The following is a 54,946-nucleotide window of genomic DNA, read 5'->3' as shown; positions in this document are numbered from 1 at the left end:
GATCGCGGCCTTCGAAGCCGAAGGGACGGCCCGGCGCCTTGCCGGTCCACAGCGAGTCGTCGACCATGAAGTTGTCGCCGTAGAGGCGGCGCAAGGACCGGACCTTGCCTTCCGACAGGTCGGCGAACAGCGCTTCATAAAAAGGGCGCGTGGCATCGCGGCCGCGGACGGGGCCGCCGGGCCAGCCGACCACGTCGTGCTCCACGTCGGAGGCGAGCGTGGCCAGCACGCCCTCCACGTTGTCCTGGGCTTCGAAGCCGAAATGCTCGTCGAGCTTGCGATCCATCTCGCTGCGGGTCATGGCCATGGCGATCTCCTCAGGTCTGGTGTGCTGCCATCATAATGAGACGGAAATCTCATTACAAGAGATTTGTCTCATGAATTTCGGTCTATGCCGAATGGACGCTGTGCTAACGCCGCCGGGTCGCCGCGAAGCCCTGCAAACCTGTCCCGCAGGAACCTGGGCAAAGAGCCGGCGGGTGGGGTCAGGGCAGGAACACCCGCGTCATGATCTGCCCGTTGGGGGCGGCCGCCGCAAGCCGCCCTCGCGCTACCTTGCACCGATGTCACGGTGCCTTCATGCGGCTCGTCGAACATGGAGGGCTTGCCCGCCCCCCACTTGACGAGAGTTCACAAGAATGGCCAAAGACTTCGACTGCATGGAGGACTCCAACCGGAGCGCCAATCCCACCATCCATGAGGTTTCCGACCCCGCCCGTCGGATATTCGTACGCGGCGGACTGGCGGCCACCGTGGCCGGGCTGTTCGGGCCGCTGGCCGCCGGCGCGCTCGCCGGCTGCGCCACCACCGGCGGCGGCAACGCGGCTTCGCTGGGCCGCGGCATCGGCTTCAAGAGCGTGCCGATGGCGGCGGTCGACCGCGTCGTGGTGCCCGAGGGCTACAGCGCCCAGGTGCTGTACCGCTGGGGCGATGCCGTGGGCGTGGCGGGCCAGATGCCGACCTTCAACGCGGACGCCTCCAACACCGCTGCCGAGCAGGGGCTGCAGGCCGGCATGCACCACGACGGCATGGCCTTCTTCCCCATCGAGGGCTCCTCGCAGCGCGGGCTGCTGGTGATGAACCACGAGTACGTCGACGACGGCCTGCTCCACACCGACGGCATGAAGACCTGGAGCGCCGAGAAGGTGCGCAAGTCCATGAACGCACATGGTGTCTCGGTGATCGAGATCCAGCGCGAGGGCAGCGGCTGGAAGCAGGTCGCGCCTTCGAAGTTCGCGCGCCGCATCACGGCGCTCACGCCGATGACGCTGACGGGCCCGGCCGCCGGCCACCCGATGCTGCGCACCGCCGGCGACCCGACCGGCACGCGCATCCTGGGCACCTACAACAACTGTGCCAACGGCCACACGCCCTGGGGCACCTACCTCACCTGCGAGGAGAACTTCGCCGACTACTTCGAGGGCGTCGACAACCCCGATGCGCACCAGCGCCGCTGGGGCATCCGCAAGGGCAACGGCGCCAAGTACCGTTGGCACGAGCACGACGAGCGCTTCAGCGTGGCGAAGCATCCCAACGAGTCCAACCGCTACGGCTGGGTGGTCGAGATCGATCCGCAGGACCCGGCGTCCACGCCCGTCAAGCGCAGCGCCCTCGGCCGCGCCGCGCACGAGGGCGCGGCCACCGCACTCACGGCCGACGGCCGGGCGGTGGTCTACATGGGCGAGGACTCGCGCTTCGAGTACATCTACAAGTTCGTCAGCCGCGACCGCGTCAAGCCCGGCGGCTTCGAGGCCAACCGCGAGCTGCTGGACCACGGCACGCTGTACGTCGCGCGCTTCGACGTCGACGGCACCGGCGAATGGATGCCGCTGGTGCAGGGCCAGGGCCCGCTGACGGCGGACAAGGGCTTCGCGAACCAGGGCGACGTGCTGATCAAGTCGCGCCAGGCCAGCGATGCGCTGGGCGCCACCAAGATGGACCGCCCGGAGTGGACCACGGTGGACCCGATCACCAAGGAGGTCTACTGCACGCTGACCAACAACAGCAACCGTGGCGGCCAAGGCCAGACCTTCATGGACGCGGCCAATCCGCGTTCCAACAACACCATGGGCCAGATCATCCGCTGGAAGGAAGCGGGCGACCTCGACGCCACCCGATTCGCCTGGAACCACCTCGTGCTGGCCGGCGACCCGAAGCAGAGCCGCTACGAGGCGCAGGGCAACATCAAGGGCGACACCTTCGGCAGCCCCGACGGCCTGATGGTCGACGCGCGCGGCGTGCTGTGGATCCAGACCGACGTCTCGACCTCGACGCTGGGCAAGGGCGAGTACGTCAACCTGCCCAACAACCAGATGCTGGCCTGCGATCCCACCAAGGGCGAGATCCGCCGCTTCCTGCTCGGCCCGGCCGGCTGCGAGGTCACCGGCCTCACGGCCACGCCGGACCTGAAGTCGCTGTTCATCAACATCCAGCACCCCGGCGAGCCGGCCAACGAGCGCAGCGACCCCGAGAAGCCGCTGGCGATCTCGAAGTGGCCGGACGGCGCCGGCCGGCCGCGCTCGGCGACGGTGGTCATCACCAAAAACGACGGCGGCGTGATCGGAACCTGAGGGCTTCCCCGGGCTCCGGAATCAGGGGCGCCCGGCCTGGCGATGTCGCCGCCGCCGCATCAGCAGCGCATAGACGCCCACGTTCAGCAGCGTGACGAAGACGCCCACACCGATCTCCAGCTCGCGCGTGAAGCCCTCGGGATAGATCAGGCCGGGCAGGTAATGCTGGACGAAGCCGCCCTCGTAGCCGGCCTGGCCGGCCTCGCGGCGCAGCGTGTTCTCCAGCGGCGTCAGCGGGCAGACCCCGCCCGCCCAGGAGATCCAGGCTGCCCAGGCGACGGCCGGCAGGTGCAGCCAGGCCACGCGCGGCCAGCGCCACACCAGCGCGCCGCCGGCGACGACGAAGACGATGAAGAGCCCGTGCAGCAGGAGCACGGCGTCGGCGAGCAGGCGCGGGGTCATGGGCGCAAGGGTCGCATGGGCACGGCTTTCCGGCAAAGGCGCCCCGCATGACCGCGGGGGCGGCGAGGGCAGGGCCAAACCTATAATCCTCGGCTCAGCAGATCAAGTAGTCAGGTGGGTTCGATGCAGGGGCTGCCCGCAGCCGGCCGCCTCTCTCAGCACTCCAATCCAAGATGAGCCAGCCCACCTTCAGCGTCGCGGACATCCGCAAGTCCTTCCTCGATTTCTTCGCCTCCAAGGGTCACACCGTGGTGCCGTCGAGCTCGTTGGTGCCGGGCAACGACCCGACCCTGATGTTCACCAACTCCGGCATGGTGCAGTTCAAGGACGTGTTCCTCGGCACCGACAAGCGCCCCTACGTGCGCGCCGCCTCCGTGCAGGCCTGCCTGCGTGCCGGCGGCAAGCACAACGACCTGGAGAACGTGGGCTACACCGCGCGCCACCACACCTTCTTCGAGATGCTGGGCAACTGGAGCTTCGGCGACTACTTCAAGCGCGAGTCGCTCAGCTGGGCCTTCGAGCTGCTGACGCAGGTCTACAAGCTGCCGGCCGAGCGCCTCTGGGCCACCGTCTACCAGGAGGACGACGAGGCCTACGACATCTGGACCAAGGTCATCGGCCTGCCGCCCGAGCGCGTGGTGCGCATCGGCGACAACAAGGGCGGGCGCTACATGTCCGACAACTTCTGGATGATGGCCGACACCGGCCCCTGCGGCCCGTGCTCCGAGATCTTCTACGACCACGGCCCCGGGATCGCCGGCGGTCCGCCCGGCTCGCCCGATGAAGACGGCGACCGGTACATCGAGATCTGGAACAACGTGTTCATGCAGTTCGACATGCAACCCGACGGCAGCGTGAAGCCGCTGCCCGCGCCCTGCGTCGACACCGGCATGGGCCTGGAGCGCCTGGCCGCCATCCTGCAGCACGTGCACAGCAACTACGAGATCGACCTGTTCGACCGGCTCATCAAGGCCGCCTCGCGCGAGACCGGCGAGCGCGACCTGCACAACAAGAGCCTGCGCGTGATTGCCGACCACATCCGCGCCACCGCCTTCCTGGTGGCCGACGGCGTGATCCCCTCCAACGAGGGCCGAGGCTACGTGCAGCGCCGCATCGTGCGCCGGGCCATCCGCCATGGCTACAAGCTGGGGCAGAAGAAGCCCTTCTTCCACAAGCTGGTGCCCGACCTGGTGGCGCTGATGGGCGAGGCCTACCCCAAGCTGGTGGCCGACCAGCAGCGCATCACCGAGACGCTGAAGGCCGAGGAGGAGCGCTTCTTCGAGACGCTCGCCAACGGCATGGAGATCCTCGACGCGGCCCTGGCCGGCGATGCCAAGGTGCTGCCGGGCGAGGTGGCCTTCAAGCTGCACGACACCTACGGCTTCCCGCTCGACCTCTCGGCCGACGTCTGCCGCGAGCGCGGCGTGGAGGTCGATGCCGCGGGCTTCGATGCCGCGATGGAAAAGCAGAAGGCCGCCGGCCGCGCCGCCGGCAAGTTCAAGATGGACCGCGCCGTCGACTACGCAGGCGCGGCCAATGCCTTTACCGGCTACGAGCATCTGGAGGAACAGGCCCGCGTGCTCGCGCTGTACTTCGAAGGCGCGCCGGTGCAGGAACTGAAGGAAGGCCAGCCCGGCATCGTGGTGCTCGACACCACGCCCTTCTACGCCGAGAGCGGCGGCCAGGTCGGCGACCAGGGCGTGCTGGTGGCCGAGGGCCTGCAGTTCGGCATCGACGACACGCAGAAGATCAAGGCCGACGTCTTTGGCCACCACGGCACGCAGACGCAGGGCACGCTCAAGGTGGGCGACACGGTCACGGCGCGCGTCGACACGGCGCTGCGCGCCGCCACCATGCGCAACCACAGCGTGACCCACCTGATGCACAAGGCCTTGCGCGAGGTGCTGGGCACGCATGTGCAGCAGAAGGGCTCGCTGGTCGACGCCGACAAGACCCGCTTCGACTTCGCGCACAACGCGGCCGTGACGCAAGCGCAGGTCCTCGAGATCGAGCGCCGCGTCAACGCCGAGATCCTGGCCAACCAGGCCACGCAGGCGCGCCTGATGGACATGGAGTCGGCCCAGCAGACCGGCGCCGTGATGCTCTTCGGCGAGAAGTACGGCGAGACCGTGCGCGTGCTCGACATCGGCACGAGCCGCGAGCTGTGCGGCGGCACCCACGTGGCGCGCACCGGCGACATCGGCCTCTTCAAGATCGTGAGCGAGGGCGGCGTGGCCGCCGGCGTGCGCCGCATCGAGGCGGTGACCGGCGCCAACGCGCTGGCCTACCTGCAGGGGCTCGAGGCCACGGTGAACAGCGTGGCCGCCACGCTCAAGACGCCCGTGCCCGAGGTGCAGCCGCGCCTGGTGCAGGTGCTGGAGCAGGTGCGCGCGCTGGAGCGCGAGGTCGGCGCGCTCAAGGGCAAGCTGGCTTCGTCCAAGGGCGACGAGCTGCTGGCCCAGGCGGTCGAGATCAAGGGCATCAAGGTGCTGGCCGCCAAGCTGGACGGCGCCGACGCCAAGACGCTGCGCGAGACCATGGACAAGCTCAAGGACAAGCTCAAGACCGCGGCCATCGTGCTGGCGGCGGTCGACGGCGGCAAGGTCCAGCTGGCCGCCGGCGTCACGGCCGACAGCATGGGCAAGCTCAAGGCCGGCGAGCTGGTCAACTTCGTGGCCCAGCAGGTGGGCGGCAAGGGCGGCGGCAAGCCCGACCTGGCGATGGCCGGCGGCACCGATGCGGCCGGGCTTGCCAAGGCGCTCGCCTCGGTCCAGGACTGGGTCGCCCAGCGGGTCTGACACCCTGCCCAGGCGGGGCCGTCCGTGCCATAGTCGCGCGGATGGAAGGGGCTTTCCGGTCATTGCCGATCTTGATCGCCGCGCTGGCTGCGGGCGCCGCCTTGGCGGCCGCGCCCGCACAGCCGAGCGACTTCGAGAGGCGCGACCGCACGCGGCCCGGCGCCGACGACCATGGCTGAGGAGGCGCTCCCCGTCGACGTGCTGGTGATGGGCGCGGGCGCCATCGGCTGCTACATCGGCGGCAGCCTGGCTTCCGAAGGTGTGCGGGTGCTCTTCGTCGGCCGTCCGCGCGTGCTCGAGGCGCTGGAACGGCACGGGCTGCGCCTCAGCGACCTGGATGACGGCGAGCGCTACGTGCCGCCCGGCACGCTTCAGGTGGCCGAGCGGATCCCGCCCGGCGTGCGGCCGGGCCTGGTGCTGCTGACCGTGAAGAGCGGCGCCACCGCGCAGGCGGCGGCCGAGCTCGGCGCGGCGCTGCCGGCGCGCACGCCGGTGATCTCGCTGCAGAACGGCGTGTCGAATGCGAGCACCGCGGCGCACGTGGCGCCGACGCTGCAGGTGCTGCCGGGCATGGTGCCGTACAACGTTGCGGAGATCGGGCCGGGCGCCTTCCATCGGGGGACCACCGGCCGCCTCGCCGTGCAGGACGACGCGGTGCTGCGGCCCTGGCTGGCCGTGTTCGAGCGCGCAGGGGTGCCGATCGACCGGCACAAGAACATGCTGCCGGTGCAGTGGGGCAAGCTGCTGCTCAACCTCAACAACCCCGTCAATGCGCTGTCCGGCCTGCCGCTGCGCCGGCAGCTGCTGGACCGCGGCTACCGCCGCTGCCTCGCGGCGCTGATGGACGAGGCGCTGGAGGCGCTGTCATGGGCCCACATCAAGCCGGCGCAGCTGGCGGCCGTGCCGCCGCGCCGCATGCCGGTGATCCTGCGGCTGCCGAACCCGGTGTTCCGCGTGATCGCGGCGCGGATGCTGCGCATCGACGACAAGGCGCGCTCCAGCATGGCGGACGACCTGGCGCTGGGCCGCCGCACCGAGATCGATGCGTTGTGCGGCGAGGTGGTGCGGCTCGCGCGCTCCAACGGCGCCCGCGCGCCGAGGAGCGCGAAGATGGTGGAACTGGTGGAAGCCTGGCCGGAGCGGCCGCATGCGCTCTCGGCACAGGAGTTGCTGGCGGCGCTGGGCGTGAAATGACGTTCACCCCTATTGCCCACGTCGGCGTGGAGTGCAAGCGGCCAAGGCCCGTTATTCCAAAAGGAGCGGCATGCATGTCCTGATCCTCGGCAGCGGCGTCATCGGCACCACGGTGGCGTACTACCTCGCCAAGGCCGGCCACGAGGTCACGGTGCTCGACCGCCAGGATGCGCCGGCGCTCGAGACCAGCTACGCCAATGCCGGCGAGGTTTCGCCCGGCTACTCGGCGCCCTGGGCCGGGCCCGGCGTGCCGATGAAGGCCGTCAAGTGGCTGCTGATGCGCCACAGCCCGCTGGTGATCCGGCCCATGTTCGATCCGGCCATGTGGCGCTGGGGCATCGCGATGCTGTGCAACTGCACGCAGGCGCGCTACGAGATCAACAAGAGCCGCATGGTGCGGCTGGCCGAGTACAGCCGCGATTGCCTGCAGCAGCTGCGCGCCGACACCGGCATCCGCTACGACGAGCGCTCGCTGGGCACGCTGCAGCTGTTCCGCACGCAGAAGCAGCTCGACGGCACCGGCAAGGACATCGAGATCCTCAAGGCCTACGGCGTGCCCTACCAGCTTCTGGACCGCGACGGCTGCGCGCAGTACGAGCCGGCGCTGGCCGCCGTGCGGCACAAGTTCGTGGGCGGCCTGCGCCTGCCGGGCGACGAGACCGGCGACTGCTTCAAGTTCACCCAGGGCCTGGCACGGCTGGCCGAGGCCGCGGGCGTGCGCTTCCGCTTCGGCGTGACCATCACCGACATCGCGCGCGATGCCGAGGGCGTGGCCGCGGTCCATACCGATGCCGGCCCCTTCCGCGCCGATCGCTACGTGCTCGCGCTGGGCAGCTATTCGCCGCGGCTTTTGAAGCCGCTGGGCATCCGGCTGCCGGTGTACCCGGTCAAGGGCTTCTCGATCACCGTGCCGATCACCGATGCCGCGATGGCGCCCGAGTCCACCGTGATGGACGAGACCTTCAAGGTCGCGGTGACGCGCCTGGGCGAGCGCATCCGCGTGGGCGGCACGGCGCAGCTGTCGGGCTACGACCTGCGCCTCAACGACCGCCGGCGCGACACGCTGGAGCACGTGGTCACCGATCTGTTCCCGGGGGGCGGCAGCGTCGAAGGGGCGGAGTTCTGGACCGGCCTGCGGCCCATGACGCCCGACGGCACGCCGCTGCTCGGCGCCACGCCCGTCCCCAAGCTGCTGCTGGCGACCGGCCACGGCACGCTGGGCTGGACCATGGCGGCAGGGACGGGGCGGGTCATGGTCGACCTCATCGCGGGCCGTTCGCCCGAGATCGACATGGAAGGCCTGGGCCTGGAGCGCTACGCCTGAGCGCCCCGCAGGCCGCCTCGGTTTGGCTGGTTTTGATCCATTTGATGGGAGTCTGTAGAATGAGATCAAACAGATCAACCAAGGCCTCGATGATGAGCAGTTCCGATCTCACCGCCAGCTTGCAGGGCGACCTGCTGTCGCTGGAGCCCTATACCGCTGCCCGCGCGGCTCGCAAGGGCGGCGCGCGCAAGTTCCTGCTGGAGATCAAGGACGAGGCGATCTCGAAGGTGCTGCTGGCCTCCCTGCCGATGCTGGAGCGCGCGCTGCTCGAGAAAACCGCCCAGGCCCGCGAGCGCCGCATCGAGGCCGTGGTCGACTTCATGGCGGGGCAGATGGTGCTGCCGAGCGCGATCGACCGCGATATGGCCCAGCGGCTTGCCAAGCGGCATGCGCGCGTGCTGAACGAGTTCGGGCATTTCACGGCCGAGCAACTGGCCGACGCCAACCGCTCGCAGGCCAGCAGCCGCACTGCCTTGGTGGACAACTGGCGCAAGCGCCGCCAGGTCTTCGCCGTGCCGCATCCGGACAAGAGCGCGCGCGAGCGCGACGTCTACCCCGCCTTCCAATTCGAGGACCACAAGCCGATCAAGGCGGTGCAGGCCGTGCTCGAAGCCTTCGGCGATCGCCGGGCGCCCTGGAAGCTCGCGTTGTGGTTCACCTCGAACAACGGCTGGTTGCCCGGCAGTGCGCGGCCCGTCGACCTGCTGGCATCGAACCCGCAGGCCGTGGTCGAGGCGGCGCAGCGCGATGCGCAAGAGGTCGCGGCTTGAGCTGCCGCGCGCCGGCACCGCCTCTCGACCCCCTTTTCGATCGCTGGCCGGCTGGCGCGCCGATCCACGTCATCCACGACACGGCCTTCGCGCCCGAGAGCTTCAACCCCGGCGTCGACAGCGCTGGCGCTTTGCGCAAGCCCACGCGATTCGCGCCCATCCGTGATGCCAGGAACCGGGTCGTGCCCTATCTCTACGCCGGTGCGACCCTGGACTGCGCGATCTTCGAGACAGTCTTCCACGACGTGCCGATCGACGCGCCCGACAAGTTCGTGGACCTCGACGCTTTCGCGCAGCGCGGCCATGGCCAGCTCGTGCCCAGCCGCGAACTCCTGCTCGTGGACCTGACGAGCGAGGGGCTGCACCGGCTCAAGATCCCGAAGGAGGAGCTCGTCGCCAGCCCGGCACGCGACTATGTGGATACCTCCCGATGGGCCGAGGCGCTGCATCGCCAATGCAAGGATGCCGATGGCCTGGTGTGGATGTCGCGCCAGCGCGATCGCGACAGGGCGATGCTGCTCTTTGGCGACCGCGTGAAGGGCGTTCTTTCCGGAACGCGCATCGGCGGGCCGCTGGTGCGCAATGACGCGTTGCGCCAGGCCATCCTCGCCGCGGCGCTGCGCGCGGGCATCGATGCGTCCTGACGTTCAGGGCTCGGTCGCGCGGGCGCCTCAGTTGCGCCAGTTGCCGCGCTCGCGCAGCACGGTCTTCCTGCCCTGCGTGACGATCAACCACCCGTCCTGCCCGACGAAGTAGCTGGTCGAGTTGCCGTCGTAGAACTGCCAGCCCAGCGGATCGCAGGGCGCGTTGCCGGGCGGGCAGGGGCGCTGTCCCGGCTTGCCGACGAGGTTGATGCGGCTGCCGTTGCGGTTGTGGGTACCGGCATAGGCGAACTGCTCGCAGTCCGTCACGCGCTCGCCGCACATCGGGGTGATCTCCACCGTGTAGCTGCGGGTTTCCAGCGTGGCAGCCTGCAGCGGATCGAGGAAGAAAAGACAGAGCAGGGCGGAGGCGGGCGCAAGTCGATTCATGGGCGGTCCGTGCAAGGCTGCGGGGCCGCCAGTGTATGTCGCTGGTGCGCCTGCAGGCACGCACCGATCAGGGCTTGGCGGCTGCCGGCTCCAGCCCGCTCTTGACGATCGCCGGCGCCGCCTGCGGCGAGGTGAAGTAGCGGATCAGCTGCTTCGCCGCCTCGGGCTGCCGTGCCGTGCTCGAGATGCCGGCCGAGAACACGGTGACGCGCTGCACTTCCGCCGGCAGCGGCCCGACGTAGTCGATGCCCTGGATCGGCAGCAGTTCGCTCACCTGCTGCAGGCCCAGCGCCGCGTCGCCGCGCGCAACCACCGCGCCGACCCGTTCGCTCAGGATGCGCCGGCTCTTGGGCTTCACCTGCTCCTCGATGCCCAGCTTCTTGAGCAGCTCGGTCTCGTAGTAGGTGCCGCTGGCGCTGGCCGAGTAGGCAATCGAGGGCGCCGCGAGCAGCGTGCGCTTGAGGGCGTCGACCGTGCCGATGTCCGGCTTGGGCGTGCCGCTGCGCACCGCGAAGCCGATGAACGAGCGCACCAGGTCGACCTGGCTGCCCGGCACCACCTTGCCCTGCGCCACCAGGGCATCGAGGGCAGGGCGCGCCAGGATCACGATGTCGACCGGTTCGCCGCGCGCCAGCCGGCTCGGGATCGAGTCGCTGGCCGCGCCCATCGACGCGCCGTAGGCCGTCTGCACCTTGTGGCCGGTGGCCTTCTCGTAGGCGGGCGTGAGCTCGTCGTAGGCGGCGGTGAAGCCGCCGGACGTCATCACGCGGATCTCGGTGCCGGCGGGTGCGACGGCTTGCGTAGCCGCGCAGCCGGCGAGGGTGAATGCGGCCAGCAGCAGGGCGGCGCGGCGCGTGAGCCTGGGAAAAGCCATGGGTGTCTCCGGGAAGTAAACCCGCCCATCCTAGAAAGCCAAGCTGTCAGTTCGCGTTCACGCGGCTCAGGGTAAACGCGCCCGAACCTAGGGTTTATGCCTAGACATCCTGGGCACTTCGGGATTATTCTTCGCCTGTCCGTTCCATTAATAAATCAATGTTTTATTAGTGGAACAAACAAAGTCTACCACCAAGACCACGGATCGAACCCACGATGATGAAGCCCACCCGTCGCCAGGCGCTCGCGCTGGCCGTTTCCCTCGCTGCTGCCAGCACTGCCGCTCCGATCTGGGCGCAAGGCTATCCAGCCAAGCCGATCACGCTCGTGGTCGCCTATCCGGCCGGCGGCGACACCGACGCGCTCGCGCGCCTGTTCGCCGAGAAGCTGTCCACGCGCATCGGCCAGCCGGTGGTGGTCGACAACCGGCCCGGCGCCAGCGGCGTGATCGGCAGCAGCTTCGTGGCCAAGGCGCCGGCCGACGGCTACACGCTGCTGCTGGCGCCCAGCACCTTCTCGATCGCGCAGCTGGTGCTGAAGACCGGCGGCAGCGCGAGCTACGACGTACTCAACGGCTTCACGCCCGTCGTCCAGATCGGCACGCTGCCGCTGTTCCTGGTGGCGAGCGCGGGCACCGGCTTCAAGACCTTCAAGGACGTGCAGGCCGCCAAGGGCCAGACGCTCTCGTACGCCAGCCCCGGCAGCGGCTCGCCGATGCACATCCTGGGCGAGATGGTCAACAAGGCGGCCGGCATGAACCTCGGCCACGTGCCCTACAAGGGCGTGGCCCCGGCAGTCAACGACGTGCTGGGCGGCCATGTGCCGCTGACCTACATCACCTACGGCCCCGTGGCGCCGCACCTCGCCGGCGGCAAGATGCTGCCGCTCGCGGTCGCGGACCGCACCCGCTCGCCGCTGGCGCCCAACGTGCCCACCTTCGCCGAGCTCGGCTTCAAGAATGTCGAAGTGACGGCCTGGCACGGCCTCTTCGGGCCCAAGGGCCTGCCGCCCGAGATCGTGAAGACGCTCAACGGCCACTTCAACGAGATCCTCAAGATGCCCGACGTGGTGTCGAAGATGGCGGTGCTCGGCGCCTTGCCGCTGGGCGGCGCGCCGGAGGTGCTGGCCAAGACCAATGCGGCCGACTTCGAGCGCTTCGGCAAGATCATCAAGGAACTGGGCATCCAGGCGGATTGACGCAAAGCATGACCGACATCAAAGCCATCCCCGATCCCGACAGCCTGCAGGCCCTGCTGGCCGAGTTGCCGGCCAACCTGCTCGCCGGCCGGCGCGTGCTGGTGACCGGCGCCGCGCGCGGCCTCGGGCTGGCGTTCGCCCAATGCATCGCCGCCGCGGGCGCGGCCGTGGTGCTGGCCGACATTCTTTCGGACCTGGCCGAGACCGAGGCGCAGGCCTTGCGCAAGGCCGGCTTCAAGGCCCACGCGCTGGCACTGGACCTGTGCGATCCGGCTTCGATCGAAGCCTGCGCCGCCGCCGCGGTGAAAGCGCTCGGCGGCCTCGATGGCCTGGTCAACAACGCCGCCATCACCAATTCCGGCGGTCGCGACGCCCACGCGCTGGACATCGAAACGTGGGACCGCGTGATGGACGTCAACGTGCGCGGCACCTGGCTCATGAGCCGCGCCTGCCAGCCGGCCCTCGCGCAGGGCGGGCGCGGCGCCATCGTCAACCTCGCATCCGACACCGCCTTGTGGGGCGCGCCCAAGCTGCTGGCCTATGCCTCGAGCAAGGGCGCCGTGATCTCGATGACCCGTTCCCTGGCGCGCGAGTGGGGCGAGTCCGGGATCACCGTCAATGCGGTCGCGCCCGGCCTCACGCTGGTGGAAGCCACCGAATACGTGCCGCTGGCGCGCCACCAGAAGTACCTCGAGGGCCGCGCCCTCCCGCGCGAGCAGCAGGCGGTGGACGTCTGCGGCGCGGTGCTGTTTTCCCTCTCCGGCCTGTCGCGCTTCGTGACCGGCCAGCTGCTCGCCGTCAACGGCGGCTTCGTGATGCATTGATCCTTCAAGGAGTTATTCGATGAGCGATTTGTCAGAGCAAAAGAAATTCGACGACAGCAAGGTCGGCGAGACCCTGCGCCGCCCCGAGGGCGCGAGCCTGGAGTCGTGGATGAACAGCCGCATCGCGCGCTATTCGACCCGCAAGTACGACTGGGACGCGCTGAAGTTCCAGGCCGACTTCGACCCCAAGTTCCGCCGCGCGCAGATGCGCTACGTGGGCACCGGCGGCACCGGCGTGGCGAGCGACGTCAACACCATCCCGGCCGAGAGCTTCACCTTCTCGACCATGGTGATCCCGGCCGGCCACGAAGGCCCGCCGCACCTGCATACCGACGTGGAAGAAGTGTTCTTCCTGCTGCGCGGCAAGCTCAAGGTGGTGCTGACCACGGCCGAGGGCGAGCGCTACGAGACCGTGCTGACCGACCGCGACCTGATCTCGGTGCCCCCGGGCGTATACCGCGAGGAGATCAACATCGGCGACGAGGATGCGCTGATGTGCGTGATGCTGGGTTCCAAGAAGCCGGTCACGCCGACGTACCCGGCTGACCATCCGCTCGCCAAGATCAAGCGCTGATCGGGACGCAGAAGCCATGAGCGAGACCACCGTGATCGAAGTCCCCAGCCTGCCGGCCGCCGAGCTGGCGCGCCTCGAGGCGCGCTTCCCGGCGCGCAGCGTGCCGGTGCAGGGCGGTGCCGTGGTCTCGGTGCGCGAATGCGGCGCGGGCCCGGCGATCGTATGCCTGCACGGCATCGGCTCGGGCTCGGCCTCGTGGCTGGACACGGCCCTGCTGCTCGAAGGCGAGGCGCACCTGATCGCATGGGATGCGCCGGGCTATGGCGCATCGACACCGCTGGCCGCGCAGGCACCCACCGCACACGACTACGCGCAGCGCCTGCAGGGCCTGCTCGATGCCCTGGACATCCAGTCCTGCGTGCTGGTCGGCCATTCGCTCGGCGCGCTGATGGCTGCGTCCGCCGCGCGTCCCGGCTCGCCGCTCGCCTCGCGCATCTCGAAGCTGCAGCTGATCAGCCCGGCCGCCGGCTACGGCGTCGCAGGCCGTGCAGAGGCGCAGGCCCGCGTGCGCGCCGAACGCCTGGGCACGCCGGCTGAGCTGGGCATCGCCGGCATGGCCGCGAAGCGTTCGGGCCGGCTGCTGTCGGAACACGCGAGCGAGACCGCACGCCAATGGGTGCGCTGGAACATGGCGCGCCTGCACGAGGCCGGATACCGCCAGGCCGTGGAGCTGCTGTGCGGCGCCGACCTGCTGGCCGACCTGCCGCCCGCCATGCCGGTGCGCGTGGCCTGCGGTGCGCTGGACGTCGTCACCACGCCCGAAGCCTGCGCCGCGGTCGCGAAGCAGTGCGGCGTGCCGCTCGAGCTGCTGTCCGATGCCGGCCACGCGAGCTACGTGGAGCAGCCCGCCGCAGTCGCCGCGCTGCTGCGCGAAGCCCTTGCAGACTGATCGATCCACAAGAACGACGAGAGAACCATGAGCAACGACCTGATGGAAGAGGGCGCCGAGCGCTACAACGTGCCGGCCCTGGAACGCGGACTGCGCATGCTGTGCGAGTTCAGCCGCGAGAGCCGCACCCTGTCCGCGCCCGAGCTGGCGCGCCGCTTCGACCTGCCGCGCTCGACCGTGTTCCGCCTGCTCAGCACGCTGGAGAACATGGGTTTCCTGGAGCGCGCCGAGGGCGGCCGCGACTACCGACTGGGCCTGGCCGTGCTGCGCCTGGGCTTCGAGTACCTGGCCTCGCTGGAGCTCACGCAGCTGGGCACGCCGCTGCTCAACCGCCTGTGCGAGGAGCTGCGCACGCCCTGCAACCTGGTGGTGCGCGACGGCCGCTCCATCGTCTACGTCGCCAAGGTTGCGCCGCCTTCGCCCTTTGCCAGCTCGGTCACGGTGGGCACGCGCCTGCCGGCCCATGCCACGGTGCTGGGCCGCATCCTGCTGGAAGACCTGACGCTGCCGCAGCTGCGCGCGCTCTACCCGGAAGACAAGCTCGAGACCTTCTCGCCGAGCACGCCCAAGACGGTCAACGAGCTCTTCGACATGGTCCAGGCCGACCGCGAGCGCGGCTACGTGCTGGGCGAGGGCTTCTTCGAATCGAATATCTCCACCATCGCCGCGCCGGTGCGCGACCACAGCGGCCACATCGTGGCGGCGCTGGGCGCAACCATCACCTCCGGCCACATCGACGAGGCCCGCATGGACGAGATGGTGCAGCGCGTGCGCGGCACGGCCGACGAGATCTCGGGCCTCCTGAACTACGCACCCGCCGGCAAGGCCAAGGTGGTCCCGCTGCGCAGCGCCTGAGGCCGACGACATGGCTGCATCCACTTCCCCTTCCTTCTTCGCCGCCGATGCACTGGCCGGCCGCGTGGCCGTGGTGACCGGCGGTTCGTCGGGCATCGGCCTCGCGACCGTCGAAGCCCTGCTCGACTGCGGCGCCGCGGTCGCGCTGTGCGGCCGCAACGCCGAGCGGCTGGATCGCGCCGTGGCCGGGCTGCGCGAGCGCCGCCCGCAGGCCACGCTCTTCGCCCAGACCTGCGACGTGCTGGACCCCGCCTCGGTGAAGGCCTTCGCCGCGGCCAGCGAGGCCGCGCTGGGCCCGGCTTCCATGCTGATCAACAACGCCGGTCAGGGCCGCGTCTCCACCTTCGCCGACACCGAAGACGCCGCCTGGACCGAGGAGCTGAACCTCAAGTTCTTCTCCGTCATCCATCCGACGCGGGCCTTCCTGCCGCAGCTCGCGGCGCAGCGTGCGGTGGTGGGCGATGCATCCATCGTCTGCGCCAACTCGCTGCTGGCGCGGCAGCCCGAGCCGCACATGGTCGCGACCTCGGCCGCGCGCGCGGGCCTCTTGAACCTGGTGCGCTCCATGGCTGTCGAGTTCGCGCCGCAGGGCGTGCGCGTCAACGGCATCCTGATCGGGCTGGTCGAGTCGGGCCAATGGCGCCGCCGCTTCGAGGCGCGCGAAGACAGGTCGCTGGATTGGTCCGCCTGGAGCGGTCAGCTCGCCAAGAACAAACACATCCCGCTGGGTCGCCTGGGGCTTCCGACCGAAGCCGCACGCGCGATTCTTTTCCTCGCTTCCCCTCTCGCTTCCTATACGACGGGCAGCCACATCGACATTTCCGGAGGCCTTTCCCGCCATGCATAACACTCCCAGCAACCCCCACGTCACGGTCGGCGCGGTCGTCGCCGCCTTCCTCGAACAGTGCGGGGTCAAGGCCGCCTTCGGCGTGATCTCGATCCACAACATGCCGATCCTCGATGCCTTCGCGCAGCGCGGGGCGGTCCGCTTCATCTCGGCGCGCGGCGAGGCCGGCGCGGGCAACATGGCCGACGCCTATGCCCGCTCCACCGCCAGCCTGGGCGTGTGCGTGACCAGCACCGGCCCGGCCGCCGGCAACATTGCCGGCAGCATGGTGGAGGCGCTCACCGCCGGCGCGCCCGTGCTGCACATCACCGGCCAGATCGAGACGCCCTACCTGGACAAGGGCATGTCGTACATCCACGAGGCGCCCGACCAGCTGACCATGCTCAAGGCCGTCTCCAAGGCCGCCTTCCGCGTGCGCAGCGTCGAGAACGTGCTCGGCACGCTCAAGCGTGCGGTGCAGGTCGCGCTCACCGCGCCGACCGGCCCGGTCAGCGTGGAGATCCCGATCGACATCCAGTCGGCGCTCACCACGATGCCCGCGGATCTTTCGCCGCTGCCCATCGAGGCGGCCGTGCCCTCGAAGGCCGGGCTCGATGCCTTGGCAGCGAAGCTCGCCTCCGCCAAGCGCCCGATGCTGTGGATCGGCGGCGGCGCGCGCCGCGCCGGCGCGGCGATCCAGCGGCTGCAGAAGCTCGGCTTCGGCGTCGTGACGACCACGCAGGGCCGCGGCACGGTGCCCGAGGACGATCCGGGCTCGCTCGGCGCCTACAACATCCAAAAGCCGGTCGAGGCCTTCTACCAGAGCTGCGACGCGATGCTGGTGGTCGGCTCGCGCCTGCGCGGCAACGAAACGCTCAAGTACGAGCTGAAGCTGCCGCGCCCGCTCTACCGCATCGATGCCGATGCCGCAGCCGAAGGCCGCTGCTACGCGACCGACGCCTTCGTTTGCGGCGATGCCGCGCTCGCGCTGGAGGGCCTGGCCGACCGGCTGGAAGCGCTGCAATACCAGGCGGACCCGACGCTGCTCGCCGACCTGCGCGCCGCGCACGACCAGGCGGTCGCCACGCTGCGCGACGGCCTCGGCCCCTACGCCGAACTGGTGCGCCAGATCCAGTCCGTGGCCGGCCGCAGCTTCAACTGGGTGCGCGACGTGACCGTCTCCAACAGCACCTGGGGCAACCGCGAACTGCGCGTGTTCGAACCGAGCGCAGGCGTCCACGCCACGGGCGGGGGCATCGGCCAGGGCATGCCCATGGCCATCGGCGCGGCCATCGGCGCGGCGGTCACCGGCTCGGGCCGCAAGACCTTCTGCCTGGCCGGCGACGGCGGCTTCATCCTCAACCTGGGCGAGCTCGCCTGCATGGTGCAGGAAGAGGCCCCGATGGTGATCGTGCTCATGAACGACAAGAGCTACGGCGTGATCAAGAACATCCAGGACGCGCAGTACGGCGGCCGCCGCTGCTACGCCGACCTGCACACGCCCGACTACGCGCTGCTGTGCAAGTCGATCGCGCTGCCGCATGCCCGCGTCTCGCGCCTGGAGGAACTGAAGGGTCAGCTCGACGAGGCGCTGGCCGCACGCGGGCCCTTCCTGCTGGAGATCGACATGCTGTCCATCGGCGGCTTCAAGAGCACCTTCGCCGGCCCGCCGACCAACACCGTCACGCAGATCCCTGCGCTGGCGAAGTGAGGCACTGACATGCTGCGCGTGGCACTCATCGGTTGCGGCGCCATCGGCAGCTCGGTCATCGAGCTGCTGAAGGGCGATGCGGGGCTCGCGGTGGTGGCGGTGGTCACTCCCGCCGAAGGCGTGGCCGCCGCGCAGGCGGCCTTGCAGAAGCTGGCGCCCGGCGTGCAGGTCTGCGCCGCCGTGCCTGCGTCCGGCGTCGACCTGGTGGTCGAGACCGCCGGCCATGCCGCCATCGAGGAGCACGTGCTGCCGGCGCTGCGGCGCGGCACGCCCTGCGTGGTCGCCTCGGTCGGCGCGCTCTCTGCGCCGGGCCTGGCCGAGAAGCTCGAGATCGCGGCCATCACCGGCGGCACCCAGGTGCAGCTGATCGCCGGCGCCATCGGCGCCATCGATGCGCTGGCCGCGGCCCGCATCGGCGGACTCGACAGCGTGCGCTACACCGGCCGCAAGCCGCCACGCGCCTGGAAGGGCACGCCGGCGGAGCAGGGCCGCGACCTCGATGCGCTCACGGCCGAATGCGTGATCTTCGAAGGCAGCGCGCGCGAGGCCGCGGCGCTCTATCCGAAGAACGCCAACGTGGCGGCCACTGTCTCGCTCGCGGGCCTCGGGCTGGATCGCACGCTGGTGCGCCTCATCGCCGATCCGACCGTGGACGAGAACGTGCACACGGTCGAGGCCGAGGGCGCCTTCGGCAGCTTCGAGCTGAGCATGCGCAACAAGCCGCTCGCGGCCAATCCCAAGACTTCCGCGCTGACGGTCTACAGCGCCGTTCGCGCCTTGCGCAACCGGGCCGCGGCCCTTGCCATTTGACCCACCATGATCTCTTCCGAACTTCTTCCCATCAACGTGGCCGGCGAATGGCGCCTGGGCGGCGGCGACGCCTACGAGAGCCTCTATCCCGCCAACGGCGAACCCATCGCACGCCTCAAGGCTGCCAGCCTCGCCGATGTCGACGAGGCCATCGTGCGCGCCGACCTGGCCTTCCGCACCAGCGGCTGGGCGCAGAAGCTGCCGCACGAACGCGCCGCGGTGCTGCACCGGGTGGCGCAGCTGATCCGCGAGGAGGCCGAGCCGCTGGCGCAGAAGCAGCGCCTGGACAACGGCAAGCCGATCAACGAGACGCGCGCGCTGGTGGCGAGCGCGGCCGCCACCTTCCAGTTCTTCGCGGCGGCGCTGGAGACGCTGGAAGAGACGATCACGCCCTCGCGCGGCCCCTTCGTCACGATGAGCGTGCACGAGCCCATGGGCGTGGTGGCCGCCATCACGCCGTGGAATTCGCCGATCGCGAGCGAGGCGCAGAAACTGGCGCCGGCGCTGGCGGCCGGCAATGCGGTGATCGTCAAGCCGGCCGAGATCACGCCGCTGATGGCGCTGGAACTGGCCCGCATCTGCGAGGCCGCCGGCGTGCCGAAGGGCATCGTGAGCGTGCTGCCGGGCAAGGGCTCGGTCATCGGCGATGCGATCACGAAGCATCCGCTGGTCAAGCGCGTGTCCTTCACCGGCGGCACGACGACGGGCAAGCACATCGCCCACATCGCGGCCGACAAGATGATGCCGGTCTCGCTGGAGCTGGGCGGCAAGTCGCCCACCATGGTGCTGGAGGATGCGGACCTGGACCACGCCGTCAACGGCGTGCTCTACGGCATCTTCAGCTCCTCGGGCGAATCGTGCATCGCGGGTTCGCGCCTCTTCGTGGCGCGCCGCATCTACGACGAGTTCGTCACGCGCGTGGCCGAGGCGGCCGCGATGCTGCGGGTCGGCGATCCGGCCTCGGAGCGGACCCAGATGGGCCCGCTGATCACGGCGAAGCATCGCGAGAGCATCGAGCGCTACGTGGCGCTGGGCGTCTCCGAGGGCGGCCACATCCGCACCGGCGGCGTGCGCCCGCACGGCGCGGCTTTCGACAGTGGCTACTTCTACACGCCCACCATTCTCGAAGGCCTCACGAACAGTGCGCGGATCAGCCAGGAAGAAGTCTTCGGCCCGGTGCTGGTCGCCATGCCCTTCGACAACGAGGATGAACTGATCGCCCAGGCCAACGACAGCGTCTACGCGCTGGCCGCGGGCGTGTGGAGCCGCGACTTCAAGCGCGCCTGGCGCCTTGGGCGCGCGGTGCAGGCCGGCACGGTCTGGGTCAACACCTACAAGCAGTTCTCGGTCTCCACCCCTTTCGGCGGCTGGCGCGACAGCGGCCTGGGCCGCGAGAAGGGGCGCGAAGGAATCTTCCAGTACATGGAGCAGAAGAGCATGTACTGGGGCACCAACGAGCAGCCGCTGCCGTGGGCCAACTGAAGGGAGTCATGCCATGAGCGTTCTTGGAATCGATCAGATTACTTATGCGGCGGACGACCTGCCGACCTGCCGCCGCTTTTTCTCGGACTGGGGCCTGGCGCTCAAGTCGGAGACTGCGGACCAGCTCGTGTTCGAGTGCCTGAACGGCTGCCGCGTCGTGGTCGCCGCATTGGGCACGCCCGGCCTGCCGGCCGCGGTGGAGGAGGGGCCGACGCTGCTCGAAGTGGTGTGGGGGGTCGAGAGCGAGGCCGATCTCGCGCGCTACGCCGCGGCCATCGCCAAGGACCCCGGCGTCGTCGATGGTGAAGTCGAGGGCGCACGCCGCATCGGCTGCACCGACCCCAACGGCCTCGCCGTCCGCCTGCAGGTCAGCCGCAAGCGCAGCATCGAGGTCGAGTGCGGCGCAATGAACACCTGGAACGCCAAGCCCCGCATCAACCAGGCCGCGCCGGTCTACGAGCGCGCCACGCCGATCGAGGTGGGCCACGTGGTCTTCTTCGTCGCCGACGTGAAGGCCACCGCCGACTTCTATGCGAAGCGCTTCGGCTTCGTGGGTTCCGACAGCTACCCCAACCGCGGCGCGTTCATGCGCTGCGCACCCGAGGGCGGCCACCACGACCTGTTCCTGCTGCAGCTGCCCTCGGGCAAGCGCGGGCTCAACCACGTGGCGTTCACCGTGCGCGACATCCACGAGGTCTTCGGTGGCGGGCTGCACTTCTCGCGCTGCGGCTGGGAAACCCAGTTGGGCCCGGGACGGCATCCGGTGTCTTCCGCCTACTTCTGGTACTTCAAGAACCCGGCCGGCGGCCTGATCGAGTACTACGCCGACGAGGACCAGCTCACGGCCGAGTGGCAGCCGCGGGAGTTCGAGCCGGGTCCCACCGTGTTTGCCGAATGGGCGGTCGATGGCGGGCTGGACGGCGACACGCGCCGGCAGAAGAACGCCGACGGTCCGCAAGGCAAGTTCCTGACCGAAAAGAAATGAAGCACACGACCATGCAACGACGCACCTCCCTGTTGTCCCTTGCCGGCGCCGCCTGGATGGCACTGGCCGCCGTCGCGCCGGCGAATGCGCAGAACGCCGTGGAGAAGCAGCTTTCCAGCGACCGCTTCACCATCGTCTCACCGTTCCCGCCCGGCGGCCCGGTCGACACCCTGGCACGCGTGCTCTCCGAAGGCCTGGCCAAGCGCTACGGCCAGGCGGCGGTGGTCGAGAACATGCCGGGCGCGGCCGGCAACATCGGCATCGACAAGGTCAAGCGCGCGAAGGGCGACGGTCACACGCTGCTGGTGGTGCCTGCCGGCAACCTGACGATCAACCCGACGCTGATGCCGAACTTCCCCTTCGACATCCAGAAGGACTTCGTGCCCGTCACCATGCTGGCCAAGGCGCCCAACGTGCTGGTGGCCGCGCCCTCGGCCGGCATCAAGACGGCCAAGGAACTGGTGGCCCAGGCCAAGGCCAAGCCGGGCACGCTGTCCTATGCCTCGCCGGGCGTGGGCAGCGGCCTGCATCTGGCCGGCGAGCTCTTCAAGCAGCAGGCCGGTGTCGATCTGCTGCATGTGCCCTACAAGGGCACGGCGCCCGCGCTCAACGACGTGCTGGGTGGCGTGGTGCCGCTGATGTTCAGCAACCTGCCCGCCACGCTGCCCTTCCTCAAGAACGGCAAGCTGGTCGCGCTGGCCGTGACCGAGGCCCAGCGCAGCCCGGCCGCACCCGAGATCCCGACGCTGGCGGAGCAGGGCATCCAGGGCGTGACCGTGACCTCATGGTATGGCCTGCTGGCGCCCGCCGGCACGCCGCCGGCCGTGGCCGAGCAACTGGCCAAGGATGCGGCGCAGTTCCTGGCCCAGCCCGAGGTGCGCGAGCGCCTGAAGGCCCAGGGCATGACCGAAGCCACCATGAAGCCGGGCGAGTTCGCCGTCTACATGCGCGACGAGACCGCCATGTGGGCCCGGATCATCAAGGCCCGCAACATCGTGGCCGAATAGAACAACGAAGGACAGAGACAAGAATGGAAACCAGCCAATCCACCATCGGCATCGTCGGCGCGGGCATCGGCGGCCTGGCCGCGGCCATCGCCCTGCGGCGCGCGGGCCACGAGGTCGTCGTGTTCGAGCAGGCGAAGCAGTTCGCCCGCGTCGGTGCCGATATCACCAAGTGGTGGGGGCCGAATCCGCAGAGCCAGATCGTCACCTTTCCGCTCAACCGCGGCAAGGACATCTTCATCTTCGCGACCACGCCGCAGGACAGCTGGCAGCTCGAATCCTGGACGGCGCCCGGCAGCGTGGACGAACTGCGCGAGCAGTACGTCGCCTACCACCCCGAGGCGCGCGCGCTGCTCGAGGCCTGCGACACCGTGCTCAAGACCGCGCTGTACGAACGCGACCCGATGCCGGCCTGGGCCGCGGGCCGCATGGCGCTGCTGGGCGACGCCGCGCATCCGATGCTGCCCTTCATGGCGCAGGGCGCGGGCATGGCCATCGAGGATGCGGTCGTGCTGGCCCGCCATCTCGAAGGCGTGGCGATGCGCGACGTCGCCGGCGCGCTGCAGCGCTACGAGCGCGCGCGCATCGAGCGCACGAGCCAGATCCAACTGGGCTCGCGCGGCAACAACTGGCTGCGCGAAGGCGGCAATGCGGACTGGGTCTACGGCTACGACGCCTGGGCCGCGCCGCTTGCCGCCGCTGCCTGACAAACCCAACCCTTCCCACGGAGGCCACGATGCAACAAGACCGTTACCTGCAACCCCACCAGGCGCGCCAGCGCCCCGCCACCACCTACGAAGACCTGCTCGGCGATGCGATCGAGCGCGCCTTCGGCGACGGCGTCCACGACCTCGCCGGCCTGGTCGAACGGCTCAACGACAGCGGCCTGGCCACGCCCGGCGGCCAGCGCTGGACCGAAGACCTGTACCGCCAAGAGATGGCCAAGCTCGGCGCCTGAGGAGAACACACCATGACCACCATCGCCATCCAACCCGTCGCGCAAGACCCGGTGGACCAGCTGCTCGAGATCGGGCTGAAGGACCTCTGGTATCCGATCTGCCCCTCCCATTTCATCGGCGAGAACCCCATTTCGCTGCGCCGCCTGGGCCGCAAGCTCGCGCTGTGGCGCGACGGCGAAGGCAAGCTGCACGCGCTGGAGGACCGCTGCCCGCACCGCGGCGCGCCGCTGTCGCAGGGCGTGATCCTGGGCGACCGCCTGTCCTGCCCCTACCACGGCGTCGAGGTGCGCCATGACGGCGTCGTGACGCGCGTGCCCGGCAGCCCCGGCTGCAAGCTCGAGGGCTCGCAGGCCACGCGCCACTTCCACGTGGAAGAGCGCGCCGGCGCGGTGTTCCTCTACAACTCGAAGGAATCGGTCGACGTGCCGCCGCCGCTGGTGCTGCCGGAGCAGCTCACGGACGACACGCAGTACGCGTCCTTCCTCTGCTACACCGAATGGAAGGGCGACTACCGCTACGTGCTGGACAACGTGATGGACCCGATGCACGGGACCTTCCTGCACAAGCAGTCGCACTCGATGGCCGAGGGCGATTCGCAGGCCAAGTTCGGCGTTCGCCCGACCGACCACGGCTTCGTGTTCGAGAAGGAAGGCCAGCGCAACGTCAACTTCGACTGGACCGAATGGGCCGACACCGGCCTCCACTGGATGCGGCTGGAGATCCCGTACCCGCGCACCGGCGGCCCCGGCGGCAACTTCATCATCGTCGGCGCCTTCGCGCCCATGACCAAGGGCATGACCGCGACCTTCTTCTGGCGCGTGCGCAAGCTGGCGCCGGGCTGGGAGCGCGACACCTGGCGCTTCCTGTACAAGAACCGGCTGGAAGCGCGCCACTGGCATGTGCTGGAGCAGGACCGCGTGATGCTGGAGGACATGGAGCCCGATGCCAACCAGCACGAGAACCTGTACCAGCATGACCTGGGCATCGTGCGCCTGCGCCGCCACATGCGCAACCTGGCGCAGGCGCAGCTGGAGCAGGCCGCGGCCTGAGCTTTTTCCTGGTTTTGTCGAGGTCCACGCCCATGTCTTCCCCCACGCTCAACGCGCTCGTGCACACCATGCGCTACGAGGCCGAGGGCATCGTCAGCGTCGAATTCCGCCCGGCTTCGCCGGAGGTGGATTTCCCCGCCTTCGAAGCCGGCTCGCACATCGATCTGCATCTGCCCAACGGGCTGGTGCGCAGCTACTCGCTGTGCAACCCGGCCAGCGACCGCCAGCGCTACGTGGTCGGCGTGGCCAACGACCGCAAGAGCCGCGGCGGCTCGCGCTACGTGCACCAGCAATTGCGCGTGGGCATGACGCTGCCGATCTCGGCGCCGCGCAACAACTTTCACCTGGAGGAGAGGGCCGAGCGCTCGGTGCTGGTGGCCGGCGGTATCGGCGTGACGCCCATCTGGTGCATGCTGCAGCGTCTGGTCTCCATCGGCAAGCCGGTGGAGATGATCTACTGCGCGCGCACCCGCAAGGAGGCGGCCTTCTGCGACGCTATCGAGGCGCTGGCGCGCGAGAACCAGGTCGCGCTGACCTGGCATTTCGATGCCGACAAGGGCGCGCCGCCCGATCTCGCGGCGATGCTGGGCGGCAAGAGCGCGGGCAGTCATTTCTATTGCTGCGGCCCCGCGCCCATGCTCGACGCCTTCGAGAAGACCTGCGAGCAGCTGGGCTACGCGAATGCGCACGTCGAGCGTTTCGCTGCCGCCCACGTGGAGGCGCCCAGCGCCACCGAGGCCTACGTGGTCGAGTGCGCGAAGAGCGGCAAGAGCGTGGAAGTGCCGCCGGGCAAGTCCATCCTCGACAGCCTGATCGACGCCGGCCTTAACCCGGACCACAGCTGCAAGGAAGGCGTGTGCGGCGCCTGCGAGACGAAGATCGTCTCGGCGGGCGAGATCGAGCACCGCGACGGCATCCTCACCAAGGCCGAACGGGCCGCCAACAAGACCATGATGATCTGCGTCTCGCAGTGCCGTCGTGGGCCGCTGGTGCTGGACATCTAGCTTCCCAACTCCCTCTCTCGAAAAATCCAATGAAAAAGTCTTTTGTGGCCGCGGCCGCATGCGTGGCTGCGGCCGGCGCCTGTGCGCAATCTTCCTCCGTGCAACTCTTCGGCGTCCTCGATGCCGCCGTCACCTATACCACCGGGTCGGGCTACGGCTCCACGCACAAATGGCAGCTGACCAACAGCGGCAACACCTTCAGCCGGCTGGGCTTTCGCGGCAGCGAGGACCTCGGCGGCGGCCTGGCCGCCAGCTTCTGGCTCGAGGCCGGGCTGCAGAACGACAACGGCACGGGCTTCAACTCGAACACCAACAACCAGGCCAGCGGCGCGGCCGGTCCCGGCGTTCTGAGCTTCAACCGGCGCTCCACGGTGAGCTTCTCCGGTGGCTTCGGCGAGCTGCGGCTGGGGCGCGACTACACGCCGACCTTCTGGAACACGGCGCTCTACGACCCCTTCGGCACCGGCGGCGGCATCGGCGCCAACCAGCTGTACTTCTCGGGCCTGGGCGGCCTCACCGCGCCGACGGGCACGCGCGCGTCGAACAGCATCGGCTACTTCCTGCCGCCGAACCTGGGCGGCTTCTACGGGCAGGTGATGGTTGCAATGGGCGAGAACGACAACCGCTCCGTGCTGCCGGGCACGCTGCTCTCGAACAAGGACGACGGCGACTATGCGGGCATTCGCGTGGGCTACCTCCGCGGCCCGTTCAACGTGACGCTCGCCACCGGCAAGACCCGCTACGCCACCGGCGATCTGCGGGTGTCGAACATCGGCGCCTCCTATGTCTTCGAATCGCTGATGAGCCTCCGGCTGATGGGCGAGGTCTACAGCGAATCGCTGGGCGCGGTCGACGGCAAGGGCGCGCTGCTGGGCTTCATCCTCCCGGTCGGCGTGGGCGAGATCAAAGCCTCGTATGCGCGCTACAAGCGCGAGCCCATCGGCAATGTGCCCGAGCCGACGACGTCGAAGCTGGCACTGGGCTATGTCTACAACCTGTCGAAGCGCACGGCGCTCTACGGCACCCTGGCCTATCTGCGCAACCGCAATGGCGCGACGCAGGCGCTCGCCGGTTCGATCACGACGCCTAACGGCTCCTCGAAGGGCACCGAGTTCGGCATGCGCCACACCTTCTAGGTGCGACCCTGCGCGTTCAGTCGAGGTAGTCGAGGAAGAGGGGAATCACGTCCTGGAGGAAGGCGACTTCCTCTTCGGCGATGCTGCGCGGCTCCACGTCGAAGTGGATGAAGCTGCCGTAGAGCGTCCCGTCATCGCGCCTCAAGACGCGGCCGTAGTAGGACTCGACGAGGCCATCGTAGGGGCTCACCAGGCCCTGGTCCCTCGATGCGTGGTGGGTCACGAACTCGCCCTCGCGGATGGCGAACTCGCAGAAGCTCTTGTCCAGCGGCACTGCCTTGAGCCAGCTGCGGTATTCGGAGCCGCGATCGAAGACGTGGACGGCTTCCATGGTTTCGCCGGTCAGCTTGTAGATGGCCGTGTAGCGGTATGGCGTCCGGTCGTTGAGCAGGGCCAGCGCGGGACGAATTCCGTGCTTGGCAAGAACACTGCGAACTGCCGCCGTCTGGGCGGGCAAGTCGATCTCGTGCATGAGGATCCGAGGGGTGGGCGAGGGCAGGTTTGACGCGGAAGGTTGACGGGAATTCTAGGAAGGGCTCGCCACCGGCAACTGACTTCGACAGCAATCTCCGCGACCGAGTGGGGCGATTGAGTGTTGCCATCCTCAGGTCACCGCATGCGCTGACGATGCAGCGGCGCTCTGCGCGACACGCCATGAGGACCAAAGGCCTACATGCGCGAAGCGGGTCGTTCGTTCATCTGGAATCGACACCGGATCGCGCCCCGCACAGCCCATCCACCAGGGCCCGCATGCGCTCCCAGTGCGAGCCTTCCCAGAACACGCCCCGGCACACGTCGCAGGTGCTGAAGCGCTGGTAGCGCTCGCGCACCGACGGCGGCAACGCGGCGGCGACCTGCGCCTTGTCGATCCCGCGCAAGGGCGCGTTGCAGTTCAGGCACAACGTGAAAGGCCGCGCGCTGCGCGCCAGGTCGAGCCGGTCGAAGATCTCGCGCAACTGCTGCGCCGAATGCAGGGCATGCACGTAGCAGCCGTGCGTGATCCCGCGGCGCTTGAGCAGCTCGCGGTCCCGCGTGAGCGCGATGCGTTCCTGCGTGCCGGCGATGCGCTCGATCTCGTCGTCCTGGAAATGGTTGTCGTACAGGGTGTCGAAGCCGGTCATGCGCAGCAGCCGGGCGAGCCCGCCCAGGTGCGCATCGGCGACGAAGCGCGTGCAGCGCAAGGCCTGGGCGCGAACGCGCAGCAGCGGCGTGACGTCGAGCGCTTCGAACTTCGGGTAGACGGCCACGCGGTCGCCTTCCCGCAGCACGGCGCCGAAGCCGGCCGATTCGCCGTTGAGCAGCACCAGCTCGACCTCGGTATGGGGCACGCCGAGGGCCTCGATCATGTGCTTGGTGGTCGCCCGGCGCGCGCAGGGGCAGGAGAACGCGCGCCTGCGCCGCTCCGGCGCCAGGAAGTCGTTCAGCTCCTCGTAGAAGCGGAAGGTCGCCGTGACCATGACGGCACCGCCGCCGCGGCTGTCCTCAATGCATCGGCGACTTGCTGAAGCTCCCGTGCGGCTGGGCGCGCATCAGCTCGTGGAACTGGTCGTGCGACATCCGCAGCAGCTGCGCGTGGTCGCCGACCTCCATGTAGACGACCTCGTTGCTTTCGAGCTCGTCGTCGACGAGGGTCGGGATGCCCCAGGCCATGCCGATCGGCGGCACCGCGCCGCGCTCGCAGTCCTGGAACAGCGCGGCGATGCGATCCTCGTCGGCCAGCCGCAGCCGGTAGCGGCCGGCCAGGCGGGAAAACTCGCCCACCATCAGGACCCGGTCGGCGGGCAGAACGGCCATCACGCAGCCGTCGTCGTCCTGGAGGATGACCGATTTAGCCAGCTGGCTCGCGGGAACATGGGCGCTGCGCGCCGTCTCCGCGCTGCTGCGGCTGTGCTCATGCGTGCAGATCTCGTACCGCGCGCCGCGCTGGTCGAGGTAGCTGGTCAGATGCGAGGGGAGGGACATGGCATCTCCTTGTGCGAAGTCGCCGGCCCGGTCCGACCGGCCCAGGCCGAGCAGGCAGTTTGCGCCGGAGGCCGGCCGATCGCAAGGGTCGCCCTGCACGGTCGACAGGCGCGCCGGATCAAGGCGTCAGCAAGCCTTGCCCGGTCGTTGCGATCAAGTCTGCCCGCAGGTCCGCAGGGGCGGGCAGCGACTCGACCACCACTTCGACATAGTCCTCCTCGGCGATGAGGCGGGCGTTGCATTCGCCGATCGTGAAGGTATCGCCGCTGGCCAGGGCCCTGGCATGGACTTTTCGGCCGTTGTGGTACAGGCCGTTCCTGCTCCAAAGGTCCTTGAGGATGAGGAAGGGCCCCGCAGCATCGATGACGGCGTGGAAACGGCTCACTCGGGCATCGTCGAGGACGACGTCATTGGATGGCGCACGCCCCACCGTCGCTCGCGGCAGCTTCAGCGCCACCACGTCGGCTCGTCCGTTGGGTCCTTCGATCAGGAGTCTGGGCATGACACATTTTTTAACCCGCCCGCAAGACGTTGTACGTAAGAAAAAAGCCCTACACGTTGCCGATATCAGGAAGGCCGCGCCGCCACTGTCTGCCGCCGGTACAGCGCCAGCGTCGCCACCAGCCCGCACAGCGCCGCCATGCTGATCCAGTAGGCCGGCGCAGCCTTGTCCGCCGTGGCCTGGATCAGCCAGGTCGATACGGCCGGCGTGAAGCCGCCGAAGAGCGCGGTGGCCAGGCTGTAGGCCAGCGAGAAACCGACCACGCGCACCTGTACCGGCATCACCTCGGTGAGCGCGACCACCATCGCGCCGTTGTACATGCCGAACAGGAAGGAGAACCAGAGCAGCACATCCAGCATGCGGCCGAAGCTGGGCGCCGCGGCCAGCCACGACATCGCCGGGTAGGCCGTGAGGATGGCCAGCACGGTCATGGCGATCAGCAGGGGCTTGCGGCCGATGCGGTCGGAGATCGCGCCGCCCACCGGCAGCCAGATGAAGTTGGAGACGGCCACCAGCAGCGTGACGACCAGGCTGTCCTTCGCGCTCAGGTGCAGCACGGTGCGGCCGAAGGTGGGCGTGTAGACGGTGATCAGGTAGAAGGTCGCGGTGGTCATCGCCACCAGCAGCATGCCCGCCAGCACGATGCGCCAGTTCTGCCGCATCGACGCCGCCACTTCGCGCGTGGTCGGATGGTGCGCGCGGGCGCGGAAGGCCTCGGTCTCCTGCAGCGAGCGGCGCAGCAGGAAGATGCAGGGAATGATCATGCAGCCGACGAAGAAGGGGATGCGCCAGCCCCAGGCGCCCAGTTCCTCAGGACTCAAAAGCTCGTTGAGCGCGAAGCCCAGCGCAGCGGCCAGCACGATCGCCACCTGCTGGCTGGCCGACTGCCAGGCCGTGTAGAAGCCCTTGCGGCCGGGCGTGGCCATCTCCGACAGGTAGACCGAGACGCCGCCCAGCTCGGCGCCGGCGGAGAAGCCCTGCAGCAGCCGGCCGAGCAGCACCAGCGCGGGCGCGAGCAGGCCGATCGAGGCATAGCCCGGCACGAAGGCGATCAGCACCGTGCCGCTGGCCATGATCGAGAGCGTGACGATCAGGCCCTTGCGGCGGCCGACCTCGTCGATGTAGGCGCCGAGCACGATGGCGCCCAGTGGCCGCATCAGGAAGCCGGCGCCGAAGACCGCGAAGGTCAGCATCAGCGAGGCGAAGTCGCTGCTCGTGGGGAAGAAGGCGTGGGCGATCGAGGTCGCGTAGAAGCCGAAGAGGAAGAAGTCGAACTGCTCGAGGAAGTTGCCGCTCGTGACGCGCAGCACGGCGCCGAGCTTGGAGCTTGGCGCAGGCGCGGGTGCGCCGTCGGCCAGGATGGCTGAACTCATGGGGGATCTCCAGTGGTGTATGAGGTTTTGCGGAGAAAGGAAACGGCCAGGGTCCGCAGACCCTATCTCAGGCGTGCTTGCGGCACCCTGACCAGCAGCTGAATTCGTGCCCGGTCAGGCGACGAATTTGCAGAGCGATGCGACCGTGCGCGTGTCCATGTTGCGGCCGCGGTTGAGGTGGTCGTCGATCTCGGCGGCGCAGCCGAGCATGCGCGGGTACAGGAAGATCGTGAACGCGGCCGTTTCGAGATCGCGCTCGCCGATCTCGCCGGACTGCAGCGGCTTCCACAGCATCTTGAGCAGCAGGGCGGCGATCACTGCATCGACGTTCACGCAGTAGACGTTGCGCGAGACGCCGGCATCGAAAAGCTGCTGCACCAGCGCACGGTAGAAATCGTGGAACACGTTGTGGTCGCCGCGCGACTCGCGCAGCTTCGCGATGAAGACCTCGCGCGGGTCGAGGTTGACCGGCTTGTCCTTGAAGACCGGGTGGTTCACCCCCGGCAGCTTGGCGATGTCCAGGCTGCCTGCGCTCTTCTTGCGGGTCTTGTACTGCGCGTACTGGTCGACCGCCTTCGCGGCGAGCGCCTTGAGATCCACGCCGTGCTCCGGGGCGCCCGGATCGTCCAGCCCGCTGTCCTTGAACTGCTCGATCAGGTAGGCGATGCCCTCATAGCCGTTGCCGCCGTGCGCATACCCGGTGTGCGTGAGGAAGCCGACCAGCGCCTTGTTGAGCTGGACCCGCTCGGGCTGCTCGGGGCCGTCTGCCGAGACCGCGCCCTTGGCGCCCTGGGCCGAGATGGCGCCGGGCCCGTTGGTCAGCAGCAGGCCGACCAGGGTCTGGAAGGCGAACAGGTCGTTCTCGCCCGGCGTGCGGCCGAGGAGGGCGGCGAAGGCGATCTCGCCGAGGCTTGCGCTCTCGAGCATCTGCTTTTGCGCAATGCCGCAGAAGCCCTCGGGCGCGTGCCGCACGGCATCGGCCGAGGCACCGATCAGCGTGCCGAAGAGCTGCAGCCACCAGGGGAAATTCTGCGCCGTGAGCAGCGAGATGCGCTTGCGCGACAGCGGCCCCCAGGCCAGGGTGGCCGAGACCGCGGCCAGCACCGCCGCCTCGGTCGGATGGCCGGGGAGGCTCTGCAGCCAGCGCAGGAACACCGAGCGGCCGCCGCGCGCCTGCACGCCGGCCAGCAGGGCCTGGGCACGGGCGTCGGGCGTGTCGGTCGTGAGCGCGGGCGCACCCTTGGTGTCGATCTGCGCGATGTCGAAGCTGTCGCTGAGCGAGGCGCCGAACTCGTTGCCGAGGCCCGCGGCATGGAAGCGCTCGAGCATGAAGCCCAGCGCCTCGCGCGCGGCCTGCTGGCGCTTCGGCCCGACGATGGCGGCCGCCGCGGCCAGCACCGAATTGGGCGCGTTGCCGGCCTCGCGGCTGGCCTGCGCCGCCGCGAGCTCGGGCCGGCCATGCAGGTTGATGTGGGCCGCGACCGCGGGTGCGATCAGCTTGCGGTCGTTCTCGCCGCCGGCATCGTGCAGCAGCGCCAATGCGACGTTCGATTCCAGCGAGAGCGTGGCCGCATCCAGCATGCTGGTGCCGTGCAGGCTGCTGACCTGCGTTTTCGCGTCCATCTGCGAGGCGCCCGAGGCGTCCTTCATCGTCTGGCGCGGCACCACGCCGCCGATCTGGGTGTTGAGCAGCGCCACCTGCTCGCCGTAAGGGGCAAGCGCCTGTACCACCGCCGGGCGCAGCTCTTCCGGCAGGTCCAGGCCTTCGTCGGAACCGAACCAGGGCTTGAGCGCCAGCGTGCCCTCGGGCGCGAAGTCGGGGAGGGTGGCGTTGGCGCGCATCACCGCCGTCAGCGCGGCCGGGATATGGGCGATGTTGGTGACCAGCGCGCCCTTGGCCGAGAACACCGGGTTGTCGGGCGTGAAGATCCCGTCGACGCCGAACTTCTCCATGAACCAGCGTTCCTTGGCCAGCGCGTCGTCGGAGCCGCCGGCCATCGCGCCGGCATGGCCGACCGCGCGCGTGAGCTTGCTCTTCCAGCGGCCCACCACGCAGGCCACCACCGGCTTGTTGAACTTCGCGTCGAGCTCGTAGTAGCCACCGGGCTCGCAGTACAGCACCGCGGCCTTGCTGCGCGCATCGTTGGCGAGCGCGAAGGCGAACTCGGGCGCGGCATAGTGGATGTAGACGTCCTTGCCCGAGGAGATCACGGTGGTGGTGCCCCAGCCCGCCATGCGCAGGTACTGCGCGATGGTGGTGGAGAAGCCGCCCGAGTTGGAGAAGATCGCGATCGAGCCCGGCCGCAGCGAGTCGCCGGGCTTGTCGCCGCCCAGGGCGCCGCCGACGCGCACCTGGTTCCACGAGTCGGCCACGCCCAGCCCGTTGGCGCCGAAGATGTCGATGCCGTTTTGCTGGCCCATGGCGCGGATCTCGCGCGCGTCGTGCACGGCGATCTTCTCGGTGATGATGAAGATCTTGCGCAGCTCCGGATTCACGCGGATCAGTTCGGCCACGCCGTCGCGCGCGGCCGAGGGCGGCAGGTACACCACGCCGCAGTTGAAGCGGTGGCCCGCGGCCAGCCCGTCGCGCACGTTGTTGAACACCGGAATGTCGCCGATGGGCGTCTCCAGCACCGCGCCGCCCTTGCCGGGCGCGGTGCCGAAGACCACGTTGCCGCCCGAGTAGGCGTGGCTCACCGGCGTGACCTCGCTCGATTCACCGCCCAGGATGTTGAGCACGCAGACGCGGTCCTCGCGCGAGGCGACCTGCGTGAGCGAGCTGATGCCGACGTAGTACTTGAAGTCGCCCACGCCTGTCTTCTGCCAGCTGGATTGCATGATTCTTTTCTCCCTTTCAAGCGGCCGCGGGGGCCTGGATGCCGAGGCGCGCGGCGACCTGCTCGCGTCCGCCGTCCTTCATCCACGCGTTGATCTTGCGGGCGAACTGGATCACCTCGCTCATGTCGGAGTCGAAGCCGAAGAGGCGATAGGGCAGGCCCAGCGCATCGCAGGTGTCGCGCAGCGCGCCCATGCCGCGCACCAGGTTCGGCCCGCCGCGGCCCACCACCACATAGAGCGGCGTGGGCCCGTGCTGGCTGAAGTGCTCGCGCAGCGCGTCGGCCATGGCGCGCAGGGTCTCGAAGATGTCGGTGTTGTTGCTCTTGCCGCCGATGATGAAGAGCACGTTGGCCTGCTTGAGCCAGTGCTTGAAGCAGATGCGCGCCACTTCCTTCATCTTCTCGTAGGGCGGATTGCCGCCGAAGTCGGAGCTGATGATGGCGTCGTCACCCAGCATCTCCGTCACCAGCGAATTGGCGCCGCCGCCGAAGGTGGGGGCGAGCACGGTGCCCTTGTCGTTGATCACGTAGACGTCGCTCTGGCCCTGGTGGGTGCGCAGGGTGTTGATCTCCTGCTCGAAGTCGGAGTAGTCGGCCGCAAACAGGTGCGGCGGCAGGCCCAGGCGCAGCCAGCGCGGGTCGTCGCGGTCGAAGCCGCACTTGAAGTCGCAGGCCACCGGCGTGAGCCGGCCCTTCTTGTCCTCGCGCATGCGGATCGGGTTGAGCTCCAGCGTGGTCATGCCGAAGTCGTGGAACAGCTCCCACAGCTTGGGCAGCTGCTGCACCAGCGGCGAGATGATTTCCTTGGGCGCGCCGATCTCGGTCAGCGCGTTGGCCACCACGAAGGCCTTGAGGCCGGTGAGCGGATCGAAGGGGACCGTGGCGACCTGCGTCTTGTCGAGCTCCTCGATGTCCATGCCGCCCATGTGCGTGAGCGTCATGGTCGGCGCACGGAAGCGCGTGGAGTCGCTGATCGAAAAGTAGACCTCGTGCTTGGCGGGCACGCCGGCCTCGAAGGTCACGCCGTTGGCCTTGGCCTTGACGTGGCCGACCTGGTGCTCGGCGAAGTAGAGGCGCTCCTTCTCGGCCAGCGCGGTCTTCAGGTCGCTGGCGCGGCCCAGCAGTCCGGCCTTGCCCTTCTTGCCGATGCCGCCCTTGAAGACCGGCTTGATGAAGATGAGCCCGTATTTGTCGATGAGCGCCTTGATGTCCTCTTCGCTGGCCGCGGGGCCCAGCACCTCGGTGGCCGGAAAGCCCACGAAGTGCAGCAGGCGTGCGCCGTGCAACATGCCCGTGATCTGCATGGTCGATGTCTCCTGGTGGTGCGCGAACTGCGCCGTGGGTCGCCCGCGTGCCGGGTGGCCTCGGAGAAATCGTAGAAATCGAAGCTGTCGATTCGCCGTCAGTGCGATCAGGGTTTGTACGGGGCGGGCGCGAGACCCTTACTGCTTGTAGCTCGGGTCGACGCGGTCGAGCTTGCGGATCAATGCCGGCCACACGAAGGCGCCGCCCAAGCCGCCGGTCTGCACCCTCAGCGCGTGGCCCACGCCTTCGACGATGCGCGGATCGACATGCGTGAGCTCGCCGCCGCCGGCCTGCGCGGCGATCTGGATCTGGCAGGCATTCTCGAAGGTGTACATCGAGAGGAAGGCGTCCGCGATGGTCTTGCCGACGGTCAAGAGGCCGTGGTTGCGCAGCATGAGGAAGTTGGCCTCGCCCATGTCGGCCTGCAGGCGCGGCTTCTCCTCGTCGCGGAAGGCCACGCCCTCGTAGTCGTGGTAGGCCAGCGAGGCCAGCACGAAGGTCGACTGCTGGCTGATCGGCAGCACGCCGTTTTTCTGGGCGCTCACGGCAATGCCGGCGCGCGTGTGGGTGTGCAGCACGCACTGGATGTCCGGCCGCGCCGCATGCACCGCGCTGTGGATCACGAAGCCGGCGGGGTTGACGGGGTAGGGCGAGGTGATCAGCTTGTTGCAGTCCTGGTCCACCTTGATCAGGCTCGAGGCGGTGATCTCGTCGAACATCAGCCCGTAGGGATTGATCAGGAAATGGTGCTCGGGCCCGGGCACCCGCGCGCTGATGTGGGTGAAGACGAGGTCGCTCCAGCCATGCAGGGCGACCAGCCGGTAGCAGGCCGCGAGGTCCACGCGCAGCTGCCATTCTTCGGCGGAGACGAGCTTCTGGATTTCAGAGGAGGTGGTGGTGTTCATGGGTTGTCTCCTTGGATACCGTCACTGTAGAGCCGAGCATGACGCTCGACTGTCAAGAATCGGACACCTGTCCCGGCATTTTGAAGCCGATCGCCACCTTGACCTTCTGGCGCGGCCGGACCACGCTCACCCTTGCTGCTCACTTGTGGGCCACTCTTCAACTCACTGGAACGTCGCCACCATGCCTGCGGATGGGGACACCCGCGCTTCGAGGGCGATCGGAACCGCTTTGCTTCATCAGCGTGGGCACCGCCACCATGTTCCGATGGGGCTGCAGCCTGCGCATCACCATGGCGATGGCGTCGCGCATGATGGGGTGATCATCAACGACATAGATGCTCATGGTGGCGCGAGCTGCTGCTGCTGTGCTGCGATGCTCGAGTCCATATCACCCTTCGCGGTGGCGGCACCGCAAAGCTGTCCGGCGATGTTCCCCAGAACTGTTTGAACGCCACCACCTCTCCGGCCTGACTGTCGATGTCATCGCGCAGCGTTTGATCCAGCGCGGGCATGATTGCGCCTGCCAGCCGCTTGTCGACCATCCATACGGCTGCGGCAAACAGGAATTCGTCCATCGACCTCCCGTGGAGGTACGCACGCACGAGGACGTGGGCTGCAACATTGGAAGTGGTCATAGGCTTTTCCCCGCTCGAAGCCGGGAGCCCAACCATTTCGCGGCAACGCCGGGAACTCTGTGCGGCGGCGAACAGAGCGTCAAAAGAACCTGGGAGAAGCTCGATTGCCGACGCGTCGGCCACCATCTACTCGAGCAGATCGGCGTAGCCCTTGCAGTCAGCGGCGTAGCAGCCGCATGCCGCCGCTTCGAGTCCCGTGCAGTCGAGCACCGTGAGATCACCCCGCGTGTATTCGATCAGGCCATGCTGCTGCAGCGCACCGGCCGCCGCAGTGATGCCGACACGCCGCACGCACAGCATGTGGGCAAGGAACTCATGGGTCATCCGGAAACTGTCGGAATGCGCTCGGTCCTGGCTCATGAGCAGCCAGCGCGCGAGCCGTGGACCGATCTCATGGAAGCGAAGGCATGCCGCCGAGGTTTGCAGAAGAGGGATCCGGTGGAGGGCATGTTGTCGGAGGGCTGACTTGGCGCGGGCGTCTGCGCACCTTATTTAACATAATGCACATTGTGTTCTGCGAATCGATGAGGCAGGCGCTGGGGCGGCTCAGCTCAGGCAAGCCCGCTCACCACTTGCCGTCGCCCGGCCGCTTGTTCGCCTGGGCCGCGGTGCTCAACAACCGCACCGCATCCGGCCGCTTGGCGCGCTGGGCAAAGTCCAACGCCGTCATGCCCAACTGGTTCTTCATCGTCGTGTCAGCGCCCTCATCGAGCAGCAGTTGCACCGCGGCCGCCGATCCGTACATCGCGGCCATCATCAGCGGCGTCGTGCCGTTGGGCGATTGCGCGTCGATGAAGGCATAGTTCTCCAGCAGCAGCTTCATGATCGCCACGTGCCCGCCGGTGGCGGCGTAGTGCAGCGGCGCCCACCCCGGCTTGTTGACGTCGGCATCCCGCGCGATCAGGCGCGTGACGAGGTCCTGCTGGCCCTTCAGCGCGGCCAGCATCAGCGGGCTCTCGTCTTTGGCGTTGCGCACCTCGACGTTGGTCTTGGGCGAATCCAGCAGCACCTGGATCACCTTGGGCGACGGCTCGCGCATGGCGATCAATAGGCCTGCCTGGCCTTGTTCGTCCACGGTGTTGGGGTCGAAGCCGCGGTTCAGGAGCGCCTGGATGCTGCTCGCGTTGTCGCTTCGAACTGCCCGGAAGAAGTCCTCGTACGAGCCGGCCTGCGATGAAAAAGTTGCTGCAAATACAGACAGATAGATGGCTTTTTTAAAGTAATTCTTCATGACTTCACTCCCTTGAACAGGGTCTCGAAGTTCCGGCTGGTCGCCTCGCCGATGGCCTCGACCGGCAGCTTGCGCAGCTCCGCGATCTGCTTGGCCACGAAAGGCACATAGGACGGATTGTTGGTCTTGCCCCGGTACGGCACCGGCGCCAGATAGGGGCTGTCGGTCTCGATCAGCATGCGGTCCAGCGGCACGAAGGTGGCCACCTCGCGCAGCTCGGCGGCCTTCTTGAAGGTCAGGATGCCCGAGAACGAGATGTAGAAACCCAGGTCCAGCGCAGCCCGTGCGACTTCGGCCGTCTCGGTGAAGCAATGGAACACGCCGCCGGCAGCCCCCGCCGAGCCGTCCTCGCCCTCCTCCTTCAGGATCGCCAGCGTGTCGGCCGAGGCGTCGCGGGTGTGAATGATCAGCGGCTTGCGCGCTTTCTGGGCAGCACGGATGTGAACCCGGAAGCGGTCGCGCTGCCACTCCATGTCGGAGATGCTGCGGCCGCCCTTGCGTTCTTCCATCTGGTAGTAGTCCAGCCCGGTTTCCCCGATTGCCACCACCTTGGGCAAGGCCGAGCGCGTCACCAGATCGTCCACCGAGGGCTCGGCGATGTCCTCATTGTCCGGATGGACGCCAACACTGGCCCAAAAGTTGTCAAAACCAGCCGCGAGTGCCTGCACCTCGGCGAATTCCTCCAGCGTGGTGCAGATGCAGAGCGCCCGATCGACCTGCGCGGCGGCCATCGCCTCGCGGATCTGCGGCATCTGGCCGGCGAATTCGGGGAAAGTCAGGTGGCAATGGGAGTCGGTGAACATCGCAAAACTTCGGGAAACGGCGGCGCGACCGCAGCGGCTGCGGTCGGCGTCGTGCAGACGGAACTCAAATGGTCTGGGTCGGGCGGTCGGAGGCCAGGGTGCCGCCGAGCGCTTCTTCAATGCGCGCCTTCAGCTGGCGCGACTTCTCGTCCGAGGGAAAACGGATGCCGACGCCCGGCGCCCGGTTGCCGGCCGCGCGTGCCGGCGTGATCCAGGCCACCTTGCCGGCCACCGGATAGCGCTGCGGGTCCTCGGGCAGCGTGAGCAGCACGTAGACGTCGTCGCCCAGGCGGTACTCGCGCGAGGTCGGGATGAAGATGCCGCCTTCGGCGAACAGCGGGATGTAGGCGGCGTAGAGCGCGCCCTTTTCCTTGATCGCCAGCTGGATGACGCTGGGGCGGGCGGGCGCGGCGGGGGTGGGAGAGGCTGTTGTGTTCATGGGCGGCGGCTGGCGGAGTTTAGGGTGCTTCGCGCTTCGCTCACAAGCGCTTCGAGCATCAGGCCTGCATTGAAGGGATGTTCTGCGGTTTTTGCCGCATTGGCGAGCGACTTGGCCCAGCGGCCCAGCGCCGCCCTCGGCGGGACCGCCGGCAGGTCGGCGGCCTCGAAGAAGCGCGGCGCGGCGCCGCTGTCCACGGCCATGAGGTCGTGGCACAGCTTCTGCAGCGCGCCGATGGCCTGGGCCGGCGCATGGTCGGCCAGCGCGCCGACCTCGCCACGCTGCATGGCCTTCGGAAACAGGCTCCAGGCCTTGGGCGACTGGCCCGAGCTTGCGAGCCGCAACGCATCGCTGGGCCGCCCGCCGGCGGCGCGCAGCAGGGCGGCCGCGTCAGCCGCCGGCACGCCCTGCCCCACCAGCCATTGGCGCGCCTCGTCGTCGCCGGGCCAGGGCATGGTGAAGCCGAGACAGCGGCTGCGGATGGTGGGCAGCAGTTGCCACGCGGCCTCGCTGGCCAGGACGAAGCGCACGTCCCCGACCGGCTCCTCCAGCGTCTTGAGCAAGGCGTTGGCGGTGATGGTGTTCATGCGCTCGGCCGGATAGACCAGCACCGCCTTGCCGCGCCCGCGCCCGCTGGTGCGCTGGGCGAATCCGACCGCATCGCGCATCGCCTCGACCCGGATTTCGCGGCTGGGCTTGCGCTTCTTGTCGTCGATGTCGGCCTGGCTCTTCTCGTCGAGCGGCCAGCCCAACTCCTGCATCGCGACCTCGGGCATCAGCACGCGGAGGTCGGCATGGGTGCGCACGGCGATGGCGTGGCAGCTCGGGCAGTGGCCGCAGGCGCCCTGCCCGCCTTTTTCGTCGGGCTGCTCGCAGAGCCAGGCGGCGGCCAGGGCCAGGCCCAGCTCGTACTGGCCCAGGCCCGACGGGCCCTGGAGCAGCCAGGCATGGCCGCGCTGCCGCAGCAGTTCGGCCAGGGGCTTGCGCAGCCAGGGCGAGAGGGTCGGCGCACTCATGGCTTGACGCCCACCAGCCCGCGCTGGACCAGCGCCGCCTCGACCTGCGCCCAGACCTGCTCGCGCGAGCGGTTCGCGTCGATGCGCACGAAGCGCGGCGCGGCCGCGGCGCGCGCGGCATAGCCTTCAGCGACGCGACGGAAGAACTCCACCGGCTGCGATTCAAACTTGTCCGGCAGCCGCGCGCCCGCCAGGCGCTCGGCCGCGGTTTCGGGCGGCAGATCGAACCACAGCGTGAGCACGGGCTGCAGCAGTGCGCCGTCGCGCCCCTGCACCCACTGCTCCAGGGTCGAGAGCACCGTCTCGTCGAAGCCGCGCCCTGCGCCCTGGTAGGCGAAGGTGGCATCAGTAAAACGGTCGCACAGCACCACCTCGCCGCGCGCGAGCGCGGGCTCGATCACCTGCACGATGTGGTCGCGCCGCGCCGCGAACACCAGCAGCGACTCGGTCAGCGGGTCCATGGCCCGCGTGAGGATCATGGTGCGCAGCGTCTCGGCCAGCGGCGTGCCGCCGGGCTCGCGCGTGCGCGTGACCACCCTGCCCTGCGCCTTGAACAACGCCTCCAGCGCATCGATGTGGCTGGACTTGCCGGCGCCGTCGATGCCTTCGAGTGTGAGGAAGAGGCCCTGCTGCTGTGTCATCGCTGCTCGCTCCGCGGTGCAGGCTGCTCGATGCCGCGCTGGTAGCGGTTCACCGCGCGGTTGTGCTCGTCGAGCGAACTGCTGAAATGGCTGGAGCCGTCGCCGCGCGAGACGAAGTACAGCGACTTGCTCTGCGCCGGCTGCACCGCCGCCAGCAGCGCGGCCTTGCCCGGCATGGCGATCGGCGTCGGCGGCAGGCCCGGCCGCAGGTAGGTGTTCCAGGGCGTGTCGGCCTGCAGGTCCTTCTTGCGCAGATTGCCGTCGAAGCGCGTGCCCATGCCGTAGATCACGGTCGGATCGGTCTGCAGCGGCATGCCGGCGCGCAGCCGGTTGACGAACACGGCCGCGATCTCGGCCCGGTCCTTGGCCGCGCCTGTCTCCTTCTCGACGATGCTGGCCAGGATCAGCGCCTCGTCGGCCGTCTTGAGCGGCAGGTCCGAGGCGCGCGCGGCCCAGGCCGCTTCCAGCTTCTTGTCCATGGCCCGCATTGCCCGCTGCAGCAGGGCGAGGTCCGTGGAGTTCTTCGAGTAAGTGTAGGTGTCGGGGAAGAAGCGGCCCTCGGGATGCACGCCGGGCTTGCCGAGCCGGACCATCAGTTCCTGGTCGCTCTGGCCCACGGTCTCGGGCTTCAGTTGCTCGGCCTTGGCCAGCGCGGCGCGGATCTGGCGGAAGCTCCAGCCCTCCACCAGCACGATGCTGCGCGTGGCCTCCTCCCCGCGCACCAGCATGTTGAGCAGCAGGCGCGGCGTGACGCCGCGCTCCAGCTCGTAGCTGCCGGCGCGGATCTGCCGGTCCTGCCCCGAGAAGCGGAACCAGCCATAGAGCAACTGCCACGGCACGTCCACGCCGGCCTCGGCCACCGCCTGCGCGACGCCACGCGGCGTGGTGCCCGGCTCGACCGAAAGGTCCACCGTGGGCGCCGGCAGCTTCAGCGGCTGCTGCACCCACCAGAGCCCGGCCGCGCCCGCGCCGAGTCCGACGAAGGCGACGAGCAGGAAGAGCGTGAGAAGAAAGCGGCGCACGGATGCGAATGAGGCGGGCAGAAGAAGAAAACGCGGTAGCCCTGCGGGCCGAACGGAACGGAGCCGGCCATGATAATTCAGCGATGACCCCAGTCGTTCTGAATGGCGTAACAGCCCTTTCGTCCCTCGGCGTGATCCGCGCCGAGGGCCCCGAAGCCGCCGATTTCCTCAATGGCCAGCTGACCCAGGACTTCGCCCTCCTCGGCCCCACCGAAGCGCGCCTGGCCGCGCTGTGTACGGCCAAGGGACGCGTGATCGCGAGCTTCATCGGCATCAGGCCGCAGCCCGAGCGTGTGCTGCTGGTGATCGGCCGCGACATCCTCCCAGCGACGCTCAAGCGCCTGTCGATGTACGTGCTGCGCGCCAAGCTCAAGCTCAGCGATGCCAGCGATGAATTCATGCTCCACGGCCTGACCGGCACGGCGCTGACGGCCAACGGCGTCGATGCCGGCGCACCGCCCGGGCGCTGCTGCCAGGTCGGCGATGTCAGCGTGGTCTCGCTCTATCCCTCGGACCGCGTCCCGCGCGCGCTGCGCATCGCGCCGGCGGGCAGTGCCGAGCCGGAAGGCCCGGCGCTCGATCCCGCGCTGTGGCAGTGGAGCGAGGTGCGCAGCGGCATCGTGACCGTCAGCGCGCCGATCGTCGACGCCTTCGTGCCGCAGATGCTCAACTACGAATCGGTGGGCGGCGTGAGTTTCAAGAAGGGCTGCTACCCCGGCCAGGAGGTGGTGGCGCGCAGCCAGTTCCGCGGCACCCTCAAGCGCAGGACCTACCTGGTGCAGGCGCCGGCCCCCTTGGCCGCGGGCCAGGAGGTCTTTGCCGCCAACGACCCCGAGCAGCCGGTCGGCATGGTCGCGCAGGCGGCGCCGACGCCCGGTGGCGGATGGGCTGCGCTCGTGTCCATGCAGATCGCGGCGCTCAATGCCGGCGGCCTGCACGCCGGCAGCGCCGAGGGGCCCGCACTCAGCGTCGAGCCCCTGCCCTATCCCTTGCTCGAGGACGTCTGAGCTGGGCCCTCAACAGCAGCGCCCCTTGCCGCTGCCGTAGCGCGCTTCCAGGCGCTCGCGGAAGAAGGCCTCGTAGCTCATCGGTGCCTGGTCGGGATGCGTGCGCGCCATGTGGCTGAGGTAGGCGTCGTAGTCCGGCAGCCCCACCATCAGGCGCAGCGACTGCGCCAGCGAGCGGGTCAGATAGCGCCCGGCCTCGGGCAAGGCGGCCAGGGAGCGCATCAGGCGGCCTGAGTCGGCATCGGCTCGAAAGGCGTCTCGCGCGCTGTCGGCTTGTTGGCCGAGCGCGCCGCGAGCGCGCTGCGCACGCTGTAGAACAGCACGCTCAGCACCACGAAGATGAAGAGCCCGCACAGCGCCGCATCCAGCCGGTCGTTGAAGACGATGCGCGCCATCGCCTCGGGCGTCTTGGCCGGCGCGAGCAGCACGCCCTTCTCGATCGCCTCGGCGTACTTCGACGCATGCGCCAGGAAGCCGACCTTCGGATCGGCCGAGAAGATCTTCTGCCAGCCCGCCGTCAGCGTACACACCAGCAGCCAGGCGGCCGGCGCGATCGCGACCCAGGCGTAGCGCTCGCGCTTCATGCGGAACAGCACCACCACGCCCAGCATCAGCGCCACCGCGGCCAGCATCTGGTTGGAGATGCCGAACAGCGGCCACAGCGTGTTGATGCCGCCCAGCGGATCGACCACGCCCTGATACAGGAAGTAGCCCCACGCCGCGACGCACAGGAAGGTGGCGAGCAGGTTGGCCACGAAGGAGTCGGTGCGCTTCAGCGCCGGCACGAAGCTCCCGAGCAGATCCTGCAGCATGAAGCGCCCGGCGCGGGTGCCGGCATCGACCGCGGTCAGGATGAACAGCGCCTCGAACAAAATCGCGAAGTGGTACCAGAAGGCCATCATGGCCGGCCCGCCGATGGCCTGGTGCAGGATGTGCGCCATGCCCACGGCGAGCGTGGGCGCGCCGCCGGCGCGGCCGAGAATCGTGCTCTCGCCCACATCCTTCGCGGTCTGCACCAGCATCTCCGGCGTGACCACGAAGCCCCAGCTCGAGATGGTCTGCGCCACCGCAGCCGGCGTGTTGCCGACCAGCGCGGCCGGGCTGTTCATTGCGAAGTACACGCCCGGCTCGATGCAGGCGGCGGCCACCAGCGCCATCACCGCGACGAAGGACTCGGCCAGCATGCCGCCGTAGCCGATGAAGCGCGCATGGCGCTCGTTGTCCAGCATCTTGGGCGTGGTGCCCGAGGAGATCAGCGCATGGAAGCCCGACACGGCGCCGCAGGCGATGGTGATGAAGAGAAAGGGAAAGAGACTGCCCGACCACACCGGCCCGTTGCCCTGCGCGAACTGCGTCACCGCCGGCATCTGCAGCGTCGGCGCGACGAAGACGATGCCGATCGCCAGCGCAACGATGGTGCCGATCTTCAGGAAGGTCGAGAGGTAATCGCGCGGCGCCAGCAGCAGCCACACCGGCAGGCTGGCGGCGATGAAGCCGTAGCCGATCAGCATCCAGGTCAGGGCCTTGCCGTCGAAGGTGAACATCGGCCCCCAGGTCGGGCTCTGCGCCACCGCCTGGCCGCCGAAGATCGCCAGCATCAGCAGCACGAAGCCGATCACAGAGATTTCGCCGATGCGCCCCGGCCGGATGTAGCGCAGGTACACGCCCATGAACACCGCGACCGGAATGGTCGCCGCCACCGTGAAGGTGCCCCAGGGCGATTCGGCCAGCGCCTTCACCACGATCAGCGCCAGCACCGCCAGGATGATGATCATGATCATGAAGGTGCCGAACAGCGCGATCAGCCCCGGCACGGTGCCCATCTCCTGCTTGATCAGGTCGCCCAGCGAGCGGCCGTCGCGCCGCGTCGAGATGAAGAGCACGATGAAGTCCTGCACCGCGCCGGCGAAGACCACGCCGGCCAGGATCCACAGCAGGCCCGGCAGGTAGCCCATCTGCGCCGCGAGCACCGGGCCGACCAGCGGACCGGCCCCGGCGATGGCCGCGAAGTGGTGGCCGAAGAGCACGTTCTTGTCGGTGGGCACGTAGTCCAGCCCGTCGTTGTGGCGGTGCGCGGGCGTCATGCGCTTGCCGTCCAGGCGGAGCACGCGGTCGGCGATGAAGAGGCTGTAGTAGCGGTAGGCGATCAGGTAGGTGCAGAGGGCCGCGGCCACGACCCACAAGGCGCTGATGGCCTCGCCTCGCGCCAGGGCCACGGTGCCCAGCGAAAAGGCGCCGACCACGGCCACGACAAGCCACACCAGGTGGCGGCGGATGCTGTGCATGCGATGTCTCCAGACGTTGTGAACCCGGCGAGTGTCCCGATTCGGCGGCGGGTCGGCATCCGTCGCACCGCGCGGGCGGGACGCGTGGTGTTGCCTAAGGGATAACCCTCGCCCCTCCCCCCGCTGGATGCCGCGGATGACACCGATGGCGCGCGGGGAACCTGCCCGGCGTTTGCGTCACTCATCTGACACCATGTACTCCAATACGATCAAACACCTCCCCTCTCGTGATCTATCGCGCAGTCGCGCTACAGACTCTGTAAAGCTTGATGTGCATGCCGTCCCGGCAGGCAACATGCTTCGTTCGGTCTATCGCCCGTTCTTGGGCACACTGGATGAAGACGCGAAGGCAAGACTCCGGCGTTTCATGGGCAAAGTGCGTGAAGCCGCTGGCGCGGCGCGCGACTTGGCTACAGGCAGCGACTTCCACCTCGGAGGTTTCAAGGTGGTTTTGCATGACGGCGAGCTCGGGCTATCGAAGCTTGAGACTCCGCCCTATGAAGCGTTCGTGCTCCACCCTCTCATAGCCGAGGCCTTGCCGAAAACGATCGAAGTGTTCAAAGCTCATTTCGAGGATGTGCAAGTCGCCGTCTGGCAAGCCATGTCGAAATGTGGCTACGTGGAGTATCTGAAGGCCCACGCCAGGAGCTTAATAAATGACGATTGGGAGATCCTGGTCGACATAGACCCTTACTTCAGCCGCAATCCGACGCAGATCGCAGCTCACAAGGACACGCAAGGGGAGAACATGTTCCTCATGCTCTTGTACTGCAATGACCAACCGATCGAGGGTTTCGAATACATCCTGAGGCCGGAGATTCCGCACGAGCACCTGACGTTCATGAGGCAGCAGTTGCCTTCAGTGTTCGTCGACGAGGTAGAGGATGTACTCAAGGAGCCACCGGACCACACGGCGTATGCACCGACGATCGAGCCCTGGGGCTTTGTTGCGGCCTGCGACGAGTTGATGGTTCACTCAACGCCGTTCGTCCACCATCGCGGTGCATTTGAAGTGCAGTCGGTCATCACCTCGATGGGCACTGCATTAAGACGCTGTTTTGGCGTGTCTGATCTGGCCGCCTATCGTGCCCTCCAGGAAGGCGGGTCGCAAGCTACCCCAAGTGCCGTTGCGCAAAGCGTCCATGAGTTGGTGACGCAACTGCGAGAGCTGCCACCCTCCGATCCCTGGATTGATCCTGCTGAACTGAAAAAAGTCTTCGAGACCAAGCTGAGTGAGTTTGAGGCGACTATGTTCATTGAGGCGCTGAAAGATGTCGCAGTCACGAAAGATCCCTTCGACGGAGCAGCCCGGGTCAACATTCTTCACTTGAATTACACGGCCGTAATGACAGTGCCGCGCGACAAGGAACTCCGTCGAGCAATGAGCGAAAAGCTGGACGAGGGAACCGCGCTTCCGCATCGCGGCGAGGGCGGTCGAGACTTCCTCAGGGTCTGGATCATGGCACGGCGAAAGGAAAAGTGAGGCGATGCCACATTCCTTGACGAGAAAGGAGCACAGCCGATGCGGCTTGCAAGCAATGGCCATCCCATCCGCTCAGCCTTGCCTGAACTGCCGAGCATGCTCGACGGCGTACCTGATCAGCTCCGCCTGCCCCTCGATCCCAAGCCGCCGCTTGATGCTCTGCCGATGCGCCTCGACAGTGCGCACGCTGAGCCCAAGATTCCGCGCGATCTGCTTGCTCGATTCCCCCCGCCCCAACGCCGAGAGAATCTCGCTCTCCCGCGGCGTGAGCAACGGCCGCGGCGCCTGGTTGCGGAACAGCCGCTGCGACACCGCCGGGCTCAGGAAGGTCCCGCCCGCCGCCGCCGCCTCGATGGCCGCGACGATCTCCGCCGCCGGCGCATCCTTGAGCACGTACCCGCGCGCCCCGGCCGCGAGCGCCTGCTGCACGTACTCGGGGTTGTCGTACATGCTGAGCATCACCACGCGCACCGCGGGCGCTAGCGTCTGCAGCCGCGCGGCCAGCTCGATGCCGTTCATGTCCTTCATGCCCACATCGGCCAGCACCAGCTGCGGCTGCAGCCGCTCGATCGCCTCCAGCGCTTCGCCAGCGCTGCCGGCCTCGCCCACGATCTCGATGCCCGGCAAGGGGTCGAGGCGCGCATGCAGCCCGTCGCGCACCAGCGGATGGTCGTCGACCAGGAACAGGCGGATCGGCTGCGTCATCGTCAGGTCGCCTCCAGGCTCTTCGCCGGAACGAAGGCGACGATGGCGGTCCCCTTGCTGCCCGAGTGCAGGTCCAGCCGCCCGCCGATGGCCGCGATGCGCTCGCGCATGTTGCGCAGCCCGATGCCCCGGCGCGGATCGAGCTGCGTGGCCTGCAGGTCGAAGCCGACCCCGTCGTCGTTCACCTCCAGCCGCACGCCGCGCCGCTCGAAGTCCAGCGCGATGCGCACCTGCCGCGCCCGTGCATGCTTGCGCACATTGGTCAGCGCCTCCTGGGTCACGCGGAACAGCGCGGTCTTGACCTCCTCCGGCAGCTCGCAAGGCGTCCCCTGCACCGCGACCGAGGCGGCGACCGGCCCCTCCTCGCCGAACTCCGCGCCCAGCCGCTCCAGCGCAGCCGGCAGGCCCAGCTGGTCCAGCAGCGCCGGCCGCAGCCGGTGCGAGATGCGCCGCACCTCGGCCAGCGCCTCGTTGAGCCGCACGAGCGCCCTGCCCAGCACGGGCGGCGTGGGCTGCTGCCCGCGCTCCAGCGTATCGACCGCCGACTCCACCAGCAGCTTGGTCGACACCAGCGTCTGGCTGGTGCCGTCGTGCAGCTCGCGCGCGAGGTGGCCGCGCTCCTCCTCCTGCGACTGCACCACCTGCCGCGCCAGCAGACGCAGCTTGGCCTCGGCCACGCGGTGCTCGCTGAGGTTGAGCAGCAGCCCGCCGGCGCTGACCACCGCCAGGCAAAGCGCCGCGATGCCGGCGATCCACAGCATGGTGGCGGCGACGTTCTGGTTCATCTGCCGGTCCAGCGCCTGCATGGTCGCCTGGATGTCGTCCATGTACAGGCCGGTGCCGACCATCCAGTTCCAGCGCGGCAGCGTCGTCACGTAGCCCAGCTTGGGCGCGGTCTGCGCGCTGGAGGGCTTGCGCCATTCGTACTGGACGAAGCCGCCGCCGGCGCGCGCCTGCGCGATCAGCGCCTGGATGGTGAAGCGGCCGCGCGAGTCGCGCAGTTCCCAGAGGTTCTGGTTCACCAGCTCGGGCTGGCGCGAGTGCATCAGCGACAGGCCCTGCAGGTCGTAGACGAAGAAGTAGCCGTCGCTGCCGTAGTCGAGCGCGGCCAGCCGGCGCAGCGCCTCGGCGCGCGTGGCCTCGTCGTCGAGGCCCGCCTCATAGAGCGGCCGCACCACGCTGATCGCCAGCTCCACATAGCTGCGCAGCTCGCTGCGGCGCTGGTCCATGTAGGTCTGCTCGATCAGCGCGCGCTCGCGCTGCGCCAGGTCGCGTTCCTGGTGGCGCACGGCCAACGCCACCAACACCAGCGCGACCAGCAGCGGAGCGACGGCCAGCGCGACGATCTTGAGGCGAAGGTTCATGGCGCGGCAAGCCTACCACCGCGATCGGACGGACCGGGTTGATGTGCTGCGGCCCCGACGGCAAGCAGCTGTTGCATTCATCGTCCAGATGCGTGATGACCGACGCGAAAGGCAGGATCCATGGGAAGGTATTGGCGAAACGGCATGGGGCTCGTCGGCCTTCTGCTGGCGGGGTGTGCCCTCAACACGCCGCCGCTGTATGAAAGCCGCGCAGAAGCCTTTCTCAAGAGACAGGGCGTGGCCGAGGCTTCCATCGAAAGGCTGAAAAGGAGGCAGCCCCTCGAGCCAGGTGAAGTCCGACAGCTTGGGCAATACAAGGAGATGCTGCAGCACAACCGCGCGTATGTGCGCTGGAAGCGGGACGGCGCGCCGCTCGAAGCGGGGCCGATCCTAGGGCCTCAGCGGATCTCTTTCCGCATCTCGATATGCGCGATGCCCGCTTCCTCGAAGGGCTCGCCGTGCGGCGCATAGCCCAGGCGCGTGTAGAAGACCTCGGCGCTGCGCTGCGCGTGCAGGGCCACCTCGCGGTCGCCGCGCGCCTTGGCGGCTTCTTCGAGCGCACGCAGTACAGCCGCACCGTGGCCGCCGCCGCGCAGCACGCGGTGCACCGCCATGCGGCCGATGCGGCCCTGGCCCGGGGCGCCCGGCACCAGGCGGCCCGTCGCGATCACCTGGCCCAGCCGGTTGCGCGCCACCGCATGGACGGCGCTCTCGTCGTGCTCATCCCACTCCAGTTCCTTGGGAATACGCTGCTCCTCGATGAAGACGCTGCGGCGCACCGCGCCGGCGCCCTCGCCCAGCTCGGCCCAGCTGCCGGTCTTGACTTCACTCAAGGCCTCGCCGGCCTCATAGGCCGTGAAGATCCCGCGCAGCAGCGCCGGCACCGGCTTCGAGGTCTGCGTGGCCGGATCGGCGAACACGTAGACCAGCTCGCAGCCCACCAGGAAGTCCTCGCCGCGGAACAGGCCTCCATGGAAGACGATGGAGGAATTGCCCACGCGCACGCACTTCATCGCGACGTCCAGCACGTCGTCGACCCGCGCGGAGGCCTGGAACTCGATGGTGGCCTTGCGCACGTAGAGGTCGCCGCCCAGCGCGTCCATCGCCTCCTGGTACGGCAGCGCCAGCGCGCGCCAGTAGTCCGAAATGGCGGTGTCGAAGTACATCAGGTAGTGGGCGTTGAAGACGATCTTCTGCATGTCCACCTCGGCCCAGCGCACGCGCAGGCGGTGGAAGAAGCGGTAGTCGGATCGGCGGGTGTTCTCGGTCATGGCTGCAAGGCTTCCTTCAGGGCGCGCGCCGCATCGGCCTGGGCCTGCAGCGCTTCGGGGATGGCACGTCCCATTTTGACGAACTCGTGGATCACGCCGCGGTAGATCTCCAGATCCACCGGCACGCCCGCGGCGCGCAGCTTGTCGGCATAGGCGACGCCCTCGTCGACCACGGGGTCGCACTCGGCCAGGCCGACCCAGGCCGGCGCGACGCCTTCGACGTCCTCGGCGTTGAGCGGCGCGAAGCGCCAGTCGTCGCGCTCGGCCTGTGTGTTGAGATATTGGGCGAAGAACCAGGTGATGAGCGGCTCGCCGAGCAGCGGCCCCTCGGCAAAGCGATGGTGCGAGGCCGTGTCCTGATGCGAGGTGGTGCCCGGATAGAAGAGCATCTGCAAGGCCACCGGCAGGCCCGCGTCGCGCGCGAGGATGGCGCAGACCGCCGCCAGCGTGCCGCCCGCGCTGTCGCCGCCCAGCGCCAGGCGCGAGGCGTCCAGGCCCAGCTCGGCGGCGCTCTTCGCAACGAAGAGGCAGGCGTCCCAGGCATCGTTCGAGGCGGTCGGGAACTTGTGCTCGGGCGCCAGGCGGTAGTCCACCGACACCACGGCGCAGCCGCTCTTCTCGCTCAGCACGCGGCACAGGGTGTCGTGGGTGGCGATGCTGCCGACGGTGAAGCCACCGCCATGGAAGAACAGCAGCACCGGCAGTCGCGCTTGCGAAGGTGCGTAAAGGCGGGCAGGCAGCGCATGGCCATCGCGCGCGGGGATCGCGAAGTCCTCCACGCGCGCCAACTGCGGCTTGGGCACCTCGAGCACCCCGGCGCCCTTCTCGTAGGCGGCCTTGGCCTGGGCGGGTGTGAGCGTGTGGTACGGCGCCTGGTGGGCGCGGGCCATGCGGTCGATCACGCCGGCCATCTTGGCGGTGAGCGGCAACGCGAGGGTTTGGGTCATGGGCAAGAGAGGCGGCGCTTGTTAAATTGGAAGGCCCGAATCGTAGCCCCACCTCCACAAGCCCCATGGCCCTCATCCAATACCTGACCCAGATCCAGTTCGACTTCGGCGCCATCCAGCTGCTGCGCAGCGAATGCGAGCGCATCGGCATCGCGCGGCCGCTCATCGTCACCGACGCCGGCGTGCGCGCCGCCGGCATCCTGCAGAAGGCGCTGGACGCGCTGGGCGACCTGCCGGCCGCGGTGTTCGACCAGACGCCCTCCAACCCCACCGAGGCCGCCGTGCGCGCCGCCGCCGCGATCTACCGCGACCAGCGCTGCGATGGCCTGATCGCCGTCGGCGGCGGCTCTGCCATCGACTGCGCCAAGGGCGTGGCGATCGCAGCCACGCACGAGGGGCCGCTCAAGACCTACGCCACCATCGAAGGCGGCTCGCCGAAGATCACCGAGCGCGTGGCGCCGCTGATCGCGGTACCCACCACCAGCGGCACCGGCAGCGAGGTGGCGCGCGGCGCCATCGTCATCGTCGACGACCATCGCAAGCTCGGCTTCCACAGCTGGTTCCTGATGCCCAAGGCCGCCATCTGCGACCCCGAGCTCACGCTGGGCCTGCCGCCGCGGCTCACCGCCGCCACCGGCATGGACGCCATCGCGCACTGCATGGAGACCTTCATGTCGGCTGCCTTCAACCCGCCGGCCGACGGCATCGGCCTCGACGGCCTGCAGCGCGCCTGGGGCTACATCGAGCGCGCCACCAGGGACGGGAGCGACCGCGAGGCGCGCCTCAACCTGATGAGCGCCTCGATGCAGGGCGCCATGGCCTTCCAGAAAGGACTGGGCTGCGTTCACTCGCTGAGCCACAGCCTGGGCGGCATCGACCCGCGCCTGCACCACGGCACGCTCAACGCCCTCTTCCTGCCGGCTGTGATCCGCTTCAACGCGGAGGCGGAATCGGTGCAGAAGGAGCAGCGCCTGCAGCGCATGGCGCAGGCCATGCACCTCGACTCGCCGGGTGACCTTGCGGCCGCGATCCGCGACATGAATGCGCGGCTGGGCCTGCCCGCGGGCCTGGCCGAGGTGGGCGTGACGCCTGCGATGTTCGAGCCCATCATCGACGGCGCGATGGCCGACCACTGCCACAAGACCAACCCGCGCCTGGCGACGCGCGAGGACTACCGCGCGATGCTCGAAGCCTCGATGTAGTCCAGCAGCCAGCGGCGAAACGCCTCCATCGCGGCGCTCGATTTCCTCGACTTGAGTCGAACGAGCCAGTAGCTGCCCGTCATCACCTCGGTCGACAGCGGCCGCACGAGCCGGCCTTCGTCCAGCTCGCGCTCGAACATCGAGGCTGGGGCCAGCGCCACGCCGGCGCCCTGCATGGCAGCCTCCACCATCAGCCGCGAGGAATCGAAGACCGGCCCGCGGATTGCCGGGCAGGCCGTGCCGGCGGCCGCGAACCAGGCCGGCCAGTCCTCCGCGCGGTAGGAGCGCAGCAAGGTCTGCTGCGCGAGGTCCCGCGGCCTGGCGATGCGCGCCGCGATCGCGGGCGCGCACAGCACCGAGAGCGGCGCCGCCATCAGGTGCTCGGCCGTGAGGCCCGGCCAGTTGCCGTCGCCGAAGCGGATCGCGAAGTCCAGCCCCTCGCCCGCCAGGTCGACCACGTTGTTGTGCGTCATCAGCCGCAGGTCGACGAAGGGGCAGCCCTGCTGGAACAGGCGCAGCCGCGGCAGCAGCCAGCCGACCGCGAAGGTGCCCACCACGCCCACCGTCAGCACCTCGAAGAAGTGGCCGTTGTCGAACTGCTGGACCACCGCCTCCATGCGCCCGAAGGACTCCGCCAGCACCGGCAGCAGTGCCTGGCCCTCGTCGCTGAGCGCCAGCCCGCGCGGCAGCCGGCGGAACAGCGCCACGCCCAGCCGCGCCTCGAGACCGCGCACCTGCTGGCTGACCGCGGCCTGCGTCACGTTCAGCTCGTCGGCCGCCAGCGTGAAGCTGAGATGCCGCGCCGAAGATTCGAAGGCGCGCAGTGCATTGAGGGGAAGATGGGCGCGTGCCATAAGATTTTCTTGTGCGAGGCAGCAAATACTATCGTTTGTGCGGCCGCCGCGGATCACCGAAAGTCGCCTCTCTTTCAGGAGCTTTCATTTCATGATTCATCGACGTCAATTCGCAGGCGCCCTTCTTCTTCCGCTGGCCGCCGCCGCCTTCGACCTTCGCGCCGAGAGCCGTCCGGGCCTTGCGCGGCAACTCGCCGAGATCGAGAAAAAGGTCGGCGGCCGGCTCGGCGTCCACATGCTCGACGCTGCGGATGGCCGCCGCGCCGGCCATCGCCAGGACGAGCGCTTCGCGCTGTGCAGCACCTTCAAGTTCCTGGCCGCCGCGCTGGTGCTGGCTCGGGTGGACCAGGGCAAGGAGCGGCTGGATCGCCGCATCACCTACGCACCCGACGACCTGGTGCCCTACTCCCCCGCGACCGAGAAGCACGCGGGCGGCGAAGGCATGACCATGGCGCAGCTGTGCGAGGCCGCGGTCACCCTGAGCGACAACACCGCGGCCAACCTGATGCTGGCGAGCTTCGGCGGCCCGGCCGGCCTCACCGCCTACATGCGCTCGCTGGGCGATGCGCACACGCGGCTCGACCGCATCGAGCCCGGGCTCAACGAAGCCCGCGCGGGGGATCCGCGCGACACCACCACGCCGGCCGCGATCGTGGACAGCATGCAAAAGATTCTCTTGGGCAATGCCCTCGCGGCCGCCTCTCGCGCCCAGTTGCTGCAATGGCTGGACGACAACAAGACAGGCGGCCAGCGCATCCGCGCCGGCCTGCCCGCGGACTGGAAGGTGGGCGACAAGACCGGCACGGGCGAGAACGGCGCGACCAACGACATCGCAATCCTGCGGCCGCCGGGGCGCGCGCCCGTCCTGCTGTCGGTCTACCTGACGGAGACCCAGGCCTCGATGGCCGATCGCAACGCAGCCCACGCCGCCGTCGCCGCCGCAGCCGCGGCCTGGGTCACTGGCGCCTGACGAAGCGCCTGTCGACTCAGCATCGAGCGCGTGCCCTCCCCGCGCTCACTCTGCCTTCACGCCCGCCGTGCGGATGACCTTGCCCCACTTCTCGGTCTCGGCCGCGATGAAGGCATCGAACTCCTCGGGCGTGCTGCCGGCCGGGAAGGTGCCCATCGCGTCGAGCTTCGCGCGGGTCTCGTCGCTCTTGATGATCCGCGCCACCTCTTCCGACATGCGCTTGACGATCTCGCGCGGCGTGCCCGCCGGCGCCAGCATGCCGGCCCAGGTGCTGCCGGTGAAGCCCGCGAAGCCCTGTTCGATGAAGGTGGGTACCTCGGGCACCGCCGGCAGCCGGCGGTCGCTGGCCACGCCGATCAGGCGCACCTTGCCGGCCTTGCCCTGGTTGATGAGCCCGGTCGGCGCGTCGAAGAAGAGCTGGATCTGCCCGCCCAGTAGGTCCGTCAGCGCCGGCACTGCGCCGCGATAGGGGATGTGGGTCATGTAGGTCTTCGTCAGCGACTTCCACAGCTCGCTGGTCAAGTGCGCGGCCGAGCCGTTGCCAGAGGAGCCAAAGCTGATCTTGCCGGGATGCGCGCGCGCATAGTCGATCAGCTCCTTCGCGGTCTTGAAGGGCGCGTCGTTGTTCACCGCCGCGAGCAGCGGCGAGATGCCCAGCAGCGAGACGCCGGCGAGGTCCTTCTTCGGGTCGTAGGGCAGCTTGGGGTAGAGCGTGGTGTTGGCCGCGTAGGCCGCGATCACCACGCCGAAGGTGCTGCCGTCGGGCGCCGACTTGGCCAGCGCATCCACGCCGATCAGGCTGTTGGCGCCGGGCTTGTTGTCGATCACCACCGGCTGGCCCAGCCGCGCCGAGAGGCCCGGCTGCACCAGGCGCGCCATCTGGTCGGTGAAGCCGCCAGGCGTGTAGGGGACGATGATGCGGATCGGCTTGCTGGGCCAGGCCGACTGGGCGAAGGATGGTGCGGCGATCGAGACCGCTGCGGCGGCGGCCGCGCCGTGGAAGGCGCGGCGGGACAAGAGGCTGGGTGGCATGGGGTGTTCCGGTTCAGCCGCCATTCTGTGAGGCCGGCCGGGGCCTGGCGCTCGGGGTTTGCCCCCGCCGAAGAGGGGCCGGGGCGCGCTCAGCCCTTCCTGCCGCCGAACACCACCAGCGCTCCGCCCACCACGATCGCGGCCACGCCGGCCCAGGTGGGGAAGTTGACGGTCTCCTTCTCCTTCACCGACAGCTCGATCGGTCCGATCTTGGCCTGGTGCGTTTCCTTGGTGAAACTGAAGCCTCCCAGGCCGATGGCGGCGATGCCGGCGACGATCAGGATCAGGCCGATGATTCGTGTTGCGTTCATGGTGTCGTGCTTCCCCGTGGTTCGAAGTAGAGAAGCCCGACTGTAGCCGCCGCGCGGCAGCGCCGGTCAGAGCGTCTGCACGTCCGCCACCGGGCTGCCCCGATGGAGCCACTCGGCCAGCTCGTCCGCCAGCCGGCGCGCTTCCTGCGCGGCGATGCCCCAGGCCTCGATGCGGCCCGCCTGGTCATTGCCGTAGCGCAGGAAGTCGTTGCGATCGGGCAGCTTGCCATTGGGCAGTTTGCGCACCCACTCCGGATCCGGCGCCAGCACCACCGTGCGCTCCAGAAAGCGCGTGGGCTTGTGGCGCCACTTGAGCCCCTTGTCCAGCCAGCCCGGTACCACCGCCTTCTGGAAATGCGGATACAGCACCACGCCGTCGGCATTGCCGTAGTCCAGGTGCAGGTGGTAGTCGGTGATGCCGCCGTCCCAGTAGGCCCCGGGTGGCGCGCCCGGGATGTCGTGCACGGCCTCCAGCATGAAGGGGATCGAGCAGGAAGCCTGCAGCGCGAGCTCGAAGTTGGTCTCGGCCAGCGGCACCTGCCGCGTGCGGAAGTCCTGCGTGCCGAAGGGCAGCGTC

General features: G+C 68.7%; 56 protein-coding genes and 1 pseudogene (2 of these 57 cut by a window edge). 26 read left to right on the top strand and 31 right to left on the bottom strand.

Annotation, left to right across the window (positions count from 1 at the left end):
• A protein-coding gene (locus AC3A6X_RS15200) for an ester cyclase (protein WP_487842968.1) crosses the window boundary here: on the bottom strand, nt 1-307 show its 5' portion. It extends 119 nt beyond the left edge of the window; the window shows 307 of its 426 coding nt (coding positions 1-307); its start codon is at nt 305-307; the stop codon falls past the left edge of the window.
• A 331-nt stretch (nt 308-638) separates the two neighbouring features.
• Between AC3A6X_RS15200 and AC3A6X_RS15195 the strand changes: the two genes are divergently transcribed.
• On the top strand, nt 639-2,570 hold the full coding sequence (locus AC3A6X_RS15195; RefSeq protein WP_487842967.1) for a PhoX family protein: 1,932 nt from the start codon (nt 639-641) through the stop codon (nt 2,568-2,570).
• A gap of 21 nt (nt 2,571-2,591) precedes the next feature.
• Here AC3A6X_RS15195 and AC3A6X_RS15190 read toward each other — a convergent pair whose 3' ends face one another.
• The gene (locus AC3A6X_RS15190; protein WP_487842966.1) at nt 2,592-2,972 is read right to left on the bottom strand and encodes a DUF2784 domain-containing protein; all 381 of its coding nucleotides are present in this window, start codon (nt 2,970-2,972) and stop codon (nt 2,592-2,594) included.
• Nucleotides 2,973-3,145: 173 nt separating this feature from the next.
• On the opposite strand from AC3A6X_RS15190, the gene alaS reads away from it, so the two are divergent.
• The 5 genes and pseudogenes from alaS to AC3A6X_RS15165 all read left to right on the top strand — a co-directional run bounded on the left by alaS (nt 3,146) and on the right by AC3A6X_RS15165 (nt 9,702).
• A complete protein-coding gene (gene alaS, locus AC3A6X_RS15185; protein ID WP_487842965.1) occupies nt 3,146-5,770 on the top strand; it encodes an alanine--tRNA ligase in 2,625 nt (874 codons plus the stop codon).
• 171 nt (nt 5,771-5,941) lie between these two features.
• Nucleotides 5,942-6,964, top strand: coding sequence for a 2-dehydropantoate 2-reductase (locus AC3A6X_RS15180; RefSeq protein ID WP_487842964.1), 1,023 nt, complete (start codon nt 5,942-5,944; stop codon nt 6,962-6,964).
• Nucleotides 6,965-7,034: 70 nt separating this feature from the next.
• A pseudogene (locus tag AC3A6X_RS15175) lies at nt 7,035-8,346 on the top strand (D-amino acid dehydrogenase).
• 34 nt (nt 8,347-8,380) lie between these two features.
• Complete coding sequence (locus AC3A6X_RS15170; RefSeq protein WP_487842963.1) at nt 8,381-9,058, top strand: hypothetical protein; 678 nt, start codon at nt 8,381-8,383, stop codon at nt 9,056-9,058.
• Nucleotides 9,055-9,702 (top strand): RES family NAD+ phosphorylase, encoded by a 648-nt coding sequence (locus AC3A6X_RS15165; protein WP_487842962.1) that lies wholly within the window; start codon nt 9,055-9,057, stop codon nt 9,700-9,702. Before AC3A6X_RS15170 ends, AC3A6X_RS15165 begins: the two co-directional genes overlap by 4 nt.
• A 27-nt stretch (nt 9,703-9,729) precedes the next feature.
• On the opposite strand, the gene AC3A6X_RS15160 is transcribed toward AC3A6X_RS15165, so the two are convergent.
• Both AC3A6X_RS15160 and AC3A6X_RS15155 read right to left on the bottom strand, forming a co-directional pair.
• Nucleotides 9,730-10,089 (bottom strand): hypothetical protein, encoded by a 360-nt coding sequence (locus AC3A6X_RS15160; protein ID WP_487842961.1) that lies wholly within the window; start codon nt 10,087-10,089, stop codon nt 9,730-9,732.
• A 67-nt stretch (nt 10,090-10,156) separates the two neighbouring features.
• Entirely contained in the window at nt 10,157-10,963 is an 807-nt protein-coding gene (locus AC3A6X_RS15155; protein WP_487842960.1) for a substrate-binding domain-containing protein, read from the bottom strand.
• Nucleotides 10,964-11,181: 218 nt separating this feature from the next.
• Here AC3A6X_RS15155 and AC3A6X_RS15150 point away from each other — a divergent pair, with 218 nt between their 5' ends.
• Genes AC3A6X_RS15150 through AC3A6X_RS15075 form a run of 16 tightly spaced genes read left to right on the top strand, consistent with a single transcriptional unit; the run spans nt 11,182 to nt 26,267 of the window.
• The gene (locus tag AC3A6X_RS15150; RefSeq protein ID WP_487843293.1) at nt 11,182-12,159 is read left to right on the top strand and encodes a Bug family tripartite tricarboxylate transporter substrate binding protein; all 978 of its coding nucleotides are present in this window, start codon (nt 11,182-11,184) and stop codon (nt 12,157-12,159) included.
• An 8-nt stretch (nt 12,160-12,167) separates the two neighbouring features.
• On the top strand, nt 12,168-12,983 hold the full coding sequence (locus AC3A6X_RS15145; protein WP_487842959.1) for an SDR family oxidoreductase: 816 nt from the start codon (nt 12,168-12,170) through the stop codon (nt 12,981-12,983).
• A gap of 19 nt (nt 12,984-13,002) precedes the next feature.
• A complete protein-coding gene (locus tag AC3A6X_RS15140; RefSeq protein ID WP_309969798.1) occupies nt 13,003-13,557 on the top strand; it encodes a cupin domain-containing protein in 555 nt (184 codons plus the stop codon).
• A 16-nt stretch (nt 13,558-13,573) separates the two neighbouring features.
• Nucleotides 13,574-14,446: an alpha/beta fold hydrolase gene (locus AC3A6X_RS15135; protein ID WP_487842958.1), complete on the top strand. Its 873-nt coding sequence runs from the start codon at nt 13,574-13,576 to the stop codon at nt 14,444-14,446.
• A gap of 27 nt (nt 14,447-14,473) precedes the next feature.
• Nucleotides 14,474-15,301, top strand: a complete 828-nt coding sequence (locus AC3A6X_RS15130) for an IclR family transcriptional regulator (RefSeq protein ID WP_487842957.1) — start codon at nt 14,474-14,476, stop codon at nt 15,299-15,301.
• Nucleotides 15,302-15,311: 10 nt separating this feature from the next.
• Nucleotides 15,312-16,148: an SDR family oxidoreductase gene (locus AC3A6X_RS15125; protein WP_487842956.1), complete on the top strand. Its 837-nt coding sequence runs from the start codon at nt 15,312-15,314 to the stop codon at nt 16,146-16,148.
• A complete protein-coding gene (locus AC3A6X_RS15120; protein WP_487842955.1) occupies nt 16,141-17,838 on the top strand; it encodes a thiamine pyrophosphate-binding protein in 1,698 nt (565 codons plus the stop codon). The genes AC3A6X_RS15125 and AC3A6X_RS15120 overlap by 8 nt, the downstream gene beginning before the upstream one ends.
• A gap of 9 nt (nt 17,839-17,847) precedes the next feature.
• Nucleotides 17,848-18,648: an aspartate dehydrogenase gene (locus AC3A6X_RS15115; RefSeq protein ID WP_487842954.1), complete on the top strand. Its 801-nt coding sequence runs from the start codon at nt 17,848-17,850 to the stop codon at nt 18,646-18,648.
• 6 nt (nt 18,649-18,654) lie between these two features.
• The gene (locus AC3A6X_RS15110; protein WP_487842953.1) at nt 18,655-20,130 is read left to right on the top strand and encodes an aldehyde dehydrogenase; all 1,476 of its coding nucleotides are present in this window, start codon (nt 18,655-18,657) and stop codon (nt 20,128-20,130) included.
• Nucleotides 20,131-20,143: 13 nt separating this feature from the next.
• Nucleotides 20,144-21,115, top strand: a complete 972-nt coding sequence (locus AC3A6X_RS15105; protein WP_487842952.1) for a VOC family protein — start codon at nt 20,144-20,146, stop codon at nt 21,113-21,115.
• Nucleotides 21,116-21,126: 11 nt separating this feature from the next.
• On the top strand, nt 21,127-22,122 hold the full coding sequence (locus tag AC3A6X_RS15100; RefSeq protein WP_487842951.1) for a Bug family tripartite tricarboxylate transporter substrate binding protein: 996 nt from the start codon (nt 21,127-21,129) through the stop codon (nt 22,120-22,122).
• A 23-nt stretch (nt 22,123-22,145) separates the two neighbouring features.
• On the top strand, nt 22,146-22,826 hold the full coding sequence (locus tag AC3A6X_RS15095; protein WP_487842950.1) for an FAD-dependent monooxygenase: 681 nt from the start codon (nt 22,146-22,148) through the stop codon (nt 22,824-22,826).
• Between the two features lie 29 nt (nt 22,827-22,855).
• A complete protein-coding gene (locus AC3A6X_RS15090) occupies nt 22,856-23,077 on the top strand; it encodes a recombinase-like helix-turn-helix domain-containing protein (protein ID WP_106554704.1) in 222 nt (73 codons plus the stop codon).
• A gap of 12 nt (nt 23,078-23,089) precedes the next feature.
• Entirely contained in the window at nt 23,090-24,127 is a 1,038-nt protein-coding gene (locus AC3A6X_RS15085; protein WP_487842949.1) for a Rieske 2Fe-2S domain-containing protein, read from the top strand.
• Nucleotides 24,128-24,159: 32 nt separating this feature from the next.
• The gene (locus AC3A6X_RS15080; protein ID WP_487842948.1) at nt 24,160-25,131 is read left to right on the top strand and encodes a PDR/VanB family oxidoreductase; all 972 of its coding nucleotides are present in this window, start codon (nt 24,160-24,162) and stop codon (nt 25,129-25,131) included.
• Nucleotides 25,132-25,160: 29 nt separating this feature from the next.
• On the top strand, nt 25,161-26,267 hold the full coding sequence (locus tag AC3A6X_RS15075; RefSeq protein WP_487842947.1) for a porin: 1,107 nt from the start codon (nt 25,161-25,163) through the stop codon (nt 26,265-26,267).
• Between the two features lie 16 nt (nt 26,268-26,283).
• Here the strand turns inward: AC3A6X_RS15075 and AC3A6X_RS15070 are convergent, their stop codons facing one another.
• The 17 genes from AC3A6X_RS15070 to mltG form a co-directional block, all read right to left on the bottom strand.
• Nucleotides 26,284-26,739 (bottom strand): hypothetical protein, encoded by a 456-nt coding sequence (locus AC3A6X_RS15070; RefSeq protein WP_487842946.1) that lies wholly within the window; start codon nt 26,737-26,739, stop codon nt 26,284-26,286.
• Nucleotides 26,740-26,962: 223 nt separating this feature from the next.
• The gene (locus AC3A6X_RS15065; protein ID WP_487842945.1) at nt 26,963-27,724 is read right to left on the bottom strand and encodes a Mut7-C RNAse domain-containing protein; all 762 of its coding nucleotides are present in this window, start codon (nt 27,722-27,724) and stop codon (nt 26,963-26,965) included.
• A gap of 25 nt (nt 27,725-27,749) precedes the next feature.
• Nucleotides 27,750-28,229 carry an aminoacyl-tRNA deacylase gene (locus tag AC3A6X_RS15060; protein WP_487842944.1) on the bottom strand — a complete coding sequence of 160 codons (480 nt, stop codon included), beginning with the start codon at nt 28,227-28,229 and terminating at the stop codon, nt 27,750-27,752.
• Nucleotides 28,230-28,347: 118 nt separating this feature from the next.
• The gene (locus tag AC3A6X_RS15055) at nt 28,348-28,731 is read right to left on the bottom strand and encodes an FHA domain-containing protein (protein WP_487842943.1); all 384 of its coding nucleotides are present in this window, start codon (nt 28,729-28,731) and stop codon (nt 28,348-28,350) included.
• A 65-nt stretch (nt 28,732-28,796) separates the two neighbouring features.
• Nucleotides 28,797-30,104 (bottom strand): tricarballylate/proton symporter TcuC, encoded by a 1,308-nt coding sequence (gene tcuC / locus AC3A6X_RS15050; RefSeq protein WP_487842942.1) that lies wholly within the window; start codon nt 30,102-30,104, stop codon nt 28,797-28,799.
• 114 nt (nt 30,105-30,218) lie between these two features.
• Complete coding sequence (locus AC3A6X_RS15045) at nt 30,219-32,942, bottom strand: CoA-binding protein (RefSeq protein ID WP_487842941.1); 2,724 nt, start codon at nt 32,940-32,942, stop codon at nt 30,219-30,221.
• Nucleotides 32,943-32,958: 16 nt separating this feature from the next.
• Nucleotides 32,959-34,245 (bottom strand): ATP citrate lyase citrate-binding domain-containing protein, encoded by a 1,287-nt coding sequence (locus AC3A6X_RS15040; protein ID WP_487842940.1) that lies wholly within the window; start codon nt 34,243-34,245, stop codon nt 32,959-32,961.
• Between the two features lie 138 nt (nt 34,246-34,383).
• A complete protein-coding gene (locus AC3A6X_RS15035; protein WP_487842939.1) occupies nt 34,384-35,151 on the bottom strand; it encodes a class II aldolase/adducin family protein in 768 nt (255 codons plus the stop codon).
• A 157-nt stretch (nt 35,152-35,308) separates the two neighbouring features.
• Nucleotides 35,309-35,494, bottom strand: a complete 186-nt coding sequence (locus AC3A6X_RS15030) for a hypothetical protein (RefSeq protein WP_487842938.1) — start codon at nt 35,492-35,494, stop codon at nt 35,309-35,311.
• Nucleotides 35,475-35,726, bottom strand: coding sequence for a hypothetical protein (locus tag AC3A6X_RS15025; RefSeq protein WP_487842937.1), 252 nt, complete (start codon nt 35,724-35,726; stop codon nt 35,475-35,477). Before AC3A6X_RS15025 ends, AC3A6X_RS15030 begins: the two co-directional genes overlap by 20 nt.
• Before the next feature lie 186 nt (nt 35,727-35,912).
• Nucleotides 35,913-36,176, bottom strand: a complete 264-nt coding sequence (locus AC3A6X_RS15020; protein ID WP_487843292.1) for a Crp/Fnr family transcriptional regulator — start codon at nt 36,174-36,176, stop codon at nt 35,913-35,915.
• A 175-nt stretch (nt 36,177-36,351) separates the two neighbouring features.
• The gene (locus tag AC3A6X_RS15015) at nt 36,352-37,017 is read right to left on the bottom strand and encodes an ankyrin repeat domain-containing protein (protein ID WP_487842936.1); all 666 of its coding nucleotides are present in this window, start codon (nt 37,015-37,017) and stop codon (nt 36,352-36,354) included.
• Nucleotides 37,014-37,820, bottom strand: a complete 807-nt coding sequence (locus AC3A6X_RS15010) for a TatD family hydrolase (RefSeq protein WP_487842935.1) — start codon at nt 37,818-37,820, stop codon at nt 37,014-37,016. The genes AC3A6X_RS15015 and AC3A6X_RS15010 overlap by 4 nt, the downstream gene beginning before the upstream one ends.
• 64 nt (nt 37,821-37,884) lie before the next feature.
• Nucleotides 37,885-38,259, bottom strand: a complete 375-nt coding sequence (locus AC3A6X_RS15005) for a PilZ domain-containing protein (protein WP_106554690.1) — start codon at nt 38,257-38,259, stop codon at nt 37,885-37,887.
• On the bottom strand, nt 38,256-39,275 hold the full coding sequence (locus tag AC3A6X_RS15000) for a DNA polymerase III subunit delta' (RefSeq protein ID WP_487842934.1): 1,020 nt from the start codon (nt 39,273-39,275) through the stop codon (nt 38,256-38,258). The genes AC3A6X_RS15005 and AC3A6X_RS15000 overlap by 4 nt, the downstream gene beginning before the upstream one ends.
• A complete protein-coding gene (tmk, locus tag AC3A6X_RS14995; RefSeq protein WP_487842933.1) occupies nt 39,272-39,916 on the bottom strand; it encodes a dTMP kinase in 645 nt (214 codons plus the stop codon). The genes AC3A6X_RS15000 and tmk overlap by 4 nt, the downstream gene beginning before the upstream one ends.
• Nucleotides 39,913-40,938, bottom strand: a complete 1,026-nt coding sequence (mltG, locus tag AC3A6X_RS14990; protein WP_487842932.1) for an endolytic transglycosylase MltG — start codon at nt 40,936-40,938, stop codon at nt 39,913-39,915. Before mltG ends, tmk begins: the two co-directional genes overlap by 4 nt.
• A gap of 83 nt (nt 40,939-41,021) precedes the next feature.
• Here mltG and ygfZ point away from each other — a divergent pair, with 83 nt between their 5' ends.
• A complete protein-coding gene (ygfZ, locus tag AC3A6X_RS14985) occupies nt 41,022-41,945 on the top strand; it encodes a CAF17-like 4Fe-4S cluster assembly/insertion protein YgfZ (RefSeq protein ID WP_487842931.1) in 924 nt (307 codons plus the stop codon).
• Nucleotides 41,946-41,954: 9 nt separating this feature from the next.
• Here ygfZ and AC3A6X_RS14980 read toward each other — a convergent pair whose 3' ends face one another.
• Nucleotides 41,955-42,167 (bottom strand): YbdD/YjiX family protein, encoded by a 213-nt coding sequence (locus AC3A6X_RS14980; RefSeq protein ID WP_106554686.1) that lies wholly within the window; start codon nt 42,165-42,167, stop codon nt 41,955-41,957.
• On the bottom strand, nt 42,167-44,230 hold the full coding sequence (locus AC3A6X_RS14975) for a carbon starvation CstA family protein (RefSeq protein ID WP_487842930.1): 2,064 nt from the start codon (nt 44,228-44,230) through the stop codon (nt 42,167-42,169). Before AC3A6X_RS14975 ends, AC3A6X_RS14980 begins: the two co-directional genes overlap by 1 nt.
• 295 nt (nt 44,231-44,525) lie before the next feature.
• Here AC3A6X_RS14975 and AC3A6X_RS14970 point away from each other — a divergent pair, with 295 nt between their 5' ends.
• Entirely contained in the window at nt 44,526-45,713 is a 1,188-nt protein-coding gene (locus AC3A6X_RS14970) for a hypothetical protein (RefSeq protein WP_487842929.1), read from the top strand.
• A gap of 72 nt (nt 45,714-45,785) precedes the next feature.
• Here the strand turns inward: AC3A6X_RS14970 and AC3A6X_RS14965 are convergent, their stop codons facing one another.
• From AC3A6X_RS14965 to AC3A6X_RS14950, 4 genes are all read right to left on the bottom strand, one after another.
• Nucleotides 45,786-46,418 carry a response regulator gene (locus AC3A6X_RS14965; RefSeq protein ID WP_487842928.1) on the bottom strand — a complete coding sequence of 211 codons (633 nt, stop codon included), beginning with the start codon at nt 46,416-46,418 and terminating at the stop codon, nt 45,786-45,788.
• A gap of 2 nt (nt 46,419-46,420) precedes the next feature.
• Nucleotides 46,421-47,782 carry a cache domain-containing protein gene (locus AC3A6X_RS14960; protein WP_487842927.1) on the bottom strand — a complete coding sequence of 454 codons (1,362 nt, stop codon included), beginning with the start codon at nt 47,780-47,782 and terminating at the stop codon, nt 46,421-46,423.
• 398 nt (nt 47,783-48,180) lie between these two features.
• Nucleotides 48,181-49,053, bottom strand: coding sequence for a YbgC/FadM family acyl-CoA thioesterase (locus AC3A6X_RS14955; RefSeq protein WP_487842926.1), 873 nt, complete (start codon nt 49,051-49,053; stop codon nt 48,181-48,183).
• Nucleotides 49,050-50,000, bottom strand: coding sequence for an alpha/beta hydrolase (locus AC3A6X_RS14950; protein ID WP_487842925.1), 951 nt, complete (start codon nt 49,998-50,000; stop codon nt 49,050-49,052). The genes AC3A6X_RS14955 and AC3A6X_RS14950 overlap by 4 nt, the downstream gene beginning before the upstream one ends.
• A 65-nt stretch (nt 50,001-50,065) precedes the next feature.
• On the opposite strand from AC3A6X_RS14950, the gene AC3A6X_RS14945 reads away from it, so the two are divergent.
• The gene (locus tag AC3A6X_RS14945) at nt 50,066-51,202 is read left to right on the top strand and encodes an iron-containing alcohol dehydrogenase (protein WP_309969658.1); all 1,137 of its coding nucleotides are present in this window, start codon (nt 50,066-50,068) and stop codon (nt 51,200-51,202) included.
• Here the strand turns inward: AC3A6X_RS14945 and AC3A6X_RS14940 are convergent.
• A complete protein-coding gene (locus tag AC3A6X_RS14940) occupies nt 51,172-52,056 on the bottom strand; it encodes a LysR family transcriptional regulator (protein ID WP_487842924.1) in 885 nt (294 codons plus the stop codon). The genes AC3A6X_RS14945 and AC3A6X_RS14940 overlap by 31 nt on opposite strands.
• Before the next feature lie 91 nt (nt 52,057-52,147).
• Here AC3A6X_RS14940 and bla point away from each other — a divergent pair, with 91 nt between their 5' ends.
• The gene (gene bla / locus AC3A6X_RS14935) at nt 52,148-53,026 is read left to right on the top strand and encodes a class A beta-lactamase (protein ID WP_487842923.1); all 879 of its coding nucleotides are present in this window, start codon (nt 52,148-52,150) and stop codon (nt 53,024-53,026) included.
• Nucleotides 53,027-53,071: 45 nt separating this feature from the next.
• On the opposite strand, the gene AC3A6X_RS14930 is transcribed toward bla, so the two are convergent.
• The 3 genes from AC3A6X_RS14930 to AC3A6X_RS14920 form a co-directional block, all read right to left on the bottom strand.
• Nucleotides 53,072-54,058 carry a tripartite tricarboxylate transporter substrate binding protein gene (locus AC3A6X_RS14930; protein WP_487842922.1) on the bottom strand — a complete coding sequence of 329 codons (987 nt, stop codon included), beginning with the start codon at nt 54,056-54,058 and terminating at the stop codon, nt 53,072-53,074.
• Nucleotides 54,059-54,147: 89 nt separating this feature from the next.
• Nucleotides 54,148-54,369 carry a hypothetical protein gene (locus tag AC3A6X_RS14925; protein ID WP_309969645.1) on the bottom strand — a complete coding sequence of 74 codons (222 nt, stop codon included), beginning with the start codon at nt 54,367-54,369 and terminating at the stop codon, nt 54,148-54,150.
• Nucleotides 54,370-54,435: 66 nt separating this feature from the next.
• A protein-coding gene (locus AC3A6X_RS14920) for a patatin-like phospholipase domain-containing protein (protein ID WP_487842921.1) crosses the window boundary here: on the bottom strand, nt 54,436-54,946 show its 3' end. The gene runs 563 nt beyond the window's last position; the window shows 511 of its 1,074 coding nt (coding positions 564-1,074); the start codon falls outside the window, past its right edge; it ends in the stop codon at nt 54,436-54,438.

The sequence above is a fragment of the Variovorax sp. Soil_C_12 genome, assembly GCF_057657375.1.
Note: the sequence above shows the minus strand (reverse complement) of the source record. Positions and strands in the feature narration are given on the sequence as shown.

Coding starts and splice junctions, on each gene's coding strand:
- AC3A6X_RS15065 (WP_487842945.1), bottom strand. CDS start 27,724: ATGGTCACGGCGACCTTCCGCTTCTACGAGGAGCTGAACGACTTCCTG.
- AC3A6X_RS15160 (WP_487842961.1), bottom strand. CDS start 10,089: ATGAATCGACTTGCGCCCGCCTCCGCCCTGCTCTGTCTTTTCTTCCTC.
- AC3A6X_RS15025 (WP_487842937.1), bottom strand. CDS start 35,726: ATGGACGAATTCCTGTTTGCCGCAGCCGTATGGATGGTCGACAAGCGG.
- AC3A6X_RS15045 (WP_487842941.1), bottom strand. CDS start 32,942: ATGCAATCCAGCTGGCAGAAGACAGGCGTGGGCGACTTCAAGTACTAC.
- AC3A6X_RS15125 (WP_487842956.1), top strand. CDS start 15,312: ATGGCTGCATCCACTTCCCCTTCCTTCTTCGCCGCCGATGCACTGGCC.
- AC3A6X_RS15085 (WP_487842949.1), top strand. CDS start 23,090: ATGACCACCATCGCCATCCAACCCGTCGCGCAAGACCCGGTGGACCAG.
- AC3A6X_RS15170 (WP_487842963.1), top strand. CDS start 8,381: ATGAGCAGTTCCGATCTCACCGCCAGCTTGCAGGGCGACCTGCTGTCG.
- AC3A6X_RS14970 (WP_487842929.1), top strand. CDS start 44,526: ATGCTTCGTTCGGTCTATCGCCCGTTCTTGGGCACACTGGATGAAGAC.
- AC3A6X_RS15015 (WP_487842936.1), bottom strand. CDS start 37,017: ATGAAGAATTACTTTAAAAAAGCCATCTATCTGTCTGTATTTGCAGCA.
- AC3A6X_RS15080 (WP_487842948.1), top strand. CDS start 24,160: ATGTCTTCCCCCACGCTCAACGCGCTCGTGCACACCATGCGCTACGAG.
- AC3A6X_RS14925 (WP_309969645.1), bottom strand. CDS start 54,369: ATGAACGCAACACGAATCATCGGCCTGATCCTGATCGTCGCCGGCATC.
- AC3A6X_RS14930 (WP_487842922.1), bottom strand. CDS start 54,058: ATGCCACCCAGCCTCTTGTCCCGCCGCGCCTTCCACGGCGCGGCCGCC.
- AC3A6X_RS15155 (WP_487842960.1), bottom strand. CDS start 10,963: ATGGCTTTTCCCAGGCTCACGCGCCGCGCCGCCCTGCTGCTGGCCGCA.
- AC3A6X_RS15060 (WP_487842944.1), bottom strand. CDS start 28,229: ATGTCCCTCCCCTCGCATCTGACCAGCTACCTCGACCAGCGCGGCGCG.
- ygfZ (WP_487842931.1), top strand. CDS start 41,022: ATGACCCCAGTCGTTCTGAATGGCGTAACAGCCCTTTCGTCCCTCGGC.
- AC3A6X_RS15035 (WP_487842939.1), bottom strand. CDS start 35,151: ATGAACACCACCACCTCCTCTGAAATCCAGAAGCTCGTCTCCGCCGAA.
- AC3A6X_RS15095 (WP_487842950.1), top strand. CDS start 22,146: ATGGAAACCAGCCAATCCACCATCGGCATCGTCGGCGCGGGCATCGGC.
- AC3A6X_RS14940 (WP_487842924.1), bottom strand. CDS start 52,056: ATGGCACGCGCCCATCTTCCCCTCAATGCACTGCGCGCCTTCGAATCT.
- AC3A6X_RS15030 (WP_487842938.1), bottom strand. CDS start 35,494: ATGAGCATCTATGTCGTTGATGATCACCCCATCATGCGCGACGCCATC.
- AC3A6X_RS15070 (WP_487842946.1), bottom strand. CDS start 26,739: ATGCACGAGATCGACTTGCCCGCCCAGACGGCGGCAGTTCGCAGTGTT.
- AC3A6X_RS15150 (WP_487843293.1), top strand. CDS start 11,182: ATGAAGCCCACCCGTCGCCAGGCGCTCGCGCTGGCCGTTTCCCTCGCT.
- alaS (WP_487842965.1), top strand. CDS start 3,146: ATGAGCCAGCCCACCTTCAGCGTCGCGGACATCCGCAAGTCCTTCCTC.
- AC3A6X_RS14960 (WP_487842927.1), bottom strand. CDS start 47,782: ATGAACCTTCGCCTCAAGATCGTCGCGCTGGCCGTCGCTCCGCTGCTG.
- AC3A6X_RS15105 (WP_487842952.1), top strand. CDS start 20,144: ATGAGCGTTCTTGGAATCGATCAGATTACTTATGCGGCGGACGACCTG.
- AC3A6X_RS15130 (WP_487842957.1), top strand. CDS start 14,474: ATGAGCAACGACCTGATGGAAGAGGGCGCCGAGCGCTACAACGTGCCG.
- AC3A6X_RS15135 (WP_487842958.1), top strand. CDS start 13,574: ATGAGCGAGACCACCGTGATCGAAGTCCCCAGCCTGCCGGCCGCCGAG.
- AC3A6X_RS15000 (WP_487842934.1), bottom strand. CDS start 39,275: ATGAGTGCGCCGACCCTCTCGCCCTGGCTGCGCAAGCCCCTGGCCGAA.
- AC3A6X_RS14980 (WP_106554686.1), bottom strand. CDS start 42,167: ATGCGCTCCCTGGCCGCCTTGCCCGAGGCCGGGCGCTATCTGACCCGC.
- AC3A6X_RS14965 (WP_487842928.1), bottom strand. CDS start 46,418: ATGACGCAGCCGATCCGCCTGTTCCTGGTCGACGACCATCCGCTGGTG.
- AC3A6X_RS15195 (WP_487842967.1), top strand. CDS start 639: ATGGCCAAAGACTTCGACTGCATGGAGGACTCCAACCGGAGCGCCAAT.
- tmk (WP_487842933.1), bottom strand. CDS start 39,916: ATGACACAGCAGCAGGGCCTCTTCCTCACACTCGAAGGCATCGACGGC.
- AC3A6X_RS15190 (WP_487842966.1), bottom strand. CDS start 2,972: ATGACCCCGCGCCTGCTCGCCGACGCCGTGCTCCTGCTGCACGGGCTC.
- AC3A6X_RS15145 (WP_487842959.1), top strand. CDS start 12,168: ATGACCGACATCAAAGCCATCCCCGATCCCGACAGCCTGCAGGCCCTG.
- AC3A6X_RS15040 (WP_487842940.1), bottom strand. CDS start 34,245: ATGCAGATCACGGGCATGTTGCACGGCGCACGCCTGCTGCACTTCGTG.
- AC3A6X_RS15140 (WP_309969798.1), top strand. CDS start 13,003: ATGAGCGATTTGTCAGAGCAAAAGAAATTCGACGACAGCAAGGTCGGC.
- AC3A6X_RS15100 (WP_487842951.1), top strand. CDS start 21,127: ATGCAACGACGCACCTCCCTGTTGTCCCTTGCCGGCGCCGCCTGGATG.
- AC3A6X_RS15005 (WP_106554690.1), bottom strand. CDS start 38,259: ATGAACACAACAGCCTCTCCCACCCCCGCCGCGCCCGCCCGCCCCAGC.
- AC3A6X_RS15115 (WP_487842954.1), top strand. CDS start 17,848: ATGCTGCGCGTGGCACTCATCGGTTGCGGCGCCATCGGCAGCTCGGTC.
- AC3A6X_RS15055 (WP_487842943.1), bottom strand. CDS start 28,731: ATGCCCAGACTCCTGATCGAAGGACCCAACGGACGAGCCGACGTGGTG.
- AC3A6X_RS15110 (WP_487842953.1), top strand. CDS start 18,655: ATGATCTCTTCCGAACTTCTTCCCATCAACGTGGCCGGCGAATGGCGC.
- AC3A6X_RS15180 (WP_487842964.1), top strand. CDS start 5,942: ATGGCTGAGGAGGCGCTCCCCGTCGACGTGCTGGTGATGGGCGCGGGC.
- AC3A6X_RS14955 (WP_487842926.1), bottom strand. CDS start 49,053: ATGACCGAGAACACCCGCCGATCCGACTACCGCTTCTTCCACCGCCTG.
- AC3A6X_RS14945 (WP_309969658.1), top strand. CDS start 50,066: ATGGCCCTCATCCAATACCTGACCCAGATCCAGTTCGACTTCGGCGCC.
- AC3A6X_RS14975 (WP_487842930.1), bottom strand. CDS start 44,230: ATGCACAGCATCCGCCGCCACCTGGTGTGGCTTGTCGTGGCCGTGGTC.
- AC3A6X_RS15010 (WP_487842935.1), bottom strand. CDS start 37,820: ATGTTCACCGACTCCCATTGCCACCTGACTTTCCCCGAATTCGCCGGC.
- tcuC (WP_487842942.1), bottom strand. CDS start 30,104: ATGAGTTCAGCCATCCTGGCCGACGGCGCACCCGCGCCTGCGCCAAGC.
- AC3A6X_RS15120 (WP_487842955.1), top strand. CDS start 16,141: ATGCATAACACTCCCAGCAACCCCCACGTCACGGTCGGCGCGGTCGTC.
- AC3A6X_RS15090 (WP_106554704.1), top strand. CDS start 22,856: ATGCAACAAGACCGTTACCTGCAACCCCACCAGGCGCGCCAGCGCCCC.
- AC3A6X_RS14950 (WP_487842925.1), bottom strand. CDS start 50,000: ATGACCCAAACCCTCGCGTTGCCGCTCACCGCCAAGATGGCCGGCGTG.
- bla (WP_487842923.1), top strand. CDS start 52,148: ATGATTCATCGACGTCAATTCGCAGGCGCCCTTCTTCTTCCGCTGGCC.
- AC3A6X_RS15075 (WP_487842947.1), top strand. CDS start 25,161: ATGAAAAAGTCTTTTGTGGCCGCGGCCGCATGCGTGGCTGCGGCCGGC.